The 57671-nt window shown below is 61.7% G+C and carries 49 protein-coding genes and 1 other RNA gene (1 of these 50 running past the window's edge); 26 read left to right on the forward strand and 24 right to left on the reverse strand.

The features are described from left to right. Positions 1-64: 64 nt before the first annotated feature. A complete protein-coding gene (locus tag HX814_RS05410; protein WP_003219125.1) occupies positions 65-640 on the reverse strand; it encodes an ANTAR domain-containing response regulator in 576 nt (191 codons plus the stop codon). 12 nt (positions 641-652) lie between these two features. Continuing rightward, on the reverse strand, positions 653-1852 hold the full coding sequence (locus HX814_RS05415) for a CmpA/NrtA family ABC transporter substrate-binding protein (protein WP_003219123.1): 1200 nt from the start codon (positions 1850-1852) through the stop codon (positions 653-655). Positions 1853-2088: 236 nt separating this feature from the next. On the opposite strand from HX814_RS05415, the gene sctC reads away from it, so the two are divergent. From sctC to HX814_RS05435, 4 genes are all read left to right on the forward strand, one after another. Continuing rightward, positions 2089-3549 carry a type III secretion system outer membrane ring subunit SctC gene (gene sctC, locus HX814_RS05420; protein ID WP_177008137.1) on the forward strand — a complete coding sequence of 487 codons (1461 nt, stop codon included), beginning with the start codon at positions 2089-2091 and terminating at the stop codon, positions 3547-3549. A gap of 169 nt (positions 3550-3718) precedes the next feature. Then, positions 3719-4096, forward strand: a complete 378-nt coding sequence (locus HX814_RS05425) for a winged helix-turn-helix domain-containing protein (RefSeq protein ID WP_023659087.1) — start codon at positions 3719-3721, stop codon at positions 4094-4096. Continuing rightward, on the forward strand, positions 4093-4560 hold the full coding sequence (locus HX814_RS05430; protein ID WP_003219119.1) for a transglycosylase SLT domain-containing protein: 468 nt from the start codon (positions 4093-4095) through the stop codon (positions 4558-4560). The genes HX814_RS05425 and HX814_RS05430 overlap by 4 nt, the downstream gene beginning before the upstream one ends. Before the next feature lie 86 nt (positions 4561-4646). Continuing rightward, positions 4647-5672 carry a quinone-dependent dihydroorotate dehydrogenase gene (locus HX814_RS05435; protein WP_003219118.1) on the forward strand — a complete coding sequence of 342 codons (1026 nt, stop codon included), beginning with the start codon at positions 4647-4649 and terminating at the stop codon, positions 5670-5672. 120 nt (positions 5673-5792) lie between these two features. On the opposite strand, the gene rmf is transcribed toward HX814_RS05435, so the two are convergent. Continuing rightward, complete coding sequence (gene rmf, locus HX814_RS05440) at positions 5793-6008, reverse strand: ribosome modulation factor (protein ID WP_002553055.1); 216 nt, start codon at positions 6006-6008, stop codon at positions 5793-5795. A 531-nt stretch (positions 6009-6539) separates the two neighbouring features. Between rmf and rlmKL the strand changes: the two genes are divergently transcribed. Both rlmKL and HX814_RS05450 read left to right on the forward strand, forming a co-directional pair. Further along, on the forward strand, positions 6540-8804 hold the full coding sequence (gene rlmKL / locus HX814_RS05445) for a bifunctional 23S rRNA (guanine(2069)-N(7))-methyltransferase RlmK/23S rRNA (guanine(2445)-N(2))-methyltransferase RlmL (protein WP_003219107.1): 2265 nt from the start codon (positions 6540-6542) through the stop codon (positions 8802-8804). 141 nt (positions 8805-8945) lie between these two features. Continuing rightward, on the forward strand, positions 8946-11345 hold the full coding sequence (locus HX814_RS05450; protein ID WP_177015382.1) for a diguanylate cyclase: 2400 nt from the start codon (positions 8946-8948) through the stop codon (positions 11343-11345). Between the two features lie 136 nt (positions 11346-11481). Here HX814_RS05450 and dacB read toward each other — a convergent pair whose 3' ends face one another. Beyond that, the gene (dacB, locus tag HX814_RS05455; protein ID WP_003219103.1) at positions 11482-12942 is read right to left on the reverse strand and encodes a D-alanyl-D-alanine carboxypeptidase/D-alanyl-D-alanine-endopeptidase; all 1461 of its coding nucleotides are present in this window, start codon (positions 12940-12942) and stop codon (positions 11482-11484) included. Positions 12943-13178: 236 nt separating this feature from the next. On the opposite strand from dacB, the gene HX814_RS05460 reads away from it, so the two are divergent. After that, positions 13179-13523, forward strand: coding sequence for a YggL family protein (locus tag HX814_RS05460; RefSeq protein WP_003219101.1), 345 nt, complete (start codon positions 13179-13181; stop codon positions 13521-13523). A gap of 54 nt (positions 13524-13577) precedes the next feature. On the opposite strand, the gene HX814_RS05465 is transcribed toward HX814_RS05460, so the two are convergent. After that, positions 13578-14768: a benzoate/H(+) symporter BenE family transporter gene (locus tag HX814_RS05465; RefSeq protein ID WP_008437554.1), complete on the reverse strand. Its 1191-nt coding sequence runs from the start codon at positions 14766-14768 to the stop codon at positions 13578-13580. 329 nt (positions 14769-15097) lie between these two features. Here HX814_RS05465 and HX814_RS05470 point away from each other — a divergent pair, with 329 nt between their 5' ends. Continuing rightward, positions 15098-15862: a GntR family transcriptional regulator gene (locus tag HX814_RS05470; RefSeq protein WP_003219095.1), complete on the forward strand. Its 765-nt coding sequence runs from the start codon at positions 15098-15100 to the stop codon at positions 15860-15862. Between the two features lie 138 nt (positions 15863-16000). Here the strand turns inward: HX814_RS05470 and guaD are convergent, their stop codons facing one another. The 4 genes from guaD to xdhA all read right to left on the reverse strand — a co-directional run bounded on the left by guaD (position 16001) and on the right by xdhA (position 22119). Next, a complete protein-coding gene (gene guaD, locus HX814_RS05475) occupies positions 16001-17305 on the reverse strand; it encodes a guanine deaminase (protein WP_003219093.1) in 1305 nt (434 codons plus the stop codon). Positions 17306-17312: 7 nt separating this feature from the next. Continuing rightward, positions 17313-18155 carry a xanthine dehydrogenase accessory protein XdhC gene (gene xdhC / locus HX814_RS05480; protein ID WP_102368368.1) on the reverse strand — a complete coding sequence of 281 codons (843 nt, stop codon included), beginning with the start codon at positions 18153-18155 and terminating at the stop codon, positions 17313-17315. Positions 18156-18278: 123 nt separating this feature from the next. After that, positions 18279-20678 carry a xanthine dehydrogenase molybdopterin binding subunit gene (xdhB, locus tag HX814_RS05485; protein WP_003219089.1) on the reverse strand — a complete coding sequence of 800 codons (2400 nt, stop codon included), beginning with the start codon at positions 20676-20678 and terminating at the stop codon, positions 18279-18281. After that, on the reverse strand, positions 20671-22119 hold the full coding sequence (gene xdhA / locus HX814_RS05490; RefSeq protein WP_102368369.1) for a xanthine dehydrogenase small subunit: 1449 nt from the start codon (positions 22117-22119) through the stop codon (positions 20671-20673). The genes xdhB and xdhA overlap by 8 nt, the downstream gene beginning before the upstream one ends. A 280-nt stretch (positions 22120-22399) precedes the next feature. On the opposite strand from xdhA, the gene HX814_RS05495 reads away from it, so the two are divergent. From HX814_RS05495 to ffs, 6 genes are all read left to right on the forward strand, one after another. Beyond that, positions 22400-23059, forward strand: coding sequence for a GntR family transcriptional regulator (locus HX814_RS05495; RefSeq protein WP_177015383.1), 660 nt, complete (start codon positions 22400-22402; stop codon positions 23057-23059). 2 nt (positions 23060-23061) lie between these two features. Further along, positions 23062-26550, forward strand: a complete 3489-nt coding sequence (smc, locus tag HX814_RS05500; RefSeq protein WP_003219082.1) for a chromosome segregation protein SMC — start codon at positions 23062-23064, stop codon at positions 26548-26550. A gap of 259 nt (positions 26551-26809) precedes the next feature. Then, positions 26810-27661, forward strand: a complete 852-nt coding sequence (zipA, locus tag HX814_RS05505) for a cell division protein ZipA (protein WP_003219080.1) — start codon at positions 26810-26812, stop codon at positions 27659-27661. Between the two features lie 87 nt (positions 27662-27748). Then, a complete protein-coding gene (gene ligA, locus HX814_RS05510) occupies positions 27749-30106 on the forward strand; it encodes an NAD-dependent DNA ligase LigA (protein WP_003219078.1) in 2358 nt (785 codons plus the stop codon). Between the two features lie 162 nt (positions 30107-30268). After that, entirely contained in the window at positions 30269-31432 is a 1164-nt protein-coding gene (locus HX814_RS05515; protein WP_177008135.1) for a putative zinc-binding metallopeptidase, read from the forward strand. 132 nt (positions 31433-31564) lie between these two features. Then, an RNA gene (ffs, locus tag HX814_RS05520) (signal recognition particle sRNA small type) lies at positions 31565-31661 on the forward strand. A gap of 105 nt (positions 31662-31766) precedes the next feature. Here the strand turns inward: ffs and HX814_RS05525 are convergent. Next, positions 31767-32354 carry a hypothetical protein gene (locus tag HX814_RS05525; RefSeq protein WP_177008134.1) on the reverse strand — a complete coding sequence of 196 codons (588 nt, stop codon included), beginning with the start codon at positions 32352-32354 and terminating at the stop codon, positions 31767-31769. A gap of 14 nt (positions 32355-32368) precedes the next feature. After that, positions 32369-32902, reverse strand: coding sequence for a hypothetical protein (locus HX814_RS05530; RefSeq protein ID WP_003219072.1), 534 nt, complete (start codon positions 32900-32902; stop codon positions 32369-32371). 284 nt (positions 32903-33186) lie between these two features. On the opposite strand from HX814_RS05530, the gene HX814_RS05535 reads away from it, so the two are divergent. Both HX814_RS05535 and HX814_RS05540 read left to right on the forward strand, forming a co-directional pair. Beyond that, a complete protein-coding gene (locus HX814_RS05535; protein WP_177008133.1) occupies positions 33187-34233 on the forward strand; it encodes an N-acetylmuramidase family protein in 1047 nt (348 codons plus the stop codon). A 1-nt stretch (position 34234) separates the two neighbouring features. Then, a complete protein-coding gene (locus tag HX814_RS05540) occupies positions 34235-34849 on the forward strand; it encodes a hypothetical protein (protein ID WP_003219069.1) in 615 nt (204 codons plus the stop codon). Between the two features lie 39 nt (positions 34850-34888). Here the strand turns inward: HX814_RS05540 and HX814_RS05545 are convergent, their stop codons facing one another. Then, a complete protein-coding gene (locus tag HX814_RS05545) occupies positions 34889-35752 on the reverse strand; it encodes a LysR family transcriptional regulator (RefSeq protein ID WP_003219067.1) in 864 nt (287 codons plus the stop codon). Positions 35753-35849: 97 nt separating this feature from the next. Between HX814_RS05545 and HX814_RS05550 the strand changes: the two genes are divergently transcribed. After that, positions 35850-36818, forward strand: a complete 969-nt coding sequence (locus HX814_RS05550; RefSeq protein WP_003219065.1) for a DMT family transporter — start codon at positions 35850-35852, stop codon at positions 36816-36818. On the opposite strand, the gene HX814_RS05555 is transcribed toward HX814_RS05550, so the two are convergent. After that, the gene (locus HX814_RS05555) at positions 36732-37103 is read right to left on the reverse strand and encodes a VOC family protein (protein ID WP_177008132.1); all 372 of its coding nucleotides are present in this window, start codon (positions 37101-37103) and stop codon (positions 36732-36734) included. The genes HX814_RS05550 and HX814_RS05555 overlap by 87 nt on opposite strands. Before the next feature lie 151 nt (positions 37104-37254). Further along, on the reverse strand, positions 37255-37569 hold the full coding sequence (locus HX814_RS05560; protein WP_003219061.1) for a helix-turn-helix domain-containing protein: 315 nt from the start codon (positions 37567-37569) through the stop codon (positions 37255-37257). A 306-nt stretch (positions 37570-37875) separates the two neighbouring features. Between HX814_RS05560 and HX814_RS05565 the strand changes: the two genes are divergently transcribed. The 3 genes from HX814_RS05565 to HX814_RS05575 are packed head-to-tail and all read left to right on the forward strand — an operon-like array spanning position 37876 to position 41305. Next, positions 37876-38028: a hypothetical protein gene (locus HX814_RS05565; protein WP_177008131.1), complete on the forward strand. Its 153-nt coding sequence runs from the start codon at positions 37876-37878 to the stop codon at positions 38026-38028. Between the two features lies 1 nt (position 38029). After that, positions 38030-39595, forward strand: coding sequence for a PAS domain-containing methyl-accepting chemotaxis protein (locus tag HX814_RS05570; RefSeq protein ID WP_008437563.1), 1566 nt, complete (start codon positions 38030-38032; stop codon positions 39593-39595). A gap of 18 nt (positions 39596-39613) precedes the next feature. Then, on the forward strand, positions 39614-41305 hold the full coding sequence (locus tag HX814_RS05575) for a bifunctional diguanylate cyclase/phosphodiesterase (RefSeq protein WP_003219057.1): 1692 nt from the start codon (positions 39614-39616) through the stop codon (positions 41303-41305). Between the two features lie 153 nt (positions 41306-41458). Here the strand turns inward: HX814_RS05575 and HX814_RS05580 are convergent, their stop codons facing one another. Next, the gene (locus HX814_RS05580; RefSeq protein ID WP_177008130.1) at positions 41459-42208 is read right to left on the reverse strand and encodes an ABC transporter substrate-binding protein; all 750 of its coding nucleotides are present in this window, start codon (positions 42206-42208) and stop codon (positions 41459-41461) included. 133 nt (positions 42209-42341) lie between these two features. Between HX814_RS05580 and dnaX the strand changes: the two genes are divergently transcribed. The 5 genes from dnaX (at position 42342) to HX814_RS05605 (ending at position 48108) form a co-directional block, all read left to right on the forward strand. Beyond that, on the forward strand, positions 42342-44405 hold the full coding sequence (gene dnaX, locus HX814_RS05585) for a DNA polymerase III subunit gamma/tau (RefSeq protein WP_102368376.1): 2064 nt from the start codon (positions 42342-42344) through the stop codon (positions 44403-44405). 43 nt (positions 44406-44448) lie between these two features. After that, positions 44449-44787: a YbaB/EbfC family nucleoid-associated protein gene (locus HX814_RS05590; RefSeq protein WP_003193199.1), complete on the forward strand. Its 339-nt coding sequence runs from the start codon at positions 44449-44451 to the stop codon at positions 44785-44787. 269 nt (positions 44788-45056) lie between these two features. Continuing rightward, entirely contained in the window at positions 45057-46091 is a 1035-nt protein-coding gene (locus HX814_RS05595) for an NADP-dependent oxidoreductase (protein WP_003219050.1), read from the forward strand. A 65-nt stretch (positions 46092-46156) separates the two neighbouring features. Then, a complete protein-coding gene (recR, locus tag HX814_RS05600; RefSeq protein ID WP_003219049.1) occupies positions 46157-46759 on the forward strand; it encodes a recombination mediator RecR in 603 nt (200 codons plus the stop codon). Between the two features lie 200 nt (positions 46760-46959). After that, positions 46960-48108 (forward strand): acyl-CoA dehydrogenase family protein, encoded by a 1149-nt coding sequence (locus tag HX814_RS05605; RefSeq protein ID WP_003219047.1) that lies wholly within the window; start codon positions 46960-46962, stop codon positions 48106-48108. A 164-nt stretch (positions 48109-48272) separates the two neighbouring features. On the opposite strand, the gene HX814_RS05610 is transcribed toward HX814_RS05605, so the two are convergent. Both HX814_RS05610 and fnr read right to left on the reverse strand, forming a co-directional pair. Then, positions 48273-48821, reverse strand: a complete 549-nt coding sequence (locus HX814_RS05610) for an adenine phosphoribosyltransferase (protein ID WP_177008129.1) — start codon at positions 48819-48821, stop codon at positions 48273-48275. Between the two features lie 80 nt (positions 48822-48901). Next, positions 48902-49636: a fumarate/nitrate reduction transcriptional regulator Fnr gene (gene fnr / locus HX814_RS05615; protein ID WP_003219044.1), complete on the reverse strand. Its 735-nt coding sequence runs from the start codon at positions 49634-49636 to the stop codon at positions 48902-48904. Between the two features lie 154 nt (positions 49637-49790). Between fnr and HX814_RS05620 the strand changes: the two genes are divergently transcribed. Next, positions 49791-50267 (forward strand): hypothetical protein, encoded by a 477-nt coding sequence (locus HX814_RS05620; protein WP_003219041.1) that lies wholly within the window; start codon positions 49791-49793, stop codon positions 50265-50267. A 7-nt stretch (positions 50268-50274) separates the two neighbouring features. Here the strand turns inward: HX814_RS05620 and hemN are convergent, their stop codons facing one another. From hemN to HX814_RS05655, 7 genes are all read right to left on the reverse strand, one after another. Continuing rightward, positions 50275-51657, reverse strand: coding sequence for an oxygen-independent coproporphyrinogen III oxidase (gene hemN, locus HX814_RS05625; RefSeq protein ID WP_003219038.1), 1383 nt, complete (start codon positions 51655-51657; stop codon positions 50275-50277). Positions 51658-51760: 103 nt separating this feature from the next. Further along, complete coding sequence (locus HX814_RS05630; protein WP_003219035.1) at positions 51761-52444, reverse strand: sulfite exporter TauE/SafE family protein; 684 nt, start codon at positions 52442-52444, stop codon at positions 51761-51763. Further along, complete coding sequence (gene ccoS / locus HX814_RS05635) at positions 52437-52655, reverse strand: cbb3-type cytochrome oxidase assembly protein CcoS (protein WP_003219033.1); 219 nt, start codon at positions 52653-52655, stop codon at positions 52437-52439. The genes HX814_RS05630 and ccoS overlap by 8 nt, the downstream gene beginning before the upstream one ends. A gap of 22 nt (positions 52656-52677) precedes the next feature. Beyond that, on the reverse strand, positions 52678-55128 hold the full coding sequence (locus tag HX814_RS05640; protein ID WP_177008128.1) for a heavy metal translocating P-type ATPase: 2451 nt from the start codon (positions 55126-55128) through the stop codon (positions 52678-52680). A 135-nt stretch (positions 55129-55263) separates the two neighbouring features. Then, positions 55264-55803, reverse strand: coding sequence for a FixH family protein (locus HX814_RS05645; protein WP_008437568.1), 540 nt, complete (start codon positions 55801-55803; stop codon positions 55264-55266). Positions 55804-55817: 14 nt separating this feature from the next. Continuing rightward, positions 55818-57233, reverse strand: coding sequence for a cytochrome c oxidase accessory protein CcoG (gene ccoG / locus HX814_RS05650; protein ID WP_003219028.1), 1416 nt, complete (start codon positions 57231-57233; stop codon positions 55818-55820). Positions 57234-57440: 207 nt separating this feature from the next. After that, positions 57441-57671, reverse strand: the 3' portion of a protein-coding gene (locus tag HX814_RS05655; protein ID WP_102368383.1) for a type II toxin-antitoxin system VapC family toxin. The gene runs 180 nt beyond the window's last position; 231 of the gene's 411 nt are visible here — the last part of the coding sequence; its start codon lies beyond the right edge, outside the window; the stop codon is at positions 57441-57443.

The following is a 57671-nucleotide window of genomic DNA, read 5'->3' on the forward strand; positions in this document are numbered from 1 at the left end:
GCTGTAAGAGCGGAACCAATAGTCGCCGTTACCTAAATAACGGATATACACCCCGACCCCCCTCTCACCCCAACAACTCACTCATCGCAATAATCTGCTCCGCCACCTGAATCAGCTTCTGCTGCCGACTCATCGCCTGACGCCGCATCAGCGTGTAGGCCTCTTCCTCATTACACCCCTTCATTTTCATCAACAACCCCTTGGCCGTTTCGATCCGCTTGCGTTCGGCCAACTGCTGATCCCGCGCCTGCAACTGCGCGCGCAGCGCCTGGTCACTCTCGAACCGCGCCATCGCCACATCCAGAATCGGCTGCAACCGCTGCGCCTGAATCCCCTCGACAATGTAGGCACTCACCCCGGACTTGATCGCCTGACGCATCACCCCCGGATCATGCTCATCGGTAAACATCACAATCGGCCGCGGCTGGTCGCGACTCACCAGCACCACCTGCTCCATCACATCGCGTCCCGGCGACTCGGTATCGATCAAAATCACGTCCGGGCGCACCGCTTCGACCCGCGCCGGCAAGTCGATCGTCAACCCCGATTCATCGATCACCTCAAACCCGGCCTCGGTCAACGCAGCCTTGAGCCGCCCGACCTTGCGCGGTGTGTCATTGATCAACAGGATTCGTAGCATGGGTTCCTCCTGTCAGCGCAAGGCCTGGCGGCTGGCAACATCTGCCATGGCATGCAGGCGAAAGCTGCGGGCATACCCGGCCGGGTCCGAACCGTCCCAGATTTTTCCGTCGATCAACTGGCTGCTGCGCATGGCCTCGCCACCGGCAGGCACGCCCACGGCGCTGGCCGCCTGGCGATAGATGTCCAGTTGTTGCACACGCCGGGCAACGCCGAGGTAGTCCGGGTCCTCCCGCAGCAGGCCCCAGCGGCGGAACTGGGTCATGAACCACATGCCATCAGACAGGTAGGGCAGGTTCACCTCGCCGTCGCCATAAAAACGCAGCGCGTGGGGATCCTGCCAGTGGTTGCCGAGGCCGTCATCGTAGTCGCCGAGCAGGCGCGGTTCGATGCAATCGAGCGGGGCGTCGAGGTACTGCGGGGCGCTCAGCAACTGTGCAGTGGAGCGGCGGTTTTCCGTGCTCTGTTCGATAAAACGGCTGGCCTGCAGGATCGCCATCACCAGTACCCGGGCGGTATTGGGGTATTGCTCGACAAATGCCTGGGTGCAGCCGAGGACTTTTTCCGGATGGTCCGGCCACAGTGCCTGGGTGGTGGCCAGGGTAAAACCCTGGTTCTGCTTCACCGCACTGGCGCACCAGGGCTCGCCCACACAAAAGCCGTCGATGCGCCCGGCTTGCAGGTGCGCAACCATCTGCGGCGGCGGCACCACCACACTGTCCACATCCTGCAGGGGATGAATGCCCTGGCTGGCCAGCCAGTAATACAACCACATGGCGTGGGTACCTGTGGGAAAGGTCTGGGCGAAGGTGAGTTTTGTTCGGCTTTGGTGCACGTGGCGGTCCAGTGCCTCAGGACTGGTCACCCCCAGCTGTTGCAAGCCACGGGACAGGTTGATGCTCTGGCCGTTCTGGTTCAGGCCCATCAGCACCGCCATATCGGTGGGTGCCACGCCGCCGATGCCCAGGTGTACGGCGTAGATCAGGCCGTACAGGCTGTGGGCGGCGTCCAGTTCGCCGCTGACCAGGTTGTCCCGCAGGCTGGCCCATGATGACTGGCGCCTGAGATTCAAGGTCAGGCCATAGGGCTGGGCGAAGCCCTGGGTGGCGGCGACCACCACCGAGGCGCAATCGCTCAGGGCCATGAAACCCAGGTTGAGGCTGCTCTTTTCCGGGGCATCGCTGCCGTTGACCCAAGCCAGGGGATCACTCATCAATACGTACCTTTCATAAAAAAACGCCGTTCCGTCGGGTACTCAGAGGAAGAGCCCGGGGTAACGACGTCTGTGTCCTTGAGCCCGTTCCGCCGTTGGCGCGAGCTGCGATAGACAAGGCATAGCAAGGCACATGCCACGATGCGCACAGGATGGGCTGGGCGTCAGCTTTCCATCAGGATTGAAATCGGCCTGCCTCGCAGTATGGCCGCTCTTTCAGCCCGGGCCATGCAGGCATGTTCAGCCACCTTCACCGTTTCTCGACGCTGCTTTTCGGCCTGCTGCTGGGCAGCCCCGGCGCGTTCGGGGGCTCCTACCAGGCCCGTGATGAAAGCCTGCACACTTTTTTTACCGCGTTGTCCCTGCCGCTGGGGCAGCCGATCGTTGTCAGTCAGGCGGCAGCTCGCAAGCGCATCAGCGGGGCGTTCGATTTCGACTCGCCCCAACCGCTGCTGGAGTCGGTCGCCCAGCAGCAAGGCCTGATCTGGTACACCGATGGCCAGGTGCTTTACCTCTATGACGCCGACGAGGCGAAAAGCTCGGTAGTGACCCTGCGGCATATCTCGGTCGACCTCCTGCGCGGGTTCATGCGCCGTTCGGGGCTCGAAGAGGCGCGCTACCCGCTGCGTGCGAGTGGGGCGCGGGTGTTCTACGTGTCCGGGCCGCCGAACTATGTCGACCATGTGCTGCGCCTGGCCCAACTGATGGACCGCCAGCGTGCGGAACTGCGCCTGGGGCCGCAGCGGATCGGGGTGGTGCAGGTGCTCAACACCCACGTTGCAGACCGCGAGTACAACATGGGCGACAGAACCGTCACGGTGCCGGGCATGGCATCCATGATCGAAAAACTGCTGGCCGTCGAGCAGGAGAGTGCGTCCCCGCGGCAACCCGGATTACTGGCCGACAAGAATATCTCGGTGCTGGCGTACCCGGACACCAACAGCCTGCTGATCAAGGGCAAGCCCGCGCAGGTGAGCTTTATCGAAGGTCTGGTGGCAGAACTGGACGTACCGAAGCGCGCGGTGGAGGTTTCGATGTGGCTGGTGGATGTGGACCGCGATGAGCTCAAGAAGATCGGCGCGACCATGCACAAGGGGGCGGACAAGCCTTCAGCTACCCGGGTCATGGCACCCATCGAGGACGAAGCATTCATGAAGCGGATCACCGCCTTGGAGTTGCGCAGGCGAGCGAGGGTCACGACGTTGCCGGTGATTCTCACCCAGGAGAATGTGCCCGCGGTTTTCAACGACAACCAGACGTTCTATCTGCCCCGGCCGGGTGAAGACCACGACGAATGGCAACCGGTGGTCTTTGGTACGCAGGTCAGTGTTCTGCCGCGCTTCGCCGAGGCGAATGAAATCGAGATGCTGCTCACCGTCGAGGATGGCCGCCAGATGGGCAAGGCTGCCAGTCGCGACAAACCCTCGGCGGGGGTGGAGCGGATGGGGATCAACACGGTGGTGCGTGTGGCTCCGGGCAGGCGATTGCTGGTGGGGAATTTTCAGCGCGATACCGGCACAGCCTTGCTCGGACGCTACAACGGGCCCATGGCCAACAGTGTGCGATTGTTTGTGATTCAGGCGACGGCGGTCGCAAATGTGCTGCATACCGCTGCCGAGCCGGGGCAGGCGCCGCCGTTGACGCGCTCCCAGCATGAGCAGGTGAAGCGGGCATTTAACCGGGTGACCGAAGGATAAGAACGTTGGTGGCGCCCCTGGGCGGGCATCGCCGAAAGGTCCTACGTGCCCAGTCTGAAAAAATCAGTGCCTATGGGGTTTTTTCCTCTCCTATACAGCGAGTGGGCTTTTTATAGTCGCGACCTTCAGGAAACCAGTGTTGGAAGGTGAGTTGGGTGCGGAGGTACGAATGGCCGTGGTGAACGATGGGGTACTGGCTACCCCCATGGTCTTTGAGCGCTGGACGTTGCACGGTGACGGTAGATTGACCAGTGAAGACTCGGATATTCAACTCCCGCCCAAGGAGTGGCAGGTGTTGCGCCTGTTGCTGTCCTCGGCCGGAGTGCTGGTGACCAAGGACCACTTGCTGGAACAGGCATGGCCCCATAACGAGGCCACGGAAGAGTCCCTGACCCGTTGCATCTGTTCGCTGCGCAAATATTTGAAGGGCGGCAAGGGTCTGATCAAGACGGTATACGGCAAAGGGTACCGGGTGACCTGTGCGGTCAGGATGACCAGCCTGACGGTGGGCGCTGTCTGTTCCACCTGCGGTCGGGGGCAGGCATGAGCAGCGCCCGGTGCAAGGGGGCGCTGCTGCTGATGCTCACGCTCGGCTTCGGCAATGAAGCCCGGGCGTATTGCTGGGCCGAGGCTGCCAGCCGATACGGCATGGAGCCGGAATTGTTGCAGGCCATCGCCGCAGTGGAGTCGGGCTACCGCGCCAAGGCCATGAATTACGCCAACAACAACGGCACCCGTGATATCGGGCTGATGCAGATCAACAGCATTCACCTGCCGCGCCTGCTCAAGGAGGGCATTACCGAGCAGCGCTTGCTGGATGAGCCTTGCCTGTCGGTGGAGGTGGGGGCGTCGATCCTTGCCGACTTCGTCAAACAGTTCGGCTACAACTGGACAGCGATCGGTTCCTACAATGTGGGCGGCGGGCCCGGGCCTCAGCGTGAGGCCCTGCGTCTTCGCTATGCGCAAAAAATCTGGGCCCGCTATGAGGAACTGATGACGCACCGTAACTGACGATTGGACGGCACGCCTCGCATGCAGCCCGTCACCCCGGCTATAATCGCCGCCACCTTTCGCCGCCATCCGAGTCAAGCCCGCCCATGTATACCCTGGCCCGCCAGCTGTTGTTCAAACTCTCTCCGGAAACTTCCCACGATCTGTCCCTGGACTTGATCGGTGCCGGTGGCCGCCTGGGGCTCAATGGCCTGGTGTGCAAGGCCCCGGCGAAAATGCCGGTGTCGGTGATGGGGCTCGATTTCCCCAACCCGGTAGGCCTGGCTGCGGGTTTGGACAAAAACGGTGCGGCCATCGACGGTTTTGCGCAGCTGGGTTTTGGCTTTGTCGAAATCGGCACCGTGACCCCACGGCCGCAGCCGGGCAACCCGAAGCCGCGGATCTTCCGCCTGCCGGAAGCCGAGGCGATCATCAATCGCATGGGCTTCAACAACCTGGGTGTGGATAACCTGCTGTCACGGGTTCAGGCGGCTAAGTACACCGGTATCCTCGGGATCAATATCGGCAAGAACTTCGACACGCCGGTGGAGCGTGCGGTGGATGACTATCTGATTTGCCTGGACAAGGTCTACGCCCACGCCAGCTACGTCACGGTCAACGTCAGCTCGCCTAACACCCCGGGCCTGCGCAGCCTGCAGTTTGGCGACTCCCTCAAGCAACTGCTCGAAGCCTTGCGCCAGCGCCAGGAAGATTTGGCTGTGCGCCACGGCAAGCGTGTGCCCCTGGCAATCAAGATTGCCCCGGACATGAACGACGAAGAGACCGTACTGGTGGCCCAGGCCCTGGTGGATTCGGGCATGGATGCGGTGATCGCTACCAACACCACCCTGAGTCGCGTCGGTGTCGAAGGCCTGGCGTATGGTGACGAAGCGGGCGGCCTGTCCGGTGCGCCGGTACGCGACCAGAGCACCCACATCGTCAAGGTGCTGGCGGCCGAGTTGGCAGGGCGCTTGCCGATCATTGCCGTGGGTGGCATCACCGAGGGCAAGCACGCGGCCGAAAAAATCGCCGCCGGCGCGAGCCTGGTGCAGTTGTATTCCGGCTTTATCTACAAGGGCCCGGCGTTGATTCGCCAGGCGGTGGATGCGATTGCGGCATTGCCGCGCGGCTGACAACAGGCAATAAAAAGGGCTCCTTGAAGGAGCCCCTGGGCCGAAGCCCGCCGCCCGGATGGGGCGTGCGTGGTTAAGTGGTTGCGTATTCGTGCTGGTGTCGGAATTAAATGCCCTTGATTAGCCGACGGCGTGAAGTTCGTTGAGTCTGTGGATTCCCGCAGTGCCAGTCATACCGTCCCAGTTGTCGCCGCGTCCTTCTCGCCAGCCGTTGATCCAGGCTTGGCGTACCGACGGTAGAGTAAATGGGCAAAGCTCACGGGATTTGCCATGAACGCCATATTGATATCCGCGTAAAAATGCTCTTTCCAACGGATCACGCTTAAGTCTTCTCATAGGGTGTTTCCCTCACTTGTTGACTGTCTTGATATCCTTCGGCCTCGTCCGAGGCCGGGCAGAGTTTTTCTGCCGTTGGTGCGCTCGCTGCCGGCGTGGCGAGCTATGTGTCGGCGTCGTTACGGCGCCAACCTGTGTTGAGTTCTAACCAATAGGTCACATGGATTCAATGATCGTTTTGTCATAAGCACGTAACGATAACGATGCTATAGCCATAAGCTGGGATGGCTTTTCGCCCCTTTTGTTGGGCAAACCCAGCTATGATGTGCCCTTCAAAGAGGATGGGTTTAATCCTTTAGTGAGAATGTCCGCCTGTTGCAGTCGGTTATTATTCGACGAAGGGTCGGAATGTTTCTTCTTGTTGCTTCAAATACTTGAACTGCCCCGTCGATAAAGGCCCGAAAGGCCGGTAGCCGGGGTGGAACGGCACATTCGTGCCACACGAGCGTTCTTCAAGAAAAGCGCTTGATTGAAAACCGAACGCGCGATGCGTCGCCCGTTCACTTATTGCTGAAAAGCCTGGAATGCCCCATGTCGGACCGTTTTGAACTCTTCCTCACTTGCCCCAAGGGCCTCGAAGGCCTGCTGATCGAGGAAGCCGTGGGGCTTGGCCTTGAGGAAGCCCGCGAGCACACCTCGGCCGTGCGCGGCATGGCCGACATGGAGACCGCCTACCGCCTGTGCCTCTGGTCGCGCCTGGCCAACCGCGTGTTGCTGGTGCTCAAGCGCTTCCCGATGAAGGACGCCGAAGACCTGTACCACGGGGTGCTGGACATCGAGTGGGAAGACCACATGCTCGCCGACGGCACCCTGGCCGTTGAATTCAGCGGCCATGGCTCTGGCATCGACAACACCCACTTCGGCGCGCTGAAGGTCAAGGATGCGATTGTCGACAAGCTGCGCACCCCGACCGGCGAACGTCCATCCATCGACAAGATCAACCCGGACCTGCGCATCCACCTGCGCCTGGACCGTGGCGAAGCGATCCTTTCCCTTGATTTGTCCGGCCACAGCCTGCACCAGCGCGGCTACCGCCTGCAGCAGGGCGCGGCACCGTTGAAAGAGAACCTGGCGGCGGCGATCCTGATTCGCTCCGGCTGGCCGCGCATCGCTGCCGAAGGCGGCGCGCTGACGGACCCGATGTGCGGCGTCGGTACCTTCCTGGTGGAAGGCGCGATGATCGCCGCCGACATGGCGCCCAACCTGAACCGTGAGCTGTGGGGTTTCACCGCCTGGCTTGGCCACGTTCCGGCGCTGTGGAAAAAACTTCACACAGAGGCCAGCGAACGTGCCGCCATCGGCATGGCCAAGCCACCGCTGTGGATTCGTGGTTACGAGGCGGATCCTCGCCTGATCCAGCCCGCCCGTAACAACATCGAACGCGCAGGCCTTAGCCACTGGATCAAGATCTACCAGGGCGAAGTCGGTACCTTCGAGCCGCGTCCGGACCAGAACCAGAAAGGCCTGGTGATCTGCAACCCGCCGTATGGCGAGCGTCTGGGTGATGAAGCCAGCCTGTTGTACCTCTATCAGAACCTCGGCGAGCGTCTGCGCCAGGCGTGCCTGGGCTGGGAAGCGGCGGTGTTCACCGGTGCTCCGGACCTGGGCAAGCGCATGGGCATCCGCAGCCACAAACAGTATTCGTTCTGGAACGGCGCCTTGCCGTGCAAATTGCTGCTGATCAAGGTCACCCCGGATCAGTTCGTCACCGGCGAGCGTCGCACCCCGGAACAACGCCAGGCCGAGCGCGAGCAAGCGGCCTACGACCAGGCGCCGACCGAGCCGCAAGAGCGCCAGTACAACAAGAACGGGAATCCGATCAAACCCGCCCCGGCCCCAGTGGTCGAGCAGGCGCGCTTGAGCGAAGGCGGGCAGATGTTTGCCAACCGCCTGCAAAAGAACCTGAAACTGCTGGGCAAGTGGGCCAAGCGCGAAGGCGTCGATTGCTACCGTGTGTACGATGCCGACATGCCGGAATACTCCATGGCCATCGACCTGTACCACGACTGGGTCCACGTCCAGGAATACGTGGCGCCGAAGTCGATTGACCCGGAAAAAGCTTCGGCACGCATGTTCGATGCCCTGGCGGCCATTCCCCAGGCGCTGGGCATCGACAAGAACCGTGTGGTGGTCAAGCGTCGCGAACGCCAGAGCGGCACCAAGCAGTACGAGCGCCAGAGCGCCCAGGGCAAGTTCACCGAGGTCAGCGAAGGCGGCGTCAAGTTGCTGGTCAACCTGACCGATTACCTGGACACCGGCCTGTTCCTCGACCACCGTCCAATGCGCATGCGCATCCAGAAAGAGGCGGCCGGCAAACGCTTCCTCAACCTGTATTGCTACACCGCCACCGCCAGTGTGCACGCCGCCAAGGGTGGCGCGCGCAGCACCACCAGCGTCGACCTGTCGAAGACCTACCTGGACTGGGCGCGCCGCAACTTCTCCCTCAACGGTTTCTCCGACAAGAACCGCCTGGAGCAGGGCGACGTGATGGCCTGGCTGGAAGCCAGCCGCGATGAGTTCGACATGATCTTCATCGACCCGCCGACCTTCTCCAACTCCAAGCGCATGGAAGGCATCTTCGACGTGCAACGCGACCACGTGCAGTTGCTGGACCTGGCCATGGCGCGCCTGGCACCGGGCGGCGTGTTGTACTTCTCGAACAACTTCCGCAAGTTCCAACTGGAAGACAACCTCGTCGAGCGGTATGCCGTCGAAGAGATCAGCGACAAGACCATCGACCCGGATTTTGCGCGTAACGCCAAGATCCATCGGGCGTGGAAAATCACCGCGCGCTGATCACTGCGTTCTGAAGCCGCAAGACCGGATCATTCCGGCCTTGCGGCTTTTTTTTGCGCTGGTCAAACGCAAGTCCTGTGGCTATAACTTAGGACCTGGCCAAAGTGACGCACCCGCACGCTGGCGTTCCGAGTCTTGTCTATGCCGCTGCATGCCGTCCGCCCGAAAATCCTAGGCTTTATCAGTGAGCAGGTGTCGGCGTGGCTGGTGGCGGTGGTGGTGTTGCTGGCCGGTATCGCGCTGACGATTGTCGTCGCCTGGGCCGCGTCCGAGCTTTACCAGCAGCAGATGCGCCAGCGCTTTCAACTGCTGGTCAACGAGCGCTACAGCCGTCTCCAGGAGCGTTTCGAGGACCAGGAACAACGCCTGGGCAGCCTGCGGCGGTTCTTCGTCAATTCAAATACAGTCTCGCGCAAAGAGTTCGAAGGTTTCGCGCAGCCCTTGCTGTTGCGTACCCGCGCCTATGCCTGGGCACCCCGGGTTTTGCGTGACCAGCGCGGTGCGTTCGAGCAGGCAATCACGGCGGAGCGCGGTGCGAATTTCTCCATTCGTGAATTGAATGCGGCGGGCGAACTGACCCCGGCGAGTGATCGCGATGAGTATGTGCCGGTGCTGTACAGCCAGACCCAGAGCATTCTCGGCTCGCCGCTGGGTTTTGACCTGTTGGCCCAGCCCCTGCGGCGCTCGACGGTGGAGCGTGCGCAACAGTCAGGGAAGATGGCGGTGTCCCAGCCCATGCAACTGGTGGGTGTGGAGCCGGCCTACGCCATGGGCGTATTGCTGGTGGCACCGGTCAGCCGGGCACCGACGACACAAGTGCCCAACAGTGAACCTTACGGCTACGTCATGGCGGTGATCAGCATGCGCCAGCTGGTGGCCGATGGCTTGCCCAAGGCCGCACGGGACAACCTGGTGATGCAGATTGTCGACACCTCCGATGCAGAGCAACGGGTGTTGTACGAATCCAGCAACCCCGTGGCAGACAGTGACCTGGTGGCAGCACGCCGGCTGACGCTCGGCGACCACGTCTACGCCTTGAGCCTGCGCCCCAGCCAGGTGTTCCAGCAGGGCAATCACTCGTCGCTGGTCAGTATCCTGGTCATGGGCAGCCTGCTGAGTGTGCTGCTCAGTGCGTTGCTCTACGTGGTGGTCAGCCAGCGCCAGCGCGCATTGAAGCTGGTGGAGCAGCGCACCGCCCAATTGCGTCAGCGGGAACAGGAACTGCGAGGCACCCACGGCCAACTGCGCAGCGTGCTCAATGCGGCCACCCAGGTGGCGATCATCGCGACGGACTTGCGCGGTGTGATCACCACCTTCAACGCCGGCGCCGAGCAGATGCTGGGCTTTGAAGCACAAGAGGTACTGGGCCACCTGACCCTCGAAAGCCTGCACCTGGCCCCCGAGCTGGAAGCCCGTGCCGCGCAATTGAGCGCAATCCTCGGCAAGCGCATCGCGCCAGCCCAGGCGATGCTGGTGGACAGCGCCGATGCAGTGCATGAGGCCCGCGAGTGGACGCTGGTACGCAAGGACGGCAGCCAACTGACGGTGAACATGCTCGCCACTGTTCTGCTGGACGAGCATGGCCTGTGGGTCGGGCACCTGGCGATCTGCCTGGATGTCACCGAGCAGAAGCGCGCCTATGAGGCACTGGCCGCGCGGGACCGCCTGCTGAAGAAACTCAGCGCCCATGTGCCCGGCGGTATTTTCCAGTTCATCCTGGAACCGAACAATGTCTCGCGTTTCATTTATGCCAGCGATGGCATCCGCGACATCTACGAAATCGAGCCTGGGGTGTTGCAGCAGGATGCGCGAAAGGTCTTCGAGCGGATTCATCCGCTGGATGTCGAGCGGGTACGGGAGTCCATTCGCCTGTCCACCCTGCAACTGAGCCATTGGCGTGAAGAATACCGGGTGCAGTTGCCCCATCGGGGGCTGCGCTGGGTTCGCGGTGAGGCGACGCCGGAAGAGCTGGCCGGTGGCGGTACGTTATGGCATGGCTATGTGTCGGATATTTCCGATCTCAAGCGGGTTGAGGAAGAGCTGCGGGCGCTGTCGATTACCGATTCCCTGACCGGCATTCATAACCGACGCTACTTCCAGGACCGGCTGAAGGCCGAGATGATCCGGGTCAAGCGTGCCTCGGGGGCGTTGTCGGTGATCATGTTCGACATCGATCACTTCAAGCGCATCAACGACCAGCATGGTCACGCGGTGGGTGATGAAGTGCTCAAGGAGTTATGCCGGCGCATCAGCCAGCGGTTACGACGCACGGATGTGTTTTGCCGGCTGGGCGGCGAGGAGTTTGTGGTGCTGTGCGCCAATACCGACGGCAGCCAGGCGTTCAGTGTTGCCCTGGAGTTGTGGCAGGCGTTGCGCGGTGAGCCGATGGAAGGTGTCGGCACGGTGACGGCGAGCTTCGGGGTCGCCAGTTGGCGGGTCGAGGAGGGCGTCGACAGCTTGTTGCTGCGGGCGGATTCGGGTGTCTATGCCGCCAAGCAGGCGGGCAGGGACAGAGTTGAGGCAGAGCGGGTGCTTGCCTGAAGTGCACGGCCATTCAAGCTATTAGAGATCAATGTGGGAGCTGGCTTGCCTGCGATAGCATCACCTCGGTATTCCTGATAGACCGAGGCGTCTGCATCGCAGGCAAGCCAGCTCCCACATTTGATATTTGCTGCTGTTAGAGGACCGGGGCCGCCGCCGCCAGTTTCGGCTGGCGATACAGGTCCAGCAGCACCTGGTCCAGTACCGAGGACGCGCCCCACGGTTTCGGATCGTTGAGAATCGCCACCACAGCCCAGGTATTGCCATTGTTGTCGCGGCTGAACCCGGCAATCGCGCGCACGGTGTTCAGGGTGCCGGTCTTGACGTGGGCTTCGCCGCGCATGGCCGTGGTCTTCAGGCGTTTACGCATGGTGCCGTCGGTGCCGGCAATCGGCAGCGAACTGATGTACTCCGCCGCGTACGGGCTTCTCCACGCCGCTTGCAGCATGGTCGCCATCTCGCGGGCGCTGACCCGTTCAGCACGGGACAGGCCGGAGCCGTTCTCCATCACCAGGTGCGGCGCGGTGATGCCTTTTTTCGCCAGCCACTGGCGCACCACGCGCTGGGCGGCCTTGGCGTCGTCGCCGTCGGCATCGGTGCGGTACTGCGCACCCAGGCTCAGGAACAACTGCTGGGCCATGGTGTTGTTACTGTATTTGTTGATGTCGCGGATGATCTCCGCCAGGTCCGGCGAGAACGCACGAGCCAGCACTTTGGCGTTCTTCGGTACCGGCGCCTGGATGTCGCGGCCCTGGATGCTGCCGCCCAGTTCCTTCCAGATCGCCCGAACGGCGCCGGCGGTGTAGGTGGCGTGGTCCAGCAACGACAGATACGTCTGCGAACTGCAGCCGTCCGCCAACTGGCCGCTGACGGTCACGGTGACGCTGCCGTCGGCGGCGGTCATCGGGCTGTAGCGCACATCGCCGGTGCATTGCTTGGCGTTGGAGACCTTGACCTGGTTGTCGATGCGGATGCTCGCAATCGGCGGCTCGACCGAGACCAGCACCTTGCCCGAATCATTGCGGGTGACGAAGCGCAGCGCCTTGAGGTTGACCATCAAGGCATCGGGCTTGACCAGGAACGGCTTGTTCTCGTCGTTGCCGTCGTCATTGAACTCCGGCAGTTGCGGCGGGATGAAGAAGCCACGGTCCAGCACCAGGTCGCCGGTCACTTGCTGCACGCCATTGGCCCGCAGGTCGCGCATCAGCAGCCAGAGTTTTTCCATGTTCAGCTTGGGGTCGCCGCCGCCCTTGAGGTACAGGTTGCCGTTCAGGATCCCGCCGCTCAGGGTGCCGTCGGTGTAGAACTCGGTTTTCCACTGATGGTTGGGACCGAGCATTTCCAGGGCCGCGTAGGTGGTGACCAGCTTCATGGTCGAGGCCGGGTTGACCGACACGTCGGCGTTGAACACGGTAGGTGTGCCCGGGCCATTGAGGGGAATCATCACCAGGGACAGGGCATTGTTTTGCAGCTTGGCTTTCTGGAGGGCTTCCTGGACCTTGGGCGGCAGGGAAGTGTTGATCGGGGCGGCGGTAACGGAAAAGGCCAGGGGCAGAAGAAAACTGGCGAGTAACAGTGGACGCAAAGATTTGATCATAAGAATTAAAACCCTACTGCTGAGGGGGTAAAAAGGTGAGGGGTATGTACGAAAAATCCCTCAATGGTCATGAAAGTGTCGGCATTATGCCCCAAGGCTGTCGCACTTGTGGCTGAACGATAGCTGCAATTGGCGGTTTTTTTTACTGGCACTCTGCCGCCTGTCCCAGAGAATCGGGCAAAGGCCTGCTTAAACTGCTAAAGTGCCGCCCGTTATTACTTAAGAGGATTGTTCCAATGGCGACTAACCGTTCCCGGCGTCTGCGCAAAAAACTGTGCGTTGATGAATTTCAAGAGCTGGGTTTCGAACTGAACCTGGACTTCAAAGAAGGTTTGGACGATGAAGCGGTTGACGCTTTCCTCGAAGCATTCCTCACTGAAGCGATGGACGGCAACGGCCTGGACTACGTCGGCGGTGATGACTTCGGTCTGGTTTGCAAAGCCACCCGTGGTTCGGTCAACGAAGAACAGCGTGCCGCTGTTGAAGCGTGGCTGAAGGCTCGTCCAGAGCTGACCCGCGTTGAAGTCAGCGCCCTGCTGGACGCTTGGCACCCAGAAAAGCCGATTAACCCGGCAGTCTGATGTCATGAAAAAGCGACCCGCCCGGGTCGCTTTTTCGTTACTGGGTCTAAAGAATCAGGCCTTGCGCCAGTTCAGAATCACCAGCGTCAACACCCCCGCGACAATTCCCCAGAACGCCGAACCGATGGAAAACAACGTCAACCCCGACGCTGTGACCATGAAGGTGATCAACGCAGCTTCCCGTTCCCTGGGTTCATTCATGGCGATGCTCAGGCCATTGATGATCGAGCCAAACAACGCCAGTGCCGCAATCGACAGCACCAGTTCCTTGGGCAGGGCGGCGAACAACGCGGCCAATGTCGCGCCAAACACCCCGGCGATCCCGTAGAAAATCCCGCACCAGACCGCGGCGGTGTAGCGCTTGTTGCGATCCTCATGGGCATGAGGGCCGGTGCAGATCGCCGCGCTGATGGCTGCCAGGTTGATGCCATGGGAGCCAAACGGCGCCAGCACCAGCGAGGCCAGGCCGGTGGTAGTAATCAATGGCGACGCCGGTACGTTATAGCCGTCGGCCCGCAGCACCGCGACACCCGGCATGTTCTGCGAGGTCATGGCCACCACGAACAGCGGGATGCCGATGCTGATGGTCGCGGCCAGGGAGAAGTGCGGCGTGGTCCACACCGGCGTTGCCACTTCCAGGTGAAAGCCACTGAAATCCAGCAGCCCCATCAGCCCGGACAGCGCCGTGCCGATCAGCAGTGCCGCGAGCACGGCATAACGCGGCGACAGGCGCTTGATGACCAGGTAAGTGAAGAACATCCCCAGCACCAGACCGGTACGGTGCTGCGCGGCGACGAAAATCTCGCTGCCGATCTTGAACAGAATCCCCGCCAGCAAGGCGGCCGCCAGGGACGCGGGGATGCGCTTGACGAGTTTTTCGAAGCTGCCGGTCAGCCCACAGATGGTCACCAGCACCGCGCAGGTGATGTAGGCGCCGATGGCCTCGCCGTAGCTGACGCCGCCCAGGCTGGTGATCAACAGCGCCGCGCCCGGTGTGGACCAGGCAATGGTGATCGGCGTGCGATAGCGCAGGGACAGACCAATGCTGCACACCGCCATGCCGATGGAAATCGCCCAGATCCACGAGGAAATTTGCGCGGTGGTCAGGCCCGCAGCCTGGCCAGCCTGAAACATCAGCACCAGGGAGCTGGTGTAGCCGGTCATCATGGCAATGAAACCGGCGACGATGGCCGAAGGCGAAGTGTCGGCCAGTGGGCGTAATCGCGCTTGGGGGACGTCGGACATGGGGCGGTGTTCCTTTTACCGGGCTGTCTGTAGGAGCGAGCTTGCTCGCGAAGGTCGTTAACGATGACGCTGGCATCCTGACTGAATGCGGTGCTTATACGTTTTTCGCGAGCAAGCTCGCTCCTACAAAGGAGAAAGTGCGGAATCAAGCCTAAACTCAAACGTAACGATTCATTGCAATACAGCCGGCGCCGCAAACAGCCGTACAGTGTGTTGGCGCACTGGGTTGTGTACAATGTGCGCTGATTTTACGCGATACTTGCCAGCGACCCTCTGTGCCGTATTACAGTCAACGTCAATTCGCCGCCGTTCTCCCGACCCGAGTGCCCATGAACGAACAGTTGCAGCCCCTCAAGAAACAGCCGCGAGCCGGTAAGGCCGGTCGCAGTGGAACCCAGGACGATATCGTCTACGCGCATATCTTCGAGGCGATCCTCGAACAACGCCTGGCGCCCGGTACCAAATTGAGTGAAGAAGCGCTGGGCGAAATCTTCGGCGTCAGCCGCACCATCATTCGCCGCGCGCTGTCGCGCCTGGCCCATGAAGGCGTGGTACTGCTGCGGCCCAATCGTGGTGCGGTAGTGGCCAGCCCGAGCGTCGAGGAAGCCCGCCAGGTATTCCTCGCCCGGCGCCTGGTGGAGCGTGCGATCACTGAATTGGCGGTGCAGCATGCCACGGCCGAGCAACTGGCCGAGCTGCGGCAGATGGTCAACGACGAGCGCGACAGCTTCTCCCGGGGCGATCGCGGCGCGGGCATCCGGCTTTCCGGCGAGTTCCACCTGAAGCTGGCCGAGGCGGCGAAGAATGCGCCGCTGATCAGTTTCCAGCGCAGTCTGGTGTCCCAGACCTCGTTGATCATCGCCCAGTACGAAAGCGGCAACCGCTCGCACTGTTCCTACGATGAGCACACGCAGTTGATCGACGCGATCGAAGCGCGGGATGCGGATTTGGCGGTGAACCTGATGATGCATCACATGGATCACATCGACAGCAAGCTCAACCTCGATGAGGAAAGCGCTTCTGACGATCTGCATGCAGTGTTCTCGCATCTGTTGCAGACAAAGAAGCCGGGGCGCTCGTCTGTAAAACTGTAATTTTCCAGGCTCGCCACTAACTAAATGTGGGAGCGGGCTTGCTCGCGAAGGCGGTGGATCAGTCAGCACATCCAGCGACTGACACACCGCCTTCGCGAGCAAGCCCGCTCCCACATTTGTTTTGTTGTACCTGTTAAATCAGCGTTGATGCACCAATTGCCCCGCCGCATACGTCTGCAACACCGCCCGGTCATCCCCCAGTGTCATCAACACAAACAGCGTCTCGGCGATGTTATTGGCCTGCTTCAGGCGATAGCTGAGCAGCGGGGTGGCGTTGTAATCCAGTACCAGGAAGTCCGCATCAGTGCCGGGTTGCAGCGTGCCGATCTTGTCTTCCAGACGCAGCGCCCGCGCACCACCCAGGGTCGCCAGGTACAACGACTTGAACGGACTCAAGCGCGCCCCTTGCAGTTGCATCACCTTGTACGCTTCGTTCAGGGTTTGCAGCAGCGAGAAGCTGGTGCCACCGCCGACGTCCGTACCCAGGCCGACATTCAGCTTGTGCTTCTCGGCCATCGGCAGGTTGAACAAACCGCTGCCCAGGAAGAAGTTCGATGTCGGGCAGAACGCGACTGCCGAACCGGCTTCTGCCAACCGCGCGCATTCGTCGTCGCACAGGTGCACACCGTGGGCGAACACCGAGCGTTCACCCAGCAGTTTGTAATGGTCGTACACGTCCAGGTAACCCTTGCGTTCCGGGAACAGTTCTTTCACCCATTCCACTTCCTGCAGGTTTTCACTGATGTGAGTCTGCATGTAGAGGTCCGGGTATTCCCCCAGCAGCTGCCCGGCGAGGGTCAGTTGTTCAGGTGTACTGGTCGGTGCGAAACGTGGCGTCACCGCGTAGTGCAAACGGCCCTTACCGTGCCAGCGCTCGATCAGCGCCTTGCTTTCCGCGTAGCCGGATTCGGCGGTGTCGGTCAAATAGTCCGGCGCGTTGCGGTCCATCATTACCTTGCCGGCGATCATCCGCAGGTCGAGCTTCTCGGCCGCTTCAAAAAACGAGTTCACTGACTGCGGGTGCACGCTGCCAAATACCAGCGCGGTGGTGGTGCCGTTGCGCAGCAGTTCCTTGATGAAAATATCCGCGACTTCTTCGGCGTGGGCCTTGTCGGCGAACTGGCTTTCACACGGGAAGGTGTAGGTGTTGAGCCAGTCCAGCAACTGCTCGCCATAGGCACCGACCATGCCGGTCTGCGGCAGGTGGATGTGGGTGTCGATCAGGCCGGGGGTGATCAGCGCGTCCTGGTAATGGGTGACTTCGATGTCGGCGGGCAGGCTGGCGAGCAAGTCGCTGGCGTGGCCAAGGGCACTGATCTGGCCGTTGTCGATCACCAGCAGGCCGTCCTCGAAATATTCATAGGAGGCTTCGATCCCCACTTCGGCAGGGTCGGCGATGCTGTGCAAAATGGCGGCACGGTAGGCTTTGCGTGTCAAAGGCATGGTCGTCTCAGTTAGTCGCTTGGCTGCGGCGGGATACCGGCAGCAGTTTGGCAATGGGTTCGGCGCTCGCAGTGTGCTGGCCGAAGTTGGCGTTATAGGTGGCGATGATTTCGCCGGCGATGGAGATGGCGATTTCCACAGGCAGTTTGCCTTTGACCTCGGTCAGCCCCATCGGGCAATGCATGCGTTGCAGTTGCGCTGTGTCGAAACCGCGATCCCGCAGGCGGTGTTCAAACTTGACGCGTTTGGTCTTCGAGCCGATCAGGCCGAAGTAGGTGAAGTCATTGCGCTTGAGCAGGGCGGCGGTGAGTTCCAGGTCCAGCGCGTGGTTGTGGGTCATGACGATGCAATAACTGCCCACAGGCAAGTGGTCGATTTCATCCACCGGCTCTTCGCTGACGATTTTACGCACGCCTTGGGGGATGTGTTCCGGGAATTCCTGTTCCCGGGAATCGATCCAGCGCACCCGGCACGGCAGGCTGGCCAGCAACGGCACCAGCGCGCGGCCCACGTGGCCGGCGCCGAACACCGCGATCTGCGCCTGCACCTGGCCCATGGGTTCGAACAACAGCACCGTCACGCCGCCGCAGCACTGGCCCAGGCTGGCGCCGAGGCTGAAGCGCTCCAGGTGGGTGTTTTGCTGGCCGCGCACAAGCATGTCCCGGGCGATCTGCATCGCCTTGTATTCCAGGTGCCCGCCACCGATGGTGTCGAAGGTGTGGGCGGCGCTGATCACCATCTTCGAACCGGCGTTGCGCGGCGTGGAGCCGAGCTCTTCGATGATGGTCACCAGCACGCAGGGCTCGCCCTGGTTCTGCAGGTCGGCGAGGGCGCTGATCCAGTTGTTCATGTTTACCTCAACATCTCTGTTGTCAGTTCGACCGCCTTCGCGAGCAAGCCCGCTCCCACATTTGATTGGGTTCACACATCAAAATGTGGGAGCCGGGCTTGCCCGCGATGGCAGCGCCTCGGTCTAAAGCGAAGCCAGCTCGGTTTCCGTTTCCACAGCTTTTGCAGCGGTCAGTTGGCGCATCTGCTCACAGCCCCACAACACCCGCTCCGGCGTCGCCGGTGCATCGATCTTCGGCTGATGGCGATAGTCACCCAGGCTCGCCACGGCGTCCTTGATCGCACACCACGAGGCAATACCGAGCATGAACGGCGGCTCACCCACGGCCTTGGAATGGAACACCGTGTCTTCCGGGTTCTTGCGGTTTTCCACCAGCTTCACCCGCAGGTCCAGCGGCATGTCGGCCACCGCCGGGATCTTGTAGCTGGCCGGGCCGTTGGTCATCAGCTTGCCCTTGTTATTCCACACCAGCTCTTCCATGGTCAGCCAACCCATGCCCTGGATGAAGCCGCCTTCGACCTGGCCGATGTCGATGGCCGGGTTCAGCGAGGCGCCCACGTCATGCAGGATGTCGGTGCGCAGCATCTTGTACTCGCCGGTCAGCGTGTCGACGATCACCTCGCAACAGGCCGCGCCGAACGCGAAGTAGTAGAACGGCCGCCCACGTGCCTGGCTGCGGTCGTAGAAGATTTTCGGGGTCTTGTAGAAGCCCGTGCTGGAGAGCGACACCTGGGCGAAATACGCCTGCTGGATCAGCGCTTCAAAGGTCAGGATGTGATCGCGGACCCGCACATGCCCGTTGTGGAATTCAACGTCGGCTTCGCTGACTTCATATTTGCGCGCGGCAAACTCCACCAGGCGCTGCTTGATGGTTTCGGCGGCATTCTGTGCGGCCTTGCCGTTCAGGTCGGCACCGCTGGAAGCCGCCGTCGGCGAGGTGTTGGGCACCTTGTCGGTGTTGGTGGCGGTGATCTGCACGCGGTCGATTTCCACCTGGAAAATCTCGGCCACTACCTGCGCGACCTTGATGTTCAACCCCTGGCCCATCTCGGTGCCGCCGTGGTTCAGGTGGATGCTGCCGTCGGTGTAGATGTGGATCAGCGCACCGGCCTGGTTGAGGAAACTGGCGGTGAAGGAAATGCCGAATTTTACCGGCGTCAGGGCCAGGCCTTTTTTCAGGATCGGGCTGTTGGCGTTGTAGCGACGGATCGCTTCGCGGCGCTCGAAATACTGGCTGCTTTGTTCGAGTTCGGCGGTCATCTCTTCGAGCATGTTGTGCTCGACGGTCTGATAGTAGTGGGTGACGTTGCGCTCGGTCTTGCCGTAGTAGTTGGCCTTGCGCACGGCCAGCGGGTCGAGGGCCAGGTGCCGGGCAATCGCGTCCATCACTTCTTCGATGGCGACCATGCCTTGGGGGCCGCCGAAGCCACGGTAAGCGGTATTGGAGGCGGTGTTGGTCTTGCAGCGGTGGCCGTTGACGGTGGCGTCGCCCAGGTAATACGAGTTGTCGGAGTGGAACATTGCGCGGTCGACAATCGAGTTCGACAGGTCCGGTGAGCAACCGCAGTTGCCCGCCAGGTCCAGGTTGATGCCGTGCAGCCGGCCACTGTCGTCGAAGCCTACGTCGTACTCGATATAGAACGGGTGGCGCTTGCCGGTCATCAGCATGTCTTCGACACGCGGCAGGCGCATTTTGGTCGGCTGGCCGGTGAGGCGTGCGACCACCGCACACAGGCATGCCGGGCTGGCGGCCTGGGTTTCCTTGCCGCCAAAACCACCGCCCATGCGGCGCATGTCGACCACGATTTTGTTCATCGATACGTCGAGTACTTCGGCCACCAGCTTCTGTACTTCGGTGGGGTTTTGCGTGGAGCAGTAGACGATCATGCCGCCGTCTTCGGTGGGCATCACCGAGGAGATCTGGGTTTCCAGGTAGAAGTGTTCCTGGCCGCCGATGTGCAGGGTGCCCTGGATACGGTTCTTCGCGGTCGCCAGTGCGCCCGCCGAATCACCGCGCTGGTGGGTGTGGCTGTCGAGCACGAAATGTTTTTTGCGAAACGCCTCGACCACGTCCAGCACCGGCTCCAGGTCTTCGTATTCGATCACAGCGGCCATCGCCGCCTTGCGTGCGGTTTCCAGGTCGCGGGCGGCGACGGCCAGCACCACCTGGCCGACGAACTGCACGGTGTCGATGGCCAGCAACGGGTCGCCGGGCATCAACGGGCCGATGTCTTTCAGACCCGGCACGTCTTCGTGGGTGATGACGATGCGCACGCCTTCAAATGCATAGCAGGGGGCGGTGTCGATGCTGAGGATCTTCGCGTGGGCGCGGTCCGACATGCGTGCGTAGAGGTGCAACTGGTTGGGAAATTCCAGGCGGTCATCGATGTACTGCGCTTCGCCCGAGACATGCTTGGCGGCGCTGTCGTGCTTGACGCTGCGACCGACGCCGCTGGTCAGGTCCTTGGCAAACAGTTCGGCGAGTTCGGCCTGGGATTTTTCCACGGCGTGATGGTTAGACATAAGCGGTCACCCGAGTCTCGATGTGCGGCGTTTGCAGTTCGATGAAGTATTTGCGCAGCAGGTTCTGTGCGCTGAGCAGGCGGTATTCCTTGCTGGCGCGGAAGTCCGACAGCGGGGTGAAATCCTCGGCCAGGGCCGCGCAGGCTTTTTCCACGGTGGCGGAATTCCAGGTGGCGCCGTTCAGTACGGCTTCGCAGTTCTTCGCGCGTTTTGGGGTGGCGGCCATGCCGCCGAACGCCACGCGGGCATCGTCGATCACACCGTTAGTGATCTTCAGGTTGAAGGCCGCGCAGACGGCAGAGATGTCATCGTCCAGGCGCTTGGAAACCTTGTAGGCACGGAACAGCGGCACGCCTTTGGGTACGATGATTTTCTCGATGAATTCGCTGTCCTGGCGGGCAGTGACGCGGTAGTCGATGAAATAGTCTTCCAGCGCCAGGGTACGGCGGGTGTTGCCCTTGCACAGCACGATCTGCGCACCGAGGGCGATCAGCAGTGGTGGCGAATCACCGATGGGCGACGCGTTGCCGATATTGCCGCCCAGGGTGCCCTGGTTGCGGATCTGCAACGAGGCGAAACGGTGGAGCAATTCGCCGAAGTCCGGGTATTCGTGGTTGAGCGCGCTGTAGCAATCGGACAGGGGAGTGGCGGCGCCGATTTCCAGGCGGTCGTCGAAGCTTTCGATGCGCTTCATCTCTTCGATATTGCCGACGTAGATCATCACCGGCAGCGTGCGGTGGAACTGGGTGACTTCCAGCGCCAGGTCGGTGCCGCCGGCCAGCAGCCGGGCTTGTGGGTAAGCGTCGTAAAGGTCCGCCAGGTCGGCGACGGTCAGCGGCACCAGGCAGCGTTTGTCGCCGCTGTTCAACTCGCCGGTTTGCGTCGGGGCGATGGCTTTCAGGCGGGCGATGGTGTCGGCCTGGCGACTGTCGAACTGGTCCTGGGGCTTGTTGCAGCAGGCCTGTTCGGCGGCCGCAAGAATCGGGCGATAGCCGGTGCAGCGGCAGAGGTTGCCAGCCAGGGCTTCGTGGGCCTTTTGGCTGTCGGGTGCATCACTGTTTTTTTGCAGGGCGAACAGCGACATCACAAAGCCCGGGGTGCAGAAGCCGCATTGCGAACCGTGGCACTCCACCATGGCCTGTTGCACGCTGTGGAGTTGGCCCTGGTGCTTGAGGTCTTCGACGCTGATCAGTTGTTTGCCATGCAGGGACGAGACAAACGTCAGACACGAATTGAGGCTGCGATAGCGAATCTGCTCGGCGCCCTGATCGTCGGTGTGCAACTCGCCGACTACCACGGTGCAGGCGCCACAGTCGCCGCTGGCGCAGCCTTCCTTGGTGCCGGATTTGCCCAGGTGCTCACGCAAATAGTTGAGCACGGTCAGGTTCGGGTCCAGGGCGTGCTCGCTACGGAGCTCCTGGTTTAGTAAAAACTGGATCACGGAAGGCCTCGCAGACTCATTATTGTTGTTAACCGCTTTGCGCCGAATCTAGTCATGTCTGACTTTTCGGTCAACGATTTTCTGACCGAAAGGTCAAGAAAATGCGATATCAACATCCTTAATTATGGTCCAGTTCTCTGGAACCGCCGTTTTTGGCGGCTTCTGGACTTTAATGGCTGCTTATTTCATGCCAAATTCCGCTCTGTGGGCCGTACGCCATCAACCGGCAAGTGCGCTACACTGCCGCGCTTGTACCGATAGAAGATTTTGAAGGGAAAACATGACGTTCAAGGCGCCGGATAGTCTTGCCGAGCAAATCGCTCACCACCTCGCCGAACGTATCATTCGCGGCGATCTCAAGCCTCGGGAGCGGATCCAGGAGCAGAAGGTCACACTGGCGCTGAATGTCAGTCGTGGTTCCGTGCGCGAAGCCTTGCTGATCCTCGAGCGCCGGCACCTGATTGCGATCCTGCCGCGCCGTGGCGCCCACGTCACCGAGCTGACAGCCCACAAGGTGCAAAGCCTGTGCACGCTGATGGGCGAGCTGTACATCCTGCTGGGCAATGCGGTCGCCGCCGGCTGGCAGACCCAGGCCGACATGGCGCCGTTCGTGCAAATCCAGCAGCGCCTGATCGCCAGCTTCGAACGCCAGGACATCCGCGCCTTCGTCGAAGAGAGCTTCAACGTGATGCGTGCCGCCTATCCGTTCGCCAACAACCCGTACCTGCAGGAAACCGTCGAGAACCTGCAGCCGGCGATGAACCGCGCCTATTACCTGGCGCTGGATCAGCGCAAGGCGTCCATGAGCGAGTACCTGGTGCTGTTCGAGCAATTGCTCGCCGCCGTGCTGGCCCGTGACCTGCCGCAGATTCGCCTGGTGCTCTCGGCCTACGGCGAGCGCAGTTGCTCGCTGGTCATTGCTGCGTTGGCGGAAGCCTAAGCGTGCGGCTCAAGTGCATCAAACTGGCGGGGTTCAAATCCTTCGTCGACCCGACCACGGTGAACTTCCCCAGTAACATGGCGGCAGTGGTCGGGCCCAATGGCTGCGGCAAGTCGAACATCATCGACGCCGTACGCTGGGTGATGGGCGAGAGCTCCGCAAAAAACCTGCGTGGCGAGTCGATGACCGACGTCATCTTCAACGGCTCCACCAGCCGCAAGCCGGTGAGCCAGGCCAGCATCGAACTGGTGTTCGACAATTCCGACGGCACCCTGGTGGGCGAGTACGCGGCCTATGCGGAAATCTCCATTCGCCGCAAAGTGACCCGCGACAGCCAGAACAGCTACTTCCTCAACGGCACCAAGTGTCGCCGCCGGGACATCACCGACATCTTCCTCGGTACCGGCCTGGGCCCGCGCAGCTATTCGATCATCGAACAAGGGATGATCTCCAAGCTGATCGAAGCCAAGCCCGAAGACCTGCGTAACTTTATCGAGGAAGCGGCCGGCATCTCCAAGTACAAGGAACGCCGCCGCGAGACCGAAAACCGTATCCGTCGCACCCATGAAAACCTCGCCCGCCTGACTGACCTGCGTGAAGAGCTGGAGCGCCAGTTGGAGCGCCTGCACCGCCAGGCCCAGGCGGCCGAGAAGTATCAGGAATACAAGGGCGAGGAGCGTCAGCTCAAGGCGCAACTGTCGGCCCTGCGCTGGCAGGCGTTGAACGACCAGGTAGGCCAGCGCGAAGCGATCATCGGCACTCAGGAGATCAGCTTCGAAGCCTTGGTGGCCGAGCAGCGCAATGCCGACGCCAGCATCGAGCGCCTGAGGGACGGTCACCATGACCTGTCCGAGCGCTTCAATCTGGTGCAGGGGCGCTTCTATTCGGTGGGCGGCGACATCGCCCGGGTCGAGCAGAGCATCCAGCACGGCCAGCAGCGTTTGCGCCAGTTGCAGGACGACTTGAAAGAAGCCGAACGCGCGCGCCTGGAAACCGAATCGCACCTGGGCCACGACCGCACCTTGCTGCTGACCCTTGGGGAGGAGCTGGACATGCTCACTCCCGAGCAGGAAGTCACCAGCGCCGCTGCCGAGGAAGCCGCTGCGGCCCTGGAAGAATCCGAAACCACCATGCACGCCTGGCAGGAGCAGTGGGACACGTTCAACCTGCAATCTGCCGAGCCGCGCCGCCAGGCTGAGGTGCAGCAGTCACGCATCCAGCAACTGGAAACCAGCATGGAGCGCCTGGCCGAGCGTCAGCGGCGCCTGGTGGAAGAGCGCGTGCTGCTCGCTGCCGACCCGGAAGATGCAGCGATCCTCGAACTGAGCGAGAAACTCGCCGAAAGCGAAATGACGCTGGAAGAGCTGGAAGCCAGCGAAGAACAACAAGTGGAGCGCCTCGAGCAATTGCGTCAGCAACTGCAGCAGGCGACCCAGGCACAGCAGCAGGCCCAGGGCGATTTGCAGCGGCTCAACGGCCGGTTGGCCTCCCTGGAAGCCTTGCAGCAAGCGGCGCTTGACCCGGGCACCGGCACGGCTGAATGGCTGCGTGACCAACACCTGGCCGAGCGTCCGCGCCTGGCCGAAGGCCTGAAGGTTGAAGCCGGTTGGGAGCTGGCGGTGGAAACCGTGCTCGGCGCCGACCTGCAAGCGGTGCTGGTGGATGATTTTGGCGGGTTTGACCTGGCGGGTTTTGCCCAGGGCGATCTGCGTTTGCTCAGCCCGGCGGCGGACGGCACTCGCGTGCCGGGCAGCCTGCTGGATAAAGTGGAGGCGGCGATTGACCTGTCGCCGTGGCTCGGCCAGGTCAAGCCGGTCGACAGCCTTGAGCAGGCCCTGGCCCAGCGCGGCCAGTTGGCCGCCGGGCAAAGCCTGATCAGCCGTGATGGCTTTTGGGTCGGCCGGCACTTTTTGCGGGTACGGCGCGCCAGCGAAGCGGAAAGCGGCGTATTGGCCCGTGGCCAGGAAATCGTCAACCTGACCGCCGAGCGCGAAGAGCGCGAAGCCACACTCGAGTCCCTGGAAAACCAGCTGCAAACCCTGCGCGCCACCCAGCGCCAGCAAGAGACCGGCCGCGAACACCTGCGCCGGCTGTTGCAGGACGAAGCGCGCCAGCAGGGCGAATTGAAAGCCCAGCTCTCGGCGAGCAAGGCCAAGGTCGAGCAACTGACCCTGCGCCGCACCCGGCTCGACGAAGAAGTGGCGGAGATGGGCGAGCAACGCGCCCTCGAACACGAACAAGTCGGCGAAGCACGCCTGCAATTGCAGGAAGCCCTCGACAGCATGGCCCTGGACACCGAGCAGCGCGAGTTGCTGCTGGCCCAGCGCGACAGCTTGCGCGAGCGCCTCGACCGGGTGCGCCAGGAAGCTCGCCAGCACAAGGATCATGCCCATCAATTGGCCGTGCGCCTCGGCTCCCTGCGGGCGCAGCACGACTCCACGCGCCAGGCCCTTGAGCGCCTGGAAATGCAGTCCGAACGCCTGACAGAAAAACGCGAGCAACTGAGCCTCAACCTGGAGGAGGGCGAGGCCCCGCTGGAAGAGCTGCGCCTGAAGCTTGAAGAGTTGCTCGACAAGCGCATGACCGTCGACGAAGAGCTCAAGACCGCCCAGATCGCCCTGGAAGACGCCGACCGCGAACTGCGCGACGCAGAAAAACGCCGGACCCAGGCCGAGCAACAGTCGCAACTGATCCGGGGCCAGCTCGAACAGCAGCGCATGGAATGGCAGGCCCTGACGGTGCGCCGCAAAACCCTGCAAGACCAGTTGCTGGAAGACGGCTACGACCTGCACGGCGTGCTCAATACCCTGACCGCCGAGGCCAACGAGAAAGAAGCCGAAGAAGAACTTGAGCGGATTGCCGCGCGCATTCAACGACTCGGCGCGATCAACCTCGCGGCCATCGACGAGTACCAGCAGCAGTCCGAGCGCAAACGTTATCTGGATGCGCAGAACGCCGATCTTGTCGAAGCGCTGGACACCCTGGAGAACGTGATCCGCAAGATCGACAAGGAAACCCGTAATCGCTTCAAAGATACCTTTGATCAGATTAATGGCGGTTTACAGGCGTTATTCCCGAAAGTTTTCGGTGGTGGCAGCGCTTACTTGGAACTGACGGGCGAAGATCTACTCGATACAGGGGTAACGATCATGGCGCGGCCTCCGGGCAAGAAGAACAGCACCATCCATTTGTTGTCTGGTGGCGAGAAGGCACTGACCGCATTGGCCCTGGTATTTGCGATCTTCAAGTTGAACCCGGCGCCGTTTTGCATGCTCGACGAAGTTGACGCCCCGCTGGATGACGCTAACGTTGGACGGTACGCCCGACTGGTTAAAGAGATGTCCCAGACGGTGCAGTTCATCTATATCACCCACAACAAGATCGCCATGGAAATGGCCGATCAATTGATGGGCGTGACGATGCACGAGCCGGGCTGTTCGCGATTGGTGGCGGTGGATGTCGAAGAGGCGATGGCGCTGGTGGAATCCTGAGCCGCAGGTCGAAGGAGGATTTTCAGCAGGACGTAAGGTGATTTACCGGTCTGGGAAAAGTGGCAAATGGACATATTTGTTCAAGGCATTTTGACAGACGGTGTAAAGTTATCTTTGGTCGTGCTAGTTTAATGTCAAATTTTCGTATGCGTGGGCAAAACGTCATTCAGAACATAGAGTTGGCGCCACGTTTTAAAGCGGTTTGCACGGTGCTAAACCCCTTATTTTTCAGCATTTTTTATTAGAGGCACGGGATTACATGGAAATCGGTCTGCGCGAGTGGCTGATCGTCATCGGCATTATTGTCATTGCCGGTATTCTTTTTGATGGCTGGCGCCGGATGCGTGGCGGCAAGGGCAAGTTGAAATTTCGCCTGGACCGCAACCTGTCCAATTTGCCGGACGACGACGGCAGCGCCGAGCTGCTGGGGCCACCGCGTGTCCTGGACAACCATAAAGAACCGCACCTGGACGAGCACGACCTGCCGTCGATGAGCGCACCGGTGCGTGAAGCCCGTGAACCCAAGCGCGGCAAGCGCAGCGCGGCCAGCGAGCCATCCCAGGGCGACCTGAACCTGGACCTGGAAGAAGGCCCGAGCTTCAGCAGCCGTGATGACGACTTCCCGGATGAGTCCCCGGCCAAGAGCGCCCATAAAGAATCCGTCAAGGACCAGCCGGCTGCCGAAGAGGTGCTGGTGATCAGCGTGATCTGCCGTGACGCCGCCGGCTTCAAGGGCCCGGCCCTGCTGCAGAATATTCTGGAAAGCGGCCTGCGCTTTGGCGAGATGGATATTTTCCATCGCCACGAAAGCATGGCCGGCAACGGCGAAGTCCTGTTCTCCATGGCCAATGCGGTCAAGCCGGGCATCTTCGATCTGGACGACATCGACCATTTCAGCACTCCGGCGGTGAGCTTCTTCCTCGGCTTGCCGGGCCCGCGTCACCCGAAACAAGCGTTCGACGTGATGGTGGCGGCAGCTCGCAAGCTGTCCCAGGAACTCAACGGCGAACTCAAGGACGATCAACGCAGCGTCCTGACCGCCCAGACCATCGAGCATTACCGTCAGCGCATCGTCGAGTTCGAGCGTCGTGCCCTGACACAGAAGCGCTGAGGTCCAAGCTTAAGCGTTGCCTGTAGAATCCATGCACTAACATATTGAGCAGCTTCGGCTGCTCTTTTGCTTTATGAGAGAACACCCATGACCGCCGCCCACACCCGCATCCTCGAACTGCGCGCTGAACTGGATCAGCACAACTACCGTTACCACGTCCTCGACGAGCCGAGCATTCCGGACGCCGAGTACGACCGTTTGTTCCACGAGCTCAAGGCGCTTGAAGCCGAGCACCCGGAGCTGGTAACCCGTGATTCACCGACGCAGCGGGTCGGCAGTGCGGCATTGTCTGCGTTCACTCAGGTACGCCACGAAATCCCGATGCTCAGCCTCGGCAACGCCTTCGATGAAAGTACCATGCTGGAATTTGATCGCCGGGTGACCGAAGGCCTGGATCTGCCGGTGGGAGACTTGTTTGGCGGCGGCGCGGCGGTGGAATACAGCTGTGAGCCGAAGCTCGATGGCCTGGCGGTCAGCCTGCTGTATCAGGACGGTGAGCTGGTGCGTGGCGCCACCCGTGGCGATGGCACCACTGGCGAAGACATCAGCGTCAACGTGCGTACCGTGCGCAACATTCCTTTGAAACTGCACGGCACCGGCTGGCCGGCGACCCTCGAAGTGCGCGGCGAAGTATTCATGTCCAAGGCCGGTTTCGAGCGGCTGAACGCCACCCAGCTGGAAGTTGGCGGCAAGACCTTCGCCAACCCGCGCAACGCGGCGGCGGGTAGCCTGCGTCAGCTGGACTCGAAGATCACCGCCAGCCGTCCGCTGGAATTCTGCTGCTATGGCGTGACCACGGATATCAGCGACACCCACATCGGCAACCTGCAACAGCTGAAGAAGTGGGGCATGCCCATCAGCCATGAGCTGAAGCTGGCCAAGGGGATTCAGGATTGCCTCGACTACTACCGCGATATCGGTGAGCGCCGCAACGCCTTGCCCTATGAAATCGACGGCGTGGTGTTCAAGGTCAACAGCATTGCCTACCAGCGGGAGCTGGGCTTCCGTGCCCGCGAGCCGCGCTGGGCAATTGCCCATAAATTCCCGGCCATGGAAGAGCTGACCGAGCTGCTTGACGTTGAATTCCAGGTCGGCCGCACCGGCGCTGTGACGCCCGTGGCACGCTTGAAGCCGGTCAAGGTCGCGGGTGTGACCGTGTCCAATGCCACCTTGCACAACATGGACGAAGTGGCGCGCCTGGGCCTGATGATCGGCGACACCGTGATCATCCGCCGTGCCGGTGACGTAATCCCCCAGGTGGTGTCGGTTGTCACCGAGCGTCGCCCGGAAAACGCCCGCGCGGTGCAGATCCCCGAGAGCTGCCCGGTGTGCGGCTCCCACGTTGAGCGTACCCAACTGGTCAAGCGCAGCAAGGGTAAGGAAACCGTCAGCGAAGGCGCGGTATACCGCTGCGTCGGGCGCCTGGCCTGTGGTGCGCAGCTCAAGCAGGCGATCATCCATTTCGTTTCGCGCCGGGCCATGGACATCGATGGCCTGGGCGACAAGACCATCGAGCAACTGGTGGACGAAAAACTCATCGGCTCGCCGGCGGATCTCTACAAGCTCAAGTACGAACAGATCATCGACCTGGAAGGTTTTGCCGACGTTTCCAGCAAGAAGCTGATTGCCTCTATTGAAAACAGCAAGACGCCAACCCTCGCACGGTTTATCTACGCCCTGGGCATTCCCGATGTGGGCGAGGAGACGGCCAAGGTGCTGGCGCGCTCGCTGGCATCCCTGGAGCGCGTGCAGCAGGCCTTGCCGGAAGTGCTGACGTACTTGCCGGACGTTGGCCTGGAAGTGGCCCACGAGATTCACAGCTTCTTTGAAGACAGCCATAACCAGGACGTGATCGGCGCCTTGCTTTCCAGGGAGGAGTGCGGCCTGGAGTTGCAGGAACAGGGCGACCTGAGCGCCGAGTTTGCGGCGAGCACCACGTTGGGCGGCTTTCTCGACAAGCTGCACGTGCCGTCCGTGGGCCCGGGCGCCGCGCAGAAACTCGCCGACAAATTCGGCTCCCTCGAAGGCGTGATCAAGGCCGACTGGCTCGACATGCGCCAGGCTTTGCCGGAGAAGCAGGCCAAGGCCGTCCGGGACTTTTTTGATATTGAAGAAAACGCCCGGCGCGCGCTGGCCATCGAGCAACAGCTCAAGGACTTCGGCATGCACTGGCAGAGTGAGAAGAAAGTCGTCGAAGGCTTGCCCGAGGCCGGTCACACCTGGGTGCTCACCGGCTCCCTGGAACTGATGAGTCGCGATGTTGCCAAGGAAAAACTCGAAAGCCTGGGCGCCAAGGTGGCGGGCTCGGTGTCGGCGAAAACCCATTGCGTGGTCGCCGGGCCGGGCGCGGGTTCGAAGCTGGCCAAGGCCACTGAGCTGGGCTTGAAAGTGCTGGATGAAGAGGCGTTCGTGGCATTTTTGGCCAAGCACAACATCACAGTCTGATGATCGTTCCCACGCTCTGCGTGGGAACGCCGCCCTGGACGCTCTGCGTCCGCTCTGAAAGGTGCGACGCGGAGCGTCACTGGATGCATTCCCACGCGGAGCGTGGGAACGATCTCTCTCGGGCAATGCTCTAGTATTGGCAAGCCCCCCGGAGAGATCGCCATGTACCGCTTCTTCGAACAACTCAGTTCGCGCATCGCCGCACCGTTCATGGCCGAGACCTCGCGCAACAGCAAGGTCTGGCAGTGCCGCTGTGGGCAATCGCTGTTCTTTCGCAACAGCCAGTGCCTGGCCTGCTCGGCGCTGCTGGGCTATCAGCCGGAGCAGAGTCGCCTGTCCTCCCTGCAGCCCGGCCCGTACGCCGATACCTGGCTGCTGGACGCCGACCCTGAAGCCGGCGCATTTCGTCGCTGCGCCAACCTTGACACGCCCGCCGCGTGCAACTGGTTGCTGCCCGCCGACAACGGCCAAGCCTTGTGCGTGGCCTGCAGCCTGAACCGCACTATTCCCGACCTGTCGATCCCCGAAAACCCCGACCGCTGGCGCAAGGTCGAAACCGCCAAGCGTCGTCTGGTGGCCCAACTCATCAGCCTGGGCTTGCAGGTGATTCCCAAGACGGTCGATGAAGACACCGGCCTGGCCTTCGATTTTGTCGGCATCGACCTGGAAGGCAACGCGCCCACCACCGGCCACGCCAATGGCCTGATCACCCTCGACATCAAGGAAGCCGACGACGCCCACCGTGAGAAAATTCGCGTACAGATGCGCGAGCCTTACCGCACCTTGCTCGGTCACTTCCGTCACGAGGTCGGCCATTACTACTGGGACCGCCTGATCGCCAACAGCCATTGGCTGGAGCCGTTCCGCACGCTGTTCGGTGACGAGCGCGCCAGCTACGCCGACGCCCTGGAGCAGCACTACCAGAACGGCCCGCGCCCGGACTGGCAGCAAACCTGCGTCAGCGCCTACGCCACCATGCACCCGTGGGAAGACTGGGCGGAAACCTGGGCGCATTACCTGCACATGATGGACGCCGTCGACACCGCGCTGGGCTTCGGCATGAGCGCCCGGGAGATGGACCTGGATTACCAGCCGTTCCCCCTCAGCACCCTCTACGACCCCAGGCATCCCGGCGGCACGGCGTTCCTGTCATTCGTCAATGCGTGGATCGAACTGGCCGGCATGCTCAACGAACTGTCCCGCAGCATGGGCCAGCCGGATTTCTATCCGTTCGTCCTGCCGCCGGCGGTGATTGCCAAGCTGCACTTCATTCACCTGGTGATCCAGCAAGAGGGCGGTCGGGCGGACGAGGTCGTGCTTTTGTAGGAGCAAGCTTGCTCCTGCAGCCAAGTACTTGAACCATCAGATATTTTTAATCCCGCGCCAACGGTTGTAACTTCCGATGAGATCGGTACAATGGCGCGGCTTGCCGAGAGGCGAGCGTCGTTATGGTGACCCCATCGGTCCCCCCGCAACGATTACCCGTGAACCTGGTCAGAGCCGGAAGGCAGCAGCCACAGCGGGAACATTGTGTGCCGGGGTGTGGCTGGTGGGGTTGCCTCCATAACGCAACCCTCCTTGATTCAAAAAAATACTTTTATGAAGCCCTTCGCTGACAATCGTCATCTGCGAAGCGAATTCTGCTGTTCGCTCATCAGGGTTACTGACGGTACAGCGGGAACTCTCCCATGGCCGGAATCACTTCTGCGCGCAACCTCGCCATGTGCCCGGGCAACTCCTGTCGTGCGGCAGGCGTGTCGGACGGGATGTTCTTGGCAAAGTGGAAGCTGATGATTTGGCCGGTCCCGTTGTCCTTGTAGTATTTGAAGATATTGAACTCAAAGAAGCTGCCGTCCTTGCGTGTGGAGGTCGGATAAAACAGCAGCACGTAGATCGCATCGGTTTTCTCGTCTGAAAACATCTCCACCGGAAGGTTGGGGTATTCCTGTTTGTGGGCCTGCGCGGTCAGGTTGGCAAGATCCCGGGGCTCGTTGCCGGTGCTCTGGGGCGGCGCGAGGCGAAAATCCACCAGTTCGCTCCAGGCGTTGACGCTTTCTGGTGCGAGGAAATACTCCCAGAGCGGAACGTTGCCCCGGGCCTGGTATTTCAGGACGTATGTTTTCCCTGCAAACACCACCGACTTTGTCTCGGCGATCGACGGGCGGGACAGGTCCGGCGGCGCCACAGGCGGTTTGGATGCACAGCCGAACAGCAGCAGGACAGTCGATACCACGATTAGCCAACGCATGGGCACCTCCTGTGTCACGGCTTAGTGCTGTTGATGTGGTCGGCGATGCTGGCGAGCGTTGCGCTCCATTGTGCAACGGTTTGTTCTGAAGGCATTTCTCTCCAGGTCCTGGAAACCTTGTACGTGTCGCCCCCCAATTGATAGGCAAAATGCCTCAAGGTCATGACGTTGCCGTTCGCCTGTGTGCAGATCACCGACCAGCCCATATACGGGGTGCTGGTATCTCCCATGTCAGTCTGGCTGATATGTGTTTTGCAGTTCTTCTCGGCGGCCCGGGTATCGGAATCACGGGCCGCGCTTGGCGGTTGATTCTGGCCCGGCAACACAAACAGGGTGATCTCGTCTTTTCCGGTGTCGGCAGACCACTTGTATCGTTTTACCCCGGCATTCGCGAACGCTGATGCCATCTCGTCATCGTTTTTGGTTTGCCATTGCGGACCTTTTGGCGTTACCGCCTTGAGCAAGTAGCCCGCAAAATCTTCTGCGTGGGTGTTTGGCGAGACGAAGAGCAATCCGCTGATGGCACAGGCAATAAAGGTCGATTTCATGTCAGTCCCTGGACGTCATTGTTAGATGTCAGGACGACAATGCATCCTGCGAAACAGACAGTAGCGCAGGTAGTGGCAAAGTGCCCAGTCCGTTTAAAAATTATTCCTAGGGACGACGTCAGTGAGGGATTGCTCACATCCTTAAAACCTTGCGCTGGACAAGCCAAATTCGCCTTGTTAGTTTGCGCCAGCGACATATTTCTAAATATGTCGGTGGCACATGGATGATATTAAAGTGATGGCGCTTTATGGCTCATCTACTCCAACTAACAAGGATGTCAGTAATGAAAAGCCTGCAAGGGTTGCCCACTCTCATCAGCGCTTCCGTCGGTGCGCCGGGCAAAGCCCGCAACTTGCCCGCCGATGTTCAATGCATCCAGTATTTATTCAACTTGATCATTCCCAAGTTGGGTTTCCCCCTGGCGGAAAATGGCAAGTGCGACGGCCAGTTGGTGCAGTGCATCAGCCAGTATCAGTTCCGCCACCTCAAATACGCGCATCCCGATGGTGTCATCGACCCTACCGGGCGCACCTTCAATAGCCTGATCGAAGAGGCGGTGAAGGTGCCGGTCAAGCCGAACCCGACCCTGCGTATTCCGACGTTCCTCAATGTGTTCGGCAACACCGGCGCGGACATGGTCCAGGCCACGGTCGACCACTATCTGGACCGCATGCGGGCGATGATCGAGGCCGAGCGGCGCAACCGGCAGATGATGCTCCAGGCCGCGTGCGACGGCGGCACGACGCTGACGGATACGGACTTCCAGAACGCTGCCACGCAGTTGGGTAACGGCATTTCCGTCAATATCATCAAGGCCTTTGCCACGGTGGAGTCGGGCGGGCGCTCCGGGTTCGGCCCGGCCAAGTTGCCGGTGATCGCCTTTGAAGGGCACCATTTTCGCAAGTACACCAAGAGTAAATACGACCAGACCCACCCGCTGTTGTCGTACCCCTACGTGAAGAAGGCCGGGCCCCAGTGGAAGGCCAATAACAAGGACCAGACCAAGGCCTGGGAGACCATGGCCACCGCCTTCGCACTGGATCAGGAAGCGGCCTTGAAATCGGCCTCCTGGGGCATGTTTCAGATAATGGGCTCCAACTTCACGGCATGCGGTTATAAAACGGTGTTTGAATTTGTGGTGGCCATGAAGATTAATGCCGGGCATCAACTAAAGGCCTTCCTCGGTTTTTGCAGCCAGAGCCCGGCCCTGGTCAAGGCCATGAAGAACAAGGATTACGCCGCCATGGCGCTGAACTATAACGGCAAGGATTATGGCGACTATGACCAACGCATCAAAAAAGCCTACGAAGCACTTGAAGGGAAAAAATAGAATGCCGTTCAAACGTTGCGTGTCCCGATTGCTGGTTGCCTCTTTCGTGTGTGTTGCTGCAGGTGCGCCGGCGTTTGCCGCTACGCTGCACTCGGGCAAGTACGAAGGGCTGATGCTGGCCGTGACGCCCGAGCATCAGGTGGAGGGGTTTTATGCCGAGGAAATGGGCGAGGGCGTGACCCGCTCGTGCACGTTCTTCCTGCAGGGCAAGGTCGACGGTGCGAAGGCATCGGTGTCGACATGGCTGGATGAGGCCTATCCGGGTACCGTCGCGGCTTCCTCGGACGGTGTGATGCTGACCGTGGAGAAGGGCCGCGAACATCCCGGCTGCATCAACGTGTTGATGCCGGAAATTGCCACCGGCCTGGACCTGACCCAAACCGCTGCCAAGAAATGGATTGGCCTGGTGACCGTTTCGTCCGACAAGGCCTTCCTGCAGAAGACCCCGGACGCCAAGGCCAGCCATCGTGCCTACGTGGTCAAGGACGATGTGGTCGCGGTACTGGCGTTTAAGGATGGCTGGGCCCAGGTCGAGTTCATCAATGGCGAAGGCCGCTCTTCCAAGGGCTGGATCAGCCAGGACCAGTACGCCAGGCTGGTCCCCGCAAAAGGCTGAAGATGCTGCTGCGCCCGCGCGTAGCGGGGCGAAAACCGGTTAGCCGAAAGTCTCCCGCAACAGCCCCGCAAAGGCATCCCGCGCCAGGTGGCGTTGGGTGTCCTTGTGCCAGAACAGCAGGTTATCCACCGCCGCCAATTCGTCGAAGCGGTAGGACGTCAATTGGTTGGCCTGCTCGTAGCGCGCCAGGATGCCTTCCGGCGCCAGTGCCACGCCAATCCCCGCGCTGACGCAGCCAATGATCGTGCCCCAACTGGCATAACTCGCGATGGCAGGCTTGATGTCGTGGGGCTTGAGCCAGTTCTCCAGGGCTGCGCGATACGGGCAGCCTGGCGGCCACACCAGCAGCGTGCGGCCGGCCAGGTCCCGGGCGTCCTCGATGGGTGCGCTGGAGGCGCTGGTAATCAGCACCAGGCGCTCGCTGTAGACCACGCTTTGTTCGAGCTTCGGGCGTTTGCCGCCGGCGGCCACCAGCGCGGCGTCGATGCGGTGATGTTGCAGGTCATCGAGTAACTGCGCCCAGGCACCGGTCACCAGTTCCAGCTCCACTTGTGGATAACGTCGATGGTATTCGGCCAGCAGCGGCGGCAGGCGGCCACTGGCGCTGGATTCCACTGCGCCGATGCGCAGCTTGCCGCGGGGAATCGCGTTGCTGTCGACGGCACGCTTGGACTCTTCCACCAGCGCGAGGATGCGCTCGCAGTAGTCGAGAAACACTTCCCCTGCGGCACTGATCGCCAACCCGCGCCCGGCGCGAATGAACAGCGGGGTACCCAACTCGCTTTCCAGTTGCTTAATGCGTGTGGTGATGTTGGACGGCACGCAGTGCAGTTGCAGGGCGGCCTGGGCCACGCTGCCGGTTTGTGCCACGGCTTTCACCATTTTCAGTTGGGCCAGTTCCATCGCTCAGTTCCAGTGATTACAGAAGTCAGAAACGGTTAATTGTCCTGCGCCTTGCCGGGGCCAAGACTGACGGCATTCCCACTGCTGGACGCCGTTCATGAAAGCCCCGTCACCTGTAAAGCTTACGCTAGTCACTGCCAGCGTCATCCTCTGTTGGGCGTATTCGCCGATTGGCGTGCATCTGGCCTTGCACAGCTACAGCCCTGGCCAGTTGGCCTTGGGACGGTTCCTGATTGCTTCGGTATTGATGGCCGGCGTCGCGTTGGTCATGAGGATCGAGCGGCCACGTCTGCGGGACCTGCCGTGGTTGCTGGTGCTGGGCTTCTTCGGGATTTTCCTGCATCACCTGACGATCAATTTCGGCCAGCAATTTGTCACGGCCGCTGCCTCCAGTGTGCTGGCGCAGTCGGTTCCGCTGTTTACGGTGCTGGTGGCGTTTTTCGGCTTGAAGGAGCGAGTTACCGGCTGGCGCTGGGGTTGCGTGCTGCTGGGCTTGAGCGGGGTGCTGGTGGTGATCTGGGGCGAGCATGGCCTGGGGCAGATTGATCCCCGTGGACTGATGATCCTGCTGGCGGCGTTGTCGTGGAGCCTTTATTTCACCATCCAAAAACACTATTCCCGGCGCTACAGCCCGCTGACCACGGTGTGCTACACGGTGTGGTCGGGCACCTTGCTGCTGTGTGTCTATTTGCCGGGTTTGCCGGCGGTGGTGTCGCAATCATCGACGCAAGCCAATTGGGCGGTGTTGTTGCTCGGCGCCTTTCCCAGCGCCCTGGCGTACCTGGCCTGGGCCTATGTGTTGCGGCATGTCGAGGTCAGCCGCGCGTCAGTGGCGTTGTACCTGGTGCCGCCGGTGGCGATGGTGATGGCCGCCACGCTGCTGGGCGAGCAGGTTTCGCTGCGCGTGGTGCTGGGTGGCCTGATCGTGCTGGCCAGTGTCGGCGCCATCAGCCTCGAAGGGCGCTGGCGCCGCAAGCCGTTACGGGTTCACGGTAAACACCCGCAGGCGGTGACCGTCGGGGTCCTGGGCGACAAAGGTGTAGCCGAAGTCCGCCTCGACCGGTGACTGGATGATGCTCATCCCGAGTTGCGCCCAGCGCGTGTGCAAATCGTCGACCGCTGCGATATCAGCGACGCAGAAACCCGCCTCGCTACCGCCAACCGAGGCTTGGGCCGCAGGCTCCACGGTATGGCGCGACCACAGGCCGAGTTTCACCCCGTTGTCGAGGATGAACAGCGCAAAGGTCGGCCCCAGCTCCACCGGCGGCTTGTCCAGCAGTCGGCTGTAGAGGTTGGCGCTGGTGGCCGGGCTGTCGACGTACAACAAAAAGTAATGGGCAATGCTATTCATGATGACTCCGTGGAATGACGCAGCAATGGCGCGGCTCAGTCCCTAGTCTAAGGGGCTGTCCTGTCAGTTCATGTCAGGAGTCATCAAGCAAAGAGCAGACAGTCAATCTGGCTGTCTGCTCTTTTTATTGCGTGCACGTGTGTTGCGAGCTCTAAGGCTTGGACAAGGCCTGGTCTACCGCTGCGATCAGCTTTCCCAGATCCTTCGGGGTGGCTTTGTGAATGACACCGAACAGATAAGCGCGCTGTTCCTCCTCGTCGACCAGGTCTGCGAAAAAGACTTTCAGCTTCACTCCCAGCGCCTCTGCGAACAAGAACAGTGCCTCGACGCTGGGTGTATAGGTGCCGGTTTCGAAGCGGCTGATGGTTTTAGGGTCAAAACCGGTTTTTTCACCTAGTTCAGCCTGAGTAAGCCCTGCGACCTTGCGGTAACGTCTGATGGCTGGACCCAAACTTGAAATGTGCATCGCTCAATTCCCATTTAGAATCAAGAACTTAACGATAAATCTTAAAATTAGACAACCGCATGTACCATCACCTTTTCTTGCAAAATGTGATGTAATTCGTAGAATCGGCATCTAGGACAAGTATTTGGTGGTCTCGTTTCAGAAGGCAGGTTTATGAAACAGGAAATCATTGCTCTCTCCTTACTCTCATAAATGTGCCCATAAAACGGACGCCTGGCAGGGACTGAAATGTCGCTCGTCAGTGCCACGCTTCATTGCGCCTCACGTGCCGGATACCCGAATTCAAGCCTAGTTGATCATCACTGAATGGATGATGAATTGCTGTGCAAAATCGTGGGTTTGCGTGCCTTTGCGGCCAACCAGCCGATCGACGGCGCAGCCCGACTGGAAATACGAATCCGCCTGTCCTGCCTACCCGGTGGTCGAGAGGGCGATCGAATGCTGTCCATGGAGCTTTAACGTGCGTCTCAATTTGCCGGTCACTGCTGTTGAACAGACTTTTGGGGAGCAGCAACGGCTAATTTCCGCAACTGACGTCAACAGCCATATTACCTACTGCAACGCCGAGTTTGCCGCCATGAGCGGCTTTACCCAGGCCGAGCTGATCGGCAGCACCCACAACCTGGTGCGCCACCCGGACATGCCGCCCGCCGTGTTCCAGCTGATGTGGAGCTACCTCAAGGCCGGGCAGAGCTGGATGGGCGTGGTGAAGAACCGCTGCAAGAACGGCAACTATTATTGGGTCAGCGCCTATGTGACGCCGATTCTCGAAGACGGGCGGCTGACGGGCTATGAGTCGGTGCGGGTCAAGCCCACCCGCGAACAGGTGCGCCGCGCAGAAGCGCTGTACGCGCGGTTGCAGGCAGGTGGTGCGGCGGTCTCGCCGGTGCGGCGTGTGGCGTCTGTGTCCCGAGCCATGGCGTTGCCACTGGCGGCTGCCGTTGCCAGTGTCGCCGCCTTCCAATGGGTTCCGGGTGTATGGGCCCAGGCGTTGACTGTCGGCTTGTTTCTCGGCCTGGGCGTCTGGGGGCATCAACGCTTGGGACTACAGCTCAAGCAGATTGTGCAGAACACGCCCAATACCTTTTCCGACCCCATCAGCGCCATGACCTACAGCGACGCGCTGGGGCCGACCGCGCAGCTCGAAATGATCCTGATCAGCGAAGAAGCGCGACTTAAAACCGCCCTGACGCGCCTCAGCGACCTGGCCAACCAGATGGCCGAAGCAGCCGCCCATTCCAGCGTGTTGTCGAGCACCACCGAATCGGCGTTGCTGGAACAGCGCGCCGAGACCGACATGACCGCCGCCGCCATGACCGAGATGGCTGCGTCCATCGCCGAAGTGGCAGTGCACGTTCAACAAACCGCCAGTGAAGCCCACACCGCCAACACCCTCGCCGAGCAGGGCAGCCAGGTGGCCGGCACGTCGCGCGAGGCGATCCAGCTGCTGGCCGGCACCGTCACCCAGATCAATCAGGCGGTGGGCAACCTGGCCGGGCAGACCCAGCAAATCCAGGTGGCCGCGAGCATGATCCAGGCAATCGCCGACCAGACCAACCTGCTGGCCCTCAACGCGGCCATTGAAGCGGCCCGCGCCGGCGAGCAGGGCCGTGGCTTTGCCGTGGTGGCCGACGAGGTGCGCGCCCTGGCGGGCAAGACGCGGGAGTCGACCCAGCAGATCCAGGGCATCATCCAGAACCTTCGGGCGGGCGCCGATGAGGCGGTCGAGATCGCGAGCCTGGGCATTCACGAGGCCGAGCAGGGCGTGCAGCAAGTACTTGAGGCGCAGCAGGCGCTGCAAGGCATTCGCCACGCGGTGGAGCGTATTACCAGTATGAGTCAGCAAATGGCTGCTGCCTCACAGGAACAATCCCACGTCGCCGAGGAAGTTTCACAGCAGATCAATAACGTTGCCGCCACGGTGCAAAAGACAGCGGGCAATGCCAACGCTGCAGTCACCCGTGGCCGGGAACTCGAAAGCATCTCTTCCGGGTTGCGCGCCCTGGTCGAGCGGTTCAACCGCTAGCCACAGTGAGCCTGACTCATGGACGAGAAATACCGCAGGGCCGTGGATGCAGCCGCCATTTTCTCCGAGACTGACCTGGCGGGCTGCATCACTTACGTCAATGACCAGTTCTGCGGCATGTCCGGCTACGGGCGTGACGAGTTGCTGGGGCAAAATCACCGCATTCTGAGCTCGGGACTGCACCCTGCGGGGTTCTTCCAGGGCATGTGGCAAGCCATCAGCGAAGGCCGGGTGTGGCGTGGGGAAATCTGCAACCGGGCCAAGGATGGGACGTTGTATTGGGTGGACAGCACCATGGTGCCGCTGCTCGATGAGAAGACCGGGCGCGTGCAGAAGTACGTGTCGATCCGCTTTGATGTCAGCGAAAAGCGCCAGCTGTTGCACACCCTGCAATGGCGGGTCGGCCACGATGTGCTGACCGGCTTGCCGAACCGCGCCTATCTGTCGGAGTTGCTTAACCAGTCCCTGGAGTTCTCCCGCAGCGAAGACATACCGTTGGCGTTGTGCATGCTCGACCTGGACGGCTTCAAGGCGGTCAACGACGGGTATGGGCATGCCTGTGGGGATCTGTTGTTGGTGGAAGTGGCCACTCGGTTGCGGGAGATCATCCGCGGCGAGGACGTGGTCGCCCGGCTCGCCGGTGACGAATTTGTGCTGATCCTGCGTTATGTGCGCGATATCGACGAGCTGAACGGCGCCTTGCTGCGCATCCTCAAGGCGATTTCCGAGCCGTACTCGATCCAGGGGGCGGAGCTGAATGTGTTCGCCAGCATCGGCGTCACGCTGTTCCCCCTGGACGACGAGGACGCCGACACCTTGCTGCGCCATGCCGACCAGGCGATGTATGTGGCCAAGCAGAGCGGGCGCAACCGCTACCAGTTGTTTGATGTATCCCTGGAACAGGAGGTCAAGGCCAGCCACCAGACCGTGGAGCAGATCCGCCAGGCCCTGGCGGCGGGCCAGTTGTGCCTGCATTACCAGCCCAAGGTCAACTTGCGCTGCGGCACGGTGGTGGGGTTCGAAGCGTTGTTACGCTGGCAGCACCCCGAGCGTGGCCTGGTGAAGCCGGGGGATTTCCTGCCACTGATCGAGCAGACCGACCTGATTGTCGATATCGGCGAATGGGTGATCGCCCAGGTGTTGGGCCAGATGCATCGCTGGCAGGTGCATGGGCATTGGTGGTCGGTGAGCGTGAACATCGCGGCGCGGCACTTCCAGCGCGAGGATTTTGTCGAGCGCCTGCAAGACTTGCTGGCGCAATACCCGCAGGTGGAGCCGCACCGGCTGGACCTGGAGATCGCCGAGTCGGTGGCCATCGACAATATCCAGCGTGTCACCCAGCACCTGGAGGCCTGCCAGGCCTTGGGCGTGCAGTTCTCCCTGGATGATTTTGGCACCGGCTATTCCTCCCTGAGCTACCTCAAGCGCCTGCCGACCCAGACCATCAAGATCGACAAGTCGTTCGTGCGCGACATCCTGCACGACAAGGACGACCTGGCGCTGACCAAGGCCGTGATCGGCCTGGCCCGTGCGTTTGGCCGCGAAGTGATTGCCGAAGGCCTGGAAACCCTGGAGCACGGCCAGCTGTTGATGCGCATGGGCTGCGAAGTGGCCCAAGGCTATTTCATCGCCCGGCCGATGCCTGCGGACGACGTGCCGGGTTGGGTCGAGGGATTTGCACCGCCGCCGCAGTGGCAAAAGCTTGAGTGATGTTTACTGTGGCGAGGGAGCTTGCTCCCGCTGGAGTGCGCAGCGCTCCCAAAGATCTTGGGGCCGCTACGCAGCCCAGCGGGAGCAAGCTCCCTCGCCACAGCAAGCTCCCTGGTCAGCAAGCTCCCTGGCCACAAGGACAATCAGGTGATCTTAAGGGGCGGGCGCGCTGTTCCCGATATACAGCTGGATGATTTCATCAATCTCCCCGGACATTTTCATCCGCAGCAACGTGCGCAGGATCTGCTGCCCCGGCACCTGCGGGTCGTTGCGCACATAGCAGCCCAGGCGTTGCTCCTCGATCACGGCCACCGTATGCAGGCGCTGTGTGGGCGGTAATTGCTGATTGAAGCGGTCAAGGATCCATTCGTTGATCACTGCATAGTTGAAGCGTCCGGCCACCAGTTTTTGCAGCACTTGCTCTTCACTGCGGCTGTCGTCGCGGCTGAACTGGCCGCTGGCGAAGCGCGCCTCCAGGGTCGGGTAGCTGTAGCCGAGTACCGTGCCGATGTGTTGCGGCGCAAGGCTGTCCAGTGCCACCGACGTTGATGGCACGCGCCCGGCGGCCAGCACATTGCGCTGGACCAGCAGCGGGATGCTCCAGGTGAAGTCCCCCGACAGGTTGTTCAGCCACGCCGGTGTCACGTAGCAGCGCACGTCCACATCCCCGCGCTCCATGGCGGTGTCGATACGCGCACGCGGCAGCACATGGAATTTCGCAGGACGGCCGACCTGGGTGGCCAGGCTCAACATCAGGTCATACAAAATCCCCTGGGTCGGCTGGCCCTGGTCAAGTTGCACCATGGGCATGGTCCAGCTGTCGGAAATGGAGAATCGCAGAGGTGCGGGTGCCGCCAGGGTGACCGTGGCAATCATCCACAAGGCGCCCAGGACTGCGCGCATAAATTCTCCGGGTTCAGCCTTTTACAGGCTTGGTCAGACCAGCTTAGTCAGATTAGACGAGCGTGCCGGATGCAATTTCCCCCTTGCTCCGCTAGCATTACCCGCTTCCGCTTCCCAGTTGCGACGGTTTTCGATGAGTTATCAGGTTCTTGCACGTAAATGGCGTCCGCGCTCGTTCCGCGAAATGGTCGGCCAGACCCATGTGCTCAAGGCTCTGATCAATGCCTTGGACAGCCAACGGCTGCACCACGCCTACCTGTTCACCGGTACCCGCGGGGTGGGCAAGACCACCATTGCCCGCATCATTGCCAAGTGCCTGAACTGTGAAACCGGCATCACCTCGACGCCGTGCGGTACCTGCTCGGTGTGCCGGGAAATCGACGAAGGGCGTTTTGTCGACCTGATCGAGATCGACGCCGCGAGCCGCACCAAGGTCGAAGACACCCGCGAGCTGCTCGACAACGTGCAGTACGCACCGAGCCGTGGCCGCTTCAAGGTCTACCTGATCGACGAAGTGCACATGCTGTCCAGCCACTCCTTCAACGCCTTGTTGAAGACCCTGGAAGAGCCGCCGCCCTACGTCAAATTCATCCTGGCCACCACCGACCCGCAGAAACTTCCTGCAACGATTTTGTCGCGGTGCCTGCAGTTCTCCCTGAAAAACATGACCCCGGAGCGTGTGGTCGAGCATTTGACCCACGTGCTGGGTGTCGAGAACGTACCGTTCGAAGACGACGCCCTGTGGTTGCTGGGTCGTGCCGCCGACGGCTCGATGCGTGATGCCATGAGCCTTACCGACCAGGCCATCGCCTTCGGTGAAGGCAAGGTGCTGGCCGCCGACGTGCGGGCGATGCTCGGCACCCTGGACCACGGCCAGGTGTTCGACGTGCTGCACGCGTTGATCGAAGGCGACGCCAAGGCGTTGCTCGAAGCCGTGCGCCATCTGTCCGAGCAAGGCCCGGACTGGAATGGCGTGCTGTCGGAAATCCTCAATGTGCTGCACCGCGTCGCCATCGCCCAGGCCCTGCCCGAAGGTGTCGACAACGGCCACGGCGACCGCGACCGCGTGTTGGCCCTGGCCCAGGCGTTACCGGCCGAAGACGTACAGTTCTACTACCAGATGGGCCTGATTGGGCGACGTGACCTGCCGTTGGCACCCGATCCGCGGGGCGGCTTCGAAATGGTCCTGCTGCGGATGCTGGCCTTCAGGCCCGCCGACACGGCGGATGCGCCGAGACAGCCGCTAAAGCCAGTGGGGATCAGCCAGGCCACAGTTGATTCCGCCAAACCAGTGGCTGGCCCGGCTGTTGTCGCGCCAGTGGTTGCGCCGCCTGCGCCGGTTGCACAGGCCGCCGCCCCGGTTGTCGCCGAGCCCGTGGCGCCTGTGGTGGTGCCGGAGCCGGTGGTTGAGCCTGCGCCCGTGCCTGAAGTCGATCTGCCGTGGAACGACCCGGTAGAGGCCGAGGTCGAGGTCGAGCTGCAGCCTGCCGTCGAGCCGGTGCTGGAAACCACCAGCGAGCAGCCTGAACTGACACCCATGCCCGCGCCGACCCCGGACAGCGTGGTGCCGGACGCCCCCGAGTGGGTTTCGGCCCCGGTGCCGGAGCCGACCGTTGCGCAAGTGGACGCCGCCACCCCGGGCACCGACCTCGACGACGAGCCGCCGCTGGACGAAGATTACATCGAGCCGGACATGGATTCGGCCTACAGCTACCTGGACGACCTGGCCAGCGAACACACCGCCGAGCCTGCCCCGGAGCCTGAACCCGAACCTGCCGCGATGCCGGCCACCGGCCTGGCGTTGCAATGGCTGGAGCTGTTCCCGAAACTGCCGATCTCCGGCATGACCGGCAGCATCGCCGCCAACTGCACCCTGATTGCCGTTGATGGCGACCACTGGCTGCTGCACCTGGACCCGGCCCACAGCGCCCTGTTCAACGCGACCCAGCAGCGCCGGCTCAACGATGCCCTGAACCAGTTCCACGGGCGCACGCTGACCATCAGCATCGAGCTGATCAAGCCCGAGCAGGAAACCCCGGCCCAGGCGGCGTCCCGTCGCCGGGTCAACCGCCAGCGCGAGGCTGAAGAGTCGATCCACGGTGATCCGCTCATCCAGCAGATGATGCAGCAGTTTGGCGCGGTGGTGCGGCACGATACTATTGAACCTGTAGAAGCCCCGGTACCCCAAGCGTCATAACCCGGGGCCAATAATTGATCCACGTACTTTTGAGGTGATTCCCATGATGAAAGGTGGCATGGCCGGCCTGATGAAGCAGGCGCAGCAGATGCAGGAAAAGATGGCCAAGATGCAGGAAGAACTGGCCAACGCCGAAGTCACCGGTAAAGCCGGTGGCGATATGGTCAGCGTGGTGATGACCGGTCGTCACGACATCAAGCGCGTGAGCATCGACCCAAGCGTATTGCCGGGCGTCGGCGAAGACGACCTAGAAATGCTCGAGGCGCTGTTTGCCGCGGCCGTCAACGACGCCGTGCGCAAGATCGAAGCCAACAGCCAGGACAAGATGTCCGGCGTGACCGCTGGCATGCAACTGCCACCGGGCATGAAGCTGCCGTTCTGATCGGCAAGCAGCACCGAAAATGCCAGGCCCCGCGCCTGGCATTTTTTTGTCCGGCTATTTTCCATACCCGTAGCAGCTGTCGAGCGCCAGCGAGGCTGCGTCGGCAGCGACTCGGTCCCACGTCTGGCATGAAAGCAGCGGTGCGGCTAACGTAGCCTCGCTGGCGCTCGACAACGGCTACTGCGAGAGTTTTGTCGAACCCTGGACCCTGTGTTGGGGTCTGCACCCTATACCGTTGAATTCAATCACCGATAGAAGGAGCCTCGCTGATGTCCGAAGCATTGACCCTCAACCAGCGCATTGTGCTGGTCTCACGCCCCCACGGCGCACCGGTGCCGGAAAACTTTCGCCTGGAGCGCGTCGCGCTGCCGGAACTGGCCGACGGCCAGGTTTTGCTGAAGACCCTTTACCTGTCCCTGGATCCCTACATGCGCGGGCGCATGAGTGATGCGCCGTCCTATGCTGCGCCGGTAGAAATCGACGAAGTGATGACCGGTGGCGCTGTCAGCCGCATCGAACAGTCCCGCAATCCCAAGTTCGAGGTGGGTGACCTGGTGGTCGGTTCCACCGGCTGGCAGAGCCACAGCATCTCCGATGGGCGCAACCTGATCCCGGTACCGAAGGGACTGGCCAGCCCGTCCATGGCCCTGGGTGTGCTGGGTATGCCCGGCATGACCGCCTATATGGGCCTCACCGATATCGGCCAGCCCAAGTCCGGGGAAACCCTGGTGGTGGCGGCCGCTTCCGGTGCGGTGGGCTCGGTGGTGGGCCAGGTGGCGAAGATCAAGGGCCTGCGGGTGGTCGGTGTGGCGGGTGGCGCCGACAAGTGCCGCTATGTGGTGGACGAGCTGGGCTTTGATGCCTGTGTCGATCACAAGAGCGACAACTTTGCCGAGGAGCTTGCCCAGGCCTGCCCCAAGGGCATCGATATCTACTTTGAAAACGTCGGCGGCAAGGTATTCGACGCGGTCGTGCCGCTGCTGAATGCCAAGGCGCGCATTCCCTTGTGTGGCCTGATCGCCGGCTATAACGCCCACGAAGCGCCCAGCGGTCCCGACCGGCTGCCGGCGTTGCAACGTACCTTGCTGACCAAGCGTGTGCGGATCCAGGGCTTTATCGTGTTCGACGACTATGGCGACCGCCAACCGGAATTCCTCAGTGCCATGGCGCCGTGGGTGCGGGATGGCAAGATCAAGTTCCGCGAGGACGTGGTGGAAGGCCTGGAGCAGGCACCTGAAGCCTTTATCGGTTTGCTGGAGGGGCGCAACTTCGGCAAGTTGGTGGTGCGGGTCGCACAAGATTGAGCATTTGACGCTAATCCGAGGCGCGGGTATAAACCGCGTCTCGTTGTTTTGTCGGACCTTTCCCCATGAGCTTCAGCCCCCTGATTCGTCAACTGATCGACGCCCTGCGCACTTTGCCAGGTGTGGGTCAGAAAACCGCCCAGCGCATGGCGCTGCAACTGCTGGAGCGTGATCGCAGCGGCGGCTCCCGACTGGCCCAGGCCCTGAGCCAGGCGATGGAAGGGGTTGGCCACTGCCGCCAGTGCCGCACCCTGACCGAGGAAGAGCTGTGCCCGCAATGCGCCGACCCGCGTCGCGACGACACGCTGCTGTGCGTGGTCGAAGGGCCGATGGATGTCTACGCGGTGGAGCAGACCGGTTACCGCGGGCGCTACTTTGTGCTCAAGGGCCACCTGTCGCCGCTGGACGGGCTGGGGCCGGAGGCGATTGGTATTCCGCAACTGGTGACGCGAATCGAGGAGCAGGGCACGTTCGTCGAGGTGATCCTGGCCACCAACCCTACGGTGGAAGGCGAAGCGACGGCCCATTACATCGCCCAGCTGCTGACCAACAAAGGCCTGATTACCTCGCGCATCGCCCACGGCGTGCCGCTGGGTGGCGAGCTGGAACTGGTGGATGGCGGGACCCTGGCGCATTCGTTTGCCGGGCGTAAGCCGATCGCCCTATAACAAACACCGCAGAACAAAATGTGGGAGCGGGCTTGCTCGCGAATGCGGTGGTTCAGTCAATGCATCTGGCGACTGATACACCGCATTCGCGAGCAAGCCCGCTCCCACATTTGTTTTGTGGCGTTCACGAGCCTTTCCTCTTGCTTGATAACCAAGCAAGCGCTTGGTAAGTTCGCTCTACCGTCCCGTGGAGCCTGCCGATGTCTGCCTATCAGGAATACTTCGACCCCAGCCACCAATTGGTCCGCGACAGCGTGCGTCGTTTCGTCGAGCGCGAGATGTTGCCGGGCATCGAGCAGTGGGAGGAAGCGGAAAGCTTCCCCCGGGAGCTGTACCTCAAGGCCGGTGCGGCGGGGATCCTGGGCATCGGTTACCCCGAAGCCCTTGGAGGCAGCCACGAAGGTGACCTGTTCGCCAAGGTCGCGGCCAGCGAAGAACTGATGCGCTGCGGCTCCGGCGGAGTAGTGGCAGGGTTGGGCTCGCTGGATATCGGCTTGCCGCCCATCGTCAAATGGGCCCGGCCCGAGGTGCGCGATCGTGTGGCGCCGCAGGTGTTATCCGGCGAGAAGATCGCCGCCCTGGCGGTCACCGAGCCCGGTGGCGGCTCCGATGTCGCCAGCCTGCAGACCCGTGCTGTGCGCGACGGCGACCATTACCGGGTCAGCGGCAGCAAAACCTTTATCACCAGCGGCCAGCGTGCCGACTTCTACACCGTCGCCGTGCGTACCGGTGGGCCGGGCTTTGCCGGCATCAGCCTGTTGTTGATCGAAAAGGGCACGCCTGGTTTCACCACCGGTACACCGCTGAAGAAAATGGGCTGGTGGGCGTCGGACACTGCCGAATTATTCTTCGATGATTGCCGCGTACCCGTAGGCAATCTGATCGGCGCCGAGAACATGGGTTTCGCCTGCATCATGGGCAACTTCCAGAGCGAGCGCCTGGCCCTGGCCCTGATGGCCAATATGACTGCGCAGATGGCCCTGGAGGAAAGCCTGAAGTGGGCGGCCCAGCGCGAGGCCTTCGGCAAACCCATCGGCAAGTTCCAGGTGCTCAAGCATCGCCTGGCGGAAATGGCCACGGCGGTGGAGGTCTCGCGGGAATTCACCTACCGCCAGGCCGCCAAGATGGCCGCGGGCAAGAGTGTGATCAAGGAGATCTCGATGGCCAAGAACCTCGCCACCGACACCGCCGACCGCGTGACCTTTGATGCCGTGCAGATCCTCGGCGGCCAGGGCTACATGCGCGGCAACCTGGTGGAGCGGCTGTATCGCGACAACCGCATCCTGTCCATCGGCGGCGGGACTCGGGAAGTGATGAACGAAATCATCAGCAAGCAGATGGGCTTGTAGAAAGCGCTTTTGTGGCGAGGGAGCTGTGGCGAGGGAGCTTGCTCCCGCTGGGCTGCGTAGCGGCCCCAAGATCTTTGGGAGCGCTGCGCACTCCAGCGGGAGCAAGCTCCCTCGCCACACAAGCTCCCTGCCACACAAGCTCACTCGCCACACGAGTCCCGGGGTTATTGCTCTGTCAGTGCAAACTGCGTCAGGCAGAACGTCGCAATGCCCATGTCTTCCAGGCGCTGGGAACCACCCAGCTCCGGCAGATCGATGATCGCCGCCGCTTCGAAAATCCGTGCGCCCATGCGCCGCGCCAGGTTGGCCGCTGCGATCAGCGTGCCGCCGGTGGCGATCAGGTCATCGAACATCAGTACCGAATCACCTTCACACAGGCTGTCGGCGTGCACTTCCAGGAAGGCTTCGCCGTATTCGGTCTGATAACTCTCGGCCAGCACGTCAGCCGGCAATTTGCCTTGCTTGCGGAACAGGATCAGCGGTTTGTTCAACTGATAGGCAATGATCGAACCGATCAAGAAGCCTCGGGCATCCATCGCGCCGATGTGGGTGAAGTCGGCTTCGACGTAGCGGTGTACGAAGGTGTCGGCCACCAGGCGCAAGGCCTTGGGCGACTGGAACAGCGGCGTGATATCGCGAAAGATCACCCCAGGCTTGGGGAAGTCGATGACTGGGCGAATCAGGGATTTGATGTCGAACGAATCGAAGACCATCGTCGAGGAGTCCTGGGGAGGAAAGCGGACTCGAAGTATACCTGCGGCCCAGCCGATTGGCTCGGCCGCAAGCGTCTGGATCAACCGTCGAGCGAACCGCCAGCCAATGCGCAGAGCTGGATCGGGTCGAGGATATGCACTTCCTTGCCTTCGGCCGCAATCAACTCGTTCTGCTGGAAGCGGGTGAATACCCGGGACACGGTTTCCACCGCCAGGCCCAGGTAGTTGCCGATTTCGTTGCGCGACATGCTCAGGCGGAACTGGTTGGCCGAGAAACCCCGCGCGCGGAAACGTGCGGAAAGGTTGACCAGGAAAGTGGCAATACGCTCGTCGGCGGTTTTCTTCGACAACAACAGCATCATCTGTTGGTCGTCGCGGATTTCCCGGCTCATCACGCGCATCAGCTGGCGACGCAATTGCGGCAGCTGCAGGGCCAGTTCATCCAGGCGTTCGAACGGGATTTCACACACCGATGTGGTTTCCAGGGCCTGGGCCGACACGGGGTGAATCTCAGTGTCCATGCCCGACAGTCCGACCAGTTCGCTCGGCAGGTGGAAGCCGGTGATCTGTTCTTCGCCGCCATCGCTCAGGCTGAAGGTTTTCAGCGCGCCAGAACGTACTGCATAAACGGAGTCAAACTTGTCGCCCTGGCGAAACAGGAACTCGCCTTTTTTCAGTGGGCGACCGCGTTTAACGATCTCGTCCAGCGCTTCCATGTCTTCCAGATTCAACGAAAGTGGCAGGCAGAGGGGGGCCAGGCTGCAATCCTTGCAATGAGCCTGGCTATGAGCGCGCAGTTTAACTGGCTCGGACATTTCTTAAATCCTTGTGGGAAAACACACATAAGGCGTAAGGGTACCGCACTGGGGGACGATCAGGCCAGCGTGTACAAAAAAGCAGCAGCGGTATAAAGAATTTTGTATCGAGGTCGATACAAGATTGTCACTCCTAGAGCTGGAGGCTCAGATCATGCTTTCCATTGGCGCAACCAACCCTGCCATTGTTTCTTCGCTAACCGTGCCTGATGCGAAAAAAGACCCCGCTGCAGACGATAAAGACCAAGCGTCTTCGACCGATCGGGCCACTGACACCAAGCCCCAAGGACTGGTGGTGGATATCTCGGGGGCGGGGCTGAAAGCCTCCAAGGCCAGCACCAACTCCAACAAGGACATTGACGACAGCAACCTGAAAGACAACATCAAGCAGCTGTTGAAAATGATTCGCGAGATGAGAAAACAGCTCGCCGAGAAGATGGCTCAGCTCTCAGCTGCCATGTCCGACGCCTCAAAGACCCCGCAGGCAAGGCAGGCCAGAGTGGCCGCCTTGCAGAGTGATATCGCGACATTGCAGGCCGGCTTGATGACGGCCCAATCGCAGTTGACCAAGGCCTTGAAGGACGAGTCTCCCGAGTCGCAGCTGGAAGCGATGGCCCTGCTGGCGAAGTAGGACAGGTTCAGATTACCCGCGAAAATCGTTGCCGATTCTGGTGCTCCAGATAGGCATCGAACACCATGCACACCGAGCGTACCAGCAGGCGTCCCGCCGGCAATACGCGGATGCCCTGTGGGTCGAGTTCGATCAGTCCGTCCTCGGTCATCGCCTCCAGTTGCGGCCAGAGTTCGTCGAAATAGCCGCGAAAATCGATGTTGAAAGCCTGTTCGATCTTCTCGAAATTCAGGCTGAACGTGCAGATCAACTGCTGGATCACTTCCCGTCGCAGCCGGTCATCCGTGGTGCATAACAACCCACGGCTGGTGGCCAGTTGCGCGCCGGCGAGGGCATTCTGGTAGTGGTTCAGGTCGCTGCTGTTCTGGCAGTACAGGTCGCCGATCTGGCTGATCGCCGACACCCCAAGCCCGATCAAATCGCAATGCCCGTGGGTGGTGTAGCCCTGGAAGTTGCGTTGCAGCGTGCCTTCTTCCTGGGCGACGGCCAATTCGTCGTCCGGCAGGGCAAAGTGGTCCATGCCGATGTAGCGGTAGCCCGCCCGGGTCAACTGCTCGATGGTGGTTTGCAGCATCAGCAGTTTTTCCGCCGGGGAGGGCAGGTCGTCGGTGTTGATCCGTCGCTGGGGCATGAACCGTTCCGGCAGGTGTGCGTAGTTGAACACCGAGAGGCGGTCGGGTTGCAGGCTGATGACTTCTTCCACGGTGCGTGCGAAATTCAGCGGTGTCTGCTTGGGCAAACCGTAGATCAGGTCGATATTGATCGAACGAAACTGCAGGGTGCGCGCTGCGTCAATCACTGCGCGGGTTTCTTCCAGGCTTTGCAGGCGGTTCACCGCACGCTGCACTTCGGGGTCCAGGTCCTGCAGGCCGATACTGACGCGGTTGAACCCCAGTTCACGCAGCAGGCCCATGGTCGCCCAGTCGGCTTCCCGTGGGTCGATTTCAATCCCGTAGTCGCCGGAGTCATCGTCCAGCAGGTTGAAGTGCTGGCGCAGGCGGCCCATGACCTGACGCAGCTCGTCATGGCTGAGAAAGGTCGGGGTGCCGCCGCCGAAGTGCAGCTGCTCGACCGGCTGTTTGGGGTCGAGGTGGCACGCCACCAACTGGATTTCCTGCTCCAGGCGTTGCAGATAGGCGTGAGCCCGGCCGCGATCCTTGGTGATGACCTTGTTGCAGGCGCAGTAGTAGCAAATGTTGGCGCAAAACGGCACATGCACATACAGCGACAGGGGCCGTACGGCCTTGCGGCTGTCGCGCAGGGCGTGGAGCAGGTCGAAGGTGCCGACCTGGCTGTCGAATTGTACGGCGGTGGGGTACGAGGTATAGCGTGGCCCCGCCAGGTCGTAGCGGTGAATCAGATCAGTGTCCCAACGAATGGCGTCGAGCATGCGGGCGTTCCCCCGGATAGGCTAGTGGGCCGAGTCTAGGGGCTGGGTGGGGAAGCCATCTTGATTTGCATCAACGGGGAGCGGCGCTATGCCACATGGCGATCTAGTGGCCCATCAGCCAGTGCTGGTGCGGCCCGGGCAAGGTCCAGATGCCGAACAGCATGACCAGCAGGCCACCGGCCATCCGCACGCTGCGTTTGCGCAATAACGCGGTGACTCGATCAGCGGCTAAGCCCGTGGCCAGCAGTACCGGCCAGGTGCCAAGGCCGAACGCGAGCATCAGCACCGCACTGTCCAGCGCATTGCCCTGGCTGGCCGCCCACAGCAACGTGCTGTAGACCAACCCGCACGGCAACCAGCCCCAGAGCGCACCCAGCAGCAACGCCCGGGGCAGGCTGGACACCGGCAGCAAACGGTTGGCAACCGGCTGGATATGGCGCCACAGGCCGCGCCCGAGGCTTTCGATACGGGTCAGGCCGCTCCACCAGCCAGCCAGGTACAAGCCCATGCAGATCAGCAACAGCCCGGCGAGGATGCGCATGAACATCGCTGCCGGACTGTTGGCCACGGCCCAGCCGGCCAGGCCGATCAGCAAGCCGGCGGTGGCGTAGCTGAGGATGCGCCCCAGGTTGTAGGCCAGCAGCAGGCGAAAGCGCCGACTGCGTTGCTCCTTGGGAATCGCCAGGGTCAGCGCGCCCATCAGGCCGCCACACATACCCAGGCAATGGCCGCCGCCCAGCAGGCCGAGGATCACCGCCGAGACCAGCAGGGGCGCCAGTTCAAGCATGGGGCGGATCTTTCGGCTTGGGCGGTTGTTCAGGGCCGTTGGCTTCATCGACGGCCGCCAGGTGGTTCGGGTCCTGGTCATCGAACAGCACGCTGTGGGCCGGGCCATCGAGGTCGTCGTACTGGCCGCTGTCCACCGCCCAGAAGAAGATGTAAATGGCGATGGCCACGATCAACAGCGCCGCCGGGATCATCACGTAAAGAGCTGGCATCTGCACTCCATGCCCGCGCGGCTCATGCCGGCAGCGGGCGGGTTACGGGGGCGGGGCTCACGGCTGGCGTGCTCGGCATGCGAGTCAGGCGCAGGGCATTGAGCACCACGGTCAACGAACTGAGGGACATGCCGATCGCCGCCCAGATGGGAGTGATCCAGCCGAGGGCGGCAAACGGCAACATCAGGCCATTGTACAGCCCGGCCCACAGCAGGTTTTCAATGATTACCCGGCGGGTGCGCCGGGCCAGGGTAAAGGCTTGCACCAGGGCGTCGAGGCGGTTCGACAGCAACACCGCGTCGGCGCTGGTCTTGGCCAGGTCGGTGGCCGAGCCCATGGCCACGCTGATATCGGCGGCGGCCAGCACCGGCACATCGTTGACGCCATCGCCGAGCATCAGCACCTTGCGGCCTTCCTTGTGCAGTTGTTGCAGCATTTGCAGCTTGTCATCGGGGCGCAGGCCGCCATGGGCTTCGTCGATGCCCAGCTCGGCGGCGACACTGGCAACCATCGGCGAGCTGTCTCCCGACAGCAGCAACGTGCGCCAGCCGCGTGCCTTGCAGGCGGCGAGCAAGGCGGGCGCGTCGCTGCGCAGGCGGTCATCCAGGACAAACCAGGCCAGGGCGCCGTCGGTGTCGCCCAGCAGCAGCCATTGGCCGGCTTCCTTCGGCGAGGCGGGGAGGGCGCAGCCGCTCAGTTCGCAAACAAAACCCGGCTGGCCAATGCGCAACCGGCGGTCACCGACGCGGCCTTCCAGGCCCAGGCCCGGCGTGCTGAGCACTTCATCCGCCGCCAACGGCGCGCGGCCGAATGCGCGGGCGATAGGATGTTCCGAACGTTGCTCCAGCGCCGCCGCGAGGCTCAGGCACTCGTCGCTGCCCAGCAGGCTCAACGGGCGGATCGCGCGCAACGCCAGGCGACCTTCGGTAAGGGTGCCGGTCTTGTCGAAAATCACCGTGTCGATCTGGTTCAGGCCTTCCAGCACGTGGCCGCGGGTCAGCAGCAGGCCGAGTTTGTGCAGGGTGCCGGTGGCTGCCGTCAGGGCGGTGGGTGTTGCCAGTGAGAGGGCGCAAGGGCAGGTCGCAACCAGCATCGCCAGGACGATCCAGAACGCCCGTGACGAATCCAGCTCCCACCACACCAGGCCGATGACCGCAGCGGCGACCAACGAGCACAACAGGAACCATTGGGCGGCGCGGTCGGCGATCTCCGCCAGCCGGGGTTTCTCCGCCTGGGCCCGCTCCAGCAGGCGCACGATGGCCGACAGGCGCGTGTCGTGGCCCAGGGCGCGGACTTCGACGGTCAGCGCACCTTCGACGTTGAGGGTGCCGGCAGTGACGGCATCGCCGACCTGGCGTGGTTGCGGCAGGTACTCGCCGGTCAGCAGCGATTCGTCGATGCTCGACTGGCCGTCGAGGATGATGCCATCTGCCGGCAGCACCGCCCCCGGATGCACCAGTACCCGGTCGCCCAGGGCCAGTTCGCTGAGCAGGATCCGTTCACTTTGCCCGTCGGCACTCATGCGCAGGCACGAGGCCGGCAACAGGTTGACCAACTGCGCGGTGGCTGCCGCCGTACGTTCCCGGGCGCGACGCTCAAGGTAGCGCCCAGCCAGCAGGAACAGGGCAAACATGCCGACTGCATCGAAATACAGTTCACCGGTGCCGGTGATGGCGGTCCAGATTCCGGCCAGGTAGGCACCGCCAATGGCCAGGGACACCGAAACATCCATGGTCAGGTGGCGGGTGCGCAGGTCGCGCATCGCCCCCTTGAAAAACGGTGCGCAGCTGTAGAACACGATGGGCGTTGTCAGAAACATCGCGACCCAGCGCAGGATCACGTGCAGCTCCGGGCTCAGGTCGATATTGAATTCCGGCCAGGTGGCCATCGTCGCCATCATCGCCTGGAACCACAGCAGCCCGGCCACCCCCAGTTGACGCAGGGCCAGGCGGTTTTCGCTGGCCAGTTGTTCAGCGGCACGGTCGGCTTGATACGGGTGGGCGGCGTAGCCGATGTGGCGCAACTCGCCGAGCAGTTGGCTCAGGGGCAATTGCCCGTCGGCCCAGCGCACGTGCAGGCGGTGGTTGGACAGGTTCAGGCGCGCCTCGGCCACGGCGGGCAGGCTGCGCAGGTGTTTTTCGATCAGCCAGCCACAGGCGGCGCAACTGATGCCTTCCATCAACAGTGTGGCTTCCGACAGGTCACCGTCGTGGCGCACGAAAGGCTTTTGCACATCGGCACGGTCATACAGCGCCAGCTCGTCCACCAGTTGCACCGGCAGCGCCTCGGGGTTGGCCGAGGCTTCGCTGCGGTGCTGGTAATAGCTTTCCAGGCCACCGGCGACAATCGCCTCGGCCACCGCCTGGCAGCCCGGGCAGCACAGCTCGCGGGGCTCGCCGAGGATCAGGGCAGTGAACCGGCTGCCGGGCGGCACGGGCAGGGCGCAGTGGTAGCAGGGGATCGGGGTGGTCATGGCTCAGTTCCGATGATCGTTCCCACGCTCTGCGTGGGAACGCTTCGCTGGACGCTCCGCGTCCGCTCTTGTGACGCGGAGCGTCACGGGATGCATTCCCACGCAGAGCGTGGGAACGATCAAACAGGTGACGCTCTATTTTTTCAGGTCTTCAGCACCCTGCAGCGGCTCGTCGCCCAGCAGCAAGTCCTTGTCATGGCTGACCTGTTCTTCTTCAAACATACGCCAGGTCCGGTCGCCTTCCACCCCCAGCAGCTCGACGAAGCGGCGGCCTTCGACCTTGTCGGTCACCTGGCCGATGTAGCGGCCGGGCTCGCTGTCGCTGCGGGTCAGGATGATCTTGCGATCCTTCTCCGGCTGGGTTGGCGAAATCAGGTTCAGCTCCAGGGTGCCGGGCCCGCTGTTGCCGGTCAGGTGCAATTCGACTTCGCCGGTCAACTCGTCCAGGTGCACCTTGGCCCGCAGTTGCAGAGTCTGGGCCAGCAGTTCGCGGTCCAGGGAACGGTTGATGCCTTTGCCGGCCTCGTAATAGTTGTCGTTGACCAGGTTGTCGGGGTTGTTCACCGCGATGGTCACCATGGACAAGGTCAACGTCACCGAGCAGGTCAGGATCCCAATGATGATCCAGGGCCAGAGGTGCTTGTACCAGGGGCTTGCGGCAGTAGCTGCGGGCATTGTTCGGCTCTCTATTAACGGACTTGTGGGCCGATGAATCGGCTCTTGGCTTCAATGTGGACGCTGTCGTCATCGGCATCCCTGAGGATGAATTTCACCTCGTTGGTGCTCGACGGCAGTTGTTCCGGTGCGCTCGACAACTCCACCGGCATGCTGAAGATTTCCCCGGCCGCTACCTTGATCTCGCGCCGGCCTTGCAGCTTGAGGTCTGGCAGGCCTGCGGCGTCAAGCACGTAGGTGTGGTCGCGCTGGTCCTTGTTCATGATCTTCAGGCTGTAGACGTTTTCGATCCGGCCCTCGGCGTTTTCGCGGTACAGCACGCGGTCCTTGCTGACGTCGAAACCCACCAGCGAGCGCACGAAGAAGGCGGCCACCAACAGGCTGATCATCGCCAGCAGCACCAGGGCATAACCGATCAGGCGCGGGCGCAGCTTATGGGTTTTCTGCCCGGACAGGTTGTGCTCGGTGGTGTAGCTGATCAGCCCGCGCGGGTATTCCATCTTGTCCATGATGTTGTCGCAGGCGTCGATGCAGGCCGCGCAGCCGATGCATTCAATCTGCAGGCCGTCACGGATGTCGATGCCGGTAGGGCACACCTGCACGCACATCGTGCAATCGATGCAGTCCCCCAAGCCCTGGGCCTTGTAGTCGATACCTTTTTTGCGCGGCCCACGGACTTCGCCACGGCGCGGGTCGTAGGAAACGATCATCGTGTCCTTGTCGAACATCACGCTCTGGAAACGCGCATACGGGCACATGTAGATGCACACCTGCTCGCGCAGCCAGCCGGCGTTGCCGTAGGTGGCGAGGGTGAAGAAGCCGACCCAGAAATACGACCAGCCATCCGCCTGGCCGGTGAAGAAATCGAACACCAGTTCACGGATCGGCGAGAAGTAGCCGACAAAGGTCATGCCGGTGACGAAGCCGATGATCAGCCACAGGCTGTGCTTGCCGAACTTGCGCAGGAACTTGTTGGCGCTCATCGGCGCCTTGTCCAGCTTGATGCGTTGGTTGCGGTCGCCTTCGGTGACCTTTTCGCACCACATGAAGATCCAGGTCCACACGCTTTGCGGGCAGGTGTAGCCGCACCAGACGCGGCCGGCATACACGGTGATGAAGAACAGGCCAAACGCCGCCACGATCAGGATGCCCGATAGCAGGATGAAATCCTGGGGCCAGAAAGTCGCGCCAAAAATGAAGAATTTACGTTCCGGCAGGTTCCACCAGACAGCCTGGTGGCCACCCCAGTTCAGCCACACGGTGCCGAAGTAGAGCAGGAACAAACCGGCACCCCCGAGCATCCGCAGATTGCGGAACAAGCCGGTGAAGGCACGGGTGTAGATTTTCTCCCGCGATGCGTAGAGATCGACGGTGTTATTCGAATTTTTGGCAGGCGGAGTAACGTCATGTACCGGAATCTGGTTGCTCATCATTGCATCCCACGGCAGTGGAGATTTGCCTCGGCCAGTACGTGCCGGCCGGGGTCAAAATAGGGGTGTTGCAGTGGCCTAATGATACGCCCCTGACACCCTTCGACGGGTGCGACCTTTGGTCGCGTTGGGGGAAATCAATTGATGGTGTACGTGATCTGGGTCAATTGACTTGTGAAGTATGGACGGTTTTCGCAGCCTTACCGGTCATTCGTCCCATGGATTGATCAGCGCGACGCCGCTGGATTGAAAGTCGCCGATGTTGCGGGTGACCACTGTCAGCCCATGAACCAGCGCGGTTGCAGCGATCAGCGCGTCACTTTCGTTGGCTTGGTCTGGCACATGCAAGCTGGCACAGCGCAGGGCAACTGCTGCATCAATCGGCAGGATTCTGGCATCAAACGCCGGCATGACATGGCGCTTGAGCCATGTGCGCAA

Source organism: Pseudomonas sp. C8002 (assembly GCF_013385765.1).
Classification (GTDB): Bacteria; Pseudomonadota; Gammaproteobacteria; order Pseudomonadales; family Pseudomonadaceae; genus Aquipseudomonas.

Bases quoted from the DNA above. Each gene is read 5' to 3' on its own strand.
- HX814_RS05410 (WP_003219125.1), bottom strand. From the start codon at position 640: ATGCTACGAATCCTGTTGATCAATGACACACCGCGCAAGGTCGGGCGG.
- HX814_RS05415 (WP_003219123.1), bottom strand. From the start codon at position 1,852: ATGAGTGATCCCCTGGCTTGGGTCAACGGCAGCGATGCCCCGGAAAAG.
- sctC (WP_177008137.1), top strand. From the start codon at position 2,089: ATGTTCAGCCACCTTCACCGTTTCTCGACGCTGCTTTTCGGCCTGCTG.
- HX814_RS05425 (WP_023659087.1), top strand. From the start codon at position 3,719: ATGGCCGTGGTGAACGATGGGGTACTGGCTACCCCCATGGTCTTTGAG.
- HX814_RS05430 (WP_003219119.1), top strand. From the start codon at position 4,093: ATGAGCAGCGCCCGGTGCAAGGGGGCGCTGCTGCTGATGCTCACGCTC.
- HX814_RS05435 (WP_003219118.1), top strand. From the start codon at position 4,647: ATGTATACCCTGGCCCGCCAGCTGTTGTTCAAACTCTCTCCGGAAACT.
- rmf (WP_002553055.1), bottom strand. From the start codon at position 6,008: ATGAGAAGACTTAAGCGTGATCCGTTGGAAAGAGCATTTTTACGCGGA.
- rlmKL (WP_003219107.1), top strand. From the start codon at position 6,540: ATGTCGGACCGTTTTGAACTCTTCCTCACTTGCCCCAAGGGCCTCGAA.
- HX814_RS05450 (WP_177015382.1), top strand. From the start codon at position 8,946: ATGCCGCTGCATGCCGTCCGCCCGAAAATCCTAGGCTTTATCAGTGAG.
- dacB (WP_003219103.1), bottom strand. From the start codon at position 12,942: ATGATCAAATCTTTGCGTCCACTGTTACTCGCCAGTTTTCTTCTGCCC.
- HX814_RS05460 (WP_003219101.1), top strand. From the start codon at position 13,179: ATGGCGACTAACCGTTCCCGGCGTCTGCGCAAAAAACTGTGCGTTGAT.
- HX814_RS05465 (WP_008437554.1), bottom strand. From the start codon at position 14,768: ATGTCCGACGTCCCCCAAGCGCGATTACGCCCACTGGCCGACACTTCG.
- HX814_RS05470 (WP_003219095.1), top strand. From the start codon at position 15,098: ATGAACGAACAGTTGCAGCCCCTCAAGAAACAGCCGCGAGCCGGTAAG.
- guaD (WP_003219093.1), bottom strand. From the start codon at position 17,305: ATGCCTTTGACACGCAAAGCCTACCGTGCCGCCATTTTGCACAGCATC.
- xdhC (WP_102368368.1), bottom strand. From the start codon at position 18,155: ATGAACAACTGGATCAGCGCCCTCGCCGACCTGCAGAACCAGGGCGAG.
- xdhB (WP_003219089.1), bottom strand. From the start codon at position 20,678: ATGTCTAACCATCACGCCGTGGAAAAATCCCAGGCCGAACTCGCCGAA.
- HX814_RS05495 (WP_177015383.1), top strand. From the start codon at position 22,400: ATGACGTTCAAGGCGCCGGATAGTCTTGCCGAGCAAATCGCTCACCAC.
- zipA (WP_003219080.1), top strand. From the start codon at position 26,810: ATGGAAATCGGTCTGCGCGAGTGGCTGATCGTCATCGGCATTATTGTC.
- ligA (WP_003219078.1), top strand. From the start codon at position 27,749: ATGACCGCCGCCCACACCCGCATCCTCGAACTGCGCGCTGAACTGGAT.
- HX814_RS05515 (WP_177008135.1), top strand. From the start codon at position 30,269: ATGTACCGCTTCTTCGAACAACTCAGTTCGCGCATCGCCGCACCGTTC.
- HX814_RS05525 (WP_177008134.1), bottom strand. From the start codon at position 32,354: ATGCGTTGGCTAATCGTGGTATCGACTGTCCTGCTGCTGTTCGGCTGT.
- HX814_RS05530 (WP_003219072.1), bottom strand. From the start codon at position 32,902: ATGAAATCGACCTTTATTGCCTGTGCCATCAGCGGATTGCTCTTCGTC.
- HX814_RS05535 (WP_177008133.1), top strand. From the start codon at position 33,187: ATGAAAAGCCTGCAAGGGTTGCCCACTCTCATCAGCGCTTCCGTCGGT.
- HX814_RS05540 (WP_003219069.1), top strand. From the start codon at position 34,235: ATGCCGTTCAAACGTTGCGTGTCCCGATTGCTGGTTGCCTCTTTCGTG.
- HX814_RS05545 (WP_003219067.1), bottom strand. From the start codon at position 35,752: ATGGAACTGGCCCAACTGAAAATGGTGAAAGCCGTGGCACAAACCGGC.
- HX814_RS05550 (WP_003219065.1), top strand. From the start codon at position 35,850: ATGAAAGCCCCGTCACCTGTAAAGCTTACGCTAGTCACTGCCAGCGTC.
- HX814_RS05555 (WP_177008132.1), bottom strand. From the start codon at position 37,103: ATGAATAGCATTGCCCATTACTTTTTGTTGTACGTCGACAGCCCGGCC.
- HX814_RS05560 (WP_003219061.1), bottom strand. From the start codon at position 37,569: ATGCACATTTCAAGTTTGGGTCCAGCCATCAGACGTTACCGCAAGGTC.
- HX814_RS05565 (WP_177008131.1), top strand. From the start codon at position 37,876: ATGGATGATGAATTGCTGTGCAAAATCGTGGGTTTGCGTGCCTTTGCG.
- HX814_RS05575 (WP_003219057.1), top strand. From the start codon at position 39,614: ATGGACGAGAAATACCGCAGGGCCGTGGATGCAGCCGCCATTTTCTCC.
- HX814_RS05580 (WP_177008130.1), bottom strand. From the start codon at position 42,208: ATGCGCGCAGTCCTGGGCGCCTTGTGGATGATTGCCACGGTCACCCTG.
- dnaX (WP_102368376.1), top strand. From the start codon at position 42,342: ATGAGTTATCAGGTTCTTGCACGTAAATGGCGTCCGCGCTCGTTCCGC.
- HX814_RS05590 (WP_003193199.1), top strand. From the start codon at position 44,449: ATGATGAAAGGTGGCATGGCCGGCCTGATGAAGCAGGCGCAGCAGATG.
- HX814_RS05595 (WP_003219050.1), top strand. From the start codon at position 45,057: ATGTCCGAAGCATTGACCCTCAACCAGCGCATTGTGCTGGTCTCACGC.
- recR (WP_003219049.1), top strand. From the start codon at position 46,157: ATGAGCTTCAGCCCCCTGATTCGTCAACTGATCGACGCCCTGCGCACT.
- HX814_RS05605 (WP_003219047.1), top strand. From the start codon at position 46,960: ATGTCTGCCTATCAGGAATACTTCGACCCCAGCCACCAATTGGTCCGC.
- HX814_RS05610 (WP_177008129.1), bottom strand. From the start codon at position 48,821: ATGGTCTTCGATTCGTTCGACATCAAATCCCTGATTCGCCCAGTCATC.
- fnr (WP_003219044.1), bottom strand. From the start codon at position 49,636: ATGTCCGAGCCAGTTAAACTGCGCGCTCATAGCCAGGCTCATTGCAAG.
- HX814_RS05620 (WP_003219041.1), top strand. From the start codon at position 49,791: ATGCTTTCCATTGGCGCAACCAACCCTGCCATTGTTTCTTCGCTAACC.
- hemN (WP_003219038.1), bottom strand. From the start codon at position 51,657: ATGCTCGACGCCATTCGTTGGGACACTGATCTGATTCACCGCTACGAC.
- HX814_RS05630 (WP_003219035.1), bottom strand. From the start codon at position 52,444: ATGCTTGAACTGGCGCCCCTGCTGGTCTCGGCGGTGATCCTCGGCCTG.
- ccoS (WP_003219033.1), bottom strand. From the start codon at position 52,655: ATGCCAGCTCTTTACGTGATGATCCCGGCGGCGCTGTTGATCGTGGCC.
- HX814_RS05640 (WP_177008128.1), bottom strand. From the start codon at position 55,128: ATGACCACCCCGATCCCCTGCTACCACTGCGCCCTGCCCGTGCCGCCC.
- HX814_RS05645 (WP_008437568.1), bottom strand. From the start codon at position 55,803: ATGCCCGCAGCTACTGCCGCAAGCCCCTGGTACAAGCACCTCTGGCCC.
- ccoG (WP_003219028.1), bottom strand. From the start codon at position 57,233: ATGAGCAACCAGATTCCGGTACATGACGTTACTCCGCCTGCCAAAAAT.